Raw genomic sequence first — 57,671 nt, forward strand, 5'->3', positions numbered from 1 at the left:
CGCACCAAATTTTGTAACGTTACTGATGATTCCCGGCAGAACCATGCCCGACTTCAGATCGGTTATCTTACGAATATTCTGATCGAACTCAAAAACCTTAATCTGTTTTCTCGGATCACGTCCCGGTTTTTCAAGTTCCTTGATGATATCGGTTATGGTTGGGATTCCAATGGATCCGGTGACAAACTGTTCGTGTTGTAAACCGCCCAGAAGTGTTTTATCGGCAATGAGATCTTTCACCTCTTTTTTAAGGGTGCGTGCCATGGCCGTCACAATATGGTATGATTCCGGATGAACAGCAGAGTTATCCAGTGGATTTAAGGCATCAGGAATGCGAAGAAATCCTGCACACTGTGTAAATGTTTTGTCTCCCAGTCCGGGGACTTTTTTGATATCCTCACGCGACTTAAATATGCCGTTATCCTTCCTGTAATCTGTTACTGATTCAGCGACCTTCGGCCCCAGACCGCTCACATAACTCAGTAAATGTTTAGAGGCTGTATTCAGATTTACGCCCACATGATTCACGCACGATTCCACTACCATATCCAGCGACTTCTTTAGTTCGTTCTGATCCACATCGTGCTGGTACTGTCCCACGCCGATGGCTTTGGGTTCAATTTTAACCAGTTCGGCCAACGGGTCCATCAGCCGGCGTCCGATGGAGATGGCACCACGAACCGTTACATCGTATTCCGGGAATTCATCGCGTGCCAGTTTCGATGCCGAATAAACCGATGCGCCTGCTTCGCTGATCACAAACACTTTCAGTTCGCGGTCGAAACGGATACGCTGAATGAATGATTCTGTCTCGCGGCTTGCTGTTCCGTTTCCGATAGAGATGGCCTCAATTTTAAACATTTCTACCAGGGATGATAATTTTTTCATCGCCAGTCCGGTCTGACTCTGCGGCGGATGAGGATATATGGTTTCGTTGTGCAGCAGGTTGCCCTGTTCGTCCAGGCAAACCACCTTACAACCGGTACGAAATCCCGGATCAATGGCGAGAATACGTTTTTGGCCAAGTGGAGGAGCCAGCAACAACTGTCTGAGGTTATTGGCAAAAATATTGATCGCGTCCTTATCCGCTTTTTCCTTGGAAAGGGCCGCAAATTCGGTTTCAATGGAAGGTTTAATCAGACGTTTATAGGCATCTTCCATGGCCTGATAAACAAGATCGGACGATGCCGTATTGCCTTTTACAAAAAAGCGTTCCAGGTGATGTAAAGGTGACGCTTCCTCGGGAGAGATGGATACGCGCAGAACGCCCTCTTTTTCAGCCCGCCGGATGGCCAGTAAACGATGAGATGAAATACGTTTCAACGATTCCGAAAACTCAAAATAGTCACGGTAATTGTCCCCTTCCTCTTCTTTGCCTTTGATGACCTTGGCCGTCATGACCGCTGCTTTTTCAAAACTCCGGCGCACGATATTACGGGCCGTTTCGTGTTCGCTGATCCATTCCGCAATGATGTGCTGTGCGCCTTCGATGGCTTCATCGGTGGTTTTGACTTCGTCATTCAGAAAGCGACGGGCACTGTATTCCGGATCATCCACCTGTTGTTTCATGATGATCTTTGCCAGCCCTTCCAGTCCTTTTTCGCGGGCAATCTGTGCCTTGGTTCGCCGCCTCGGCTTGTAAGGCAGATAAATATCTTCAAGTTCAGTAGAAGAGAAGCAATTTTTAATCTTTTCCTCCAGTTCGGGCGTCAGTTTTTCCTGTTCACGAATGGTATTCAGAATGGTTTCCCTGCGCTTATCAAGCTCCTTCAGCTTGTCGTACTGCTCACTTATTGCAGCGACTTTCACCTCGTCAAGATTCCCGGTAAGCTCCTTGCGGTAGCGGCTGATAAAGGGAATGGTGGCGCTGTCGTCAAGCAGATATATGGTGTTATTTACCTGGCTTAGTTCAAGCGAAAGGGTTTGTGCGATTATGTCAGCGATCTGTTTCATGGTCAATTTCTGTATCAAATTCAATCCTCAACTGAATAGGTTCTCCATCATTCAGGGCATGCAGGTTGCTCATTGAAATTCCCAGAAGCCGAACCGGACGTTCTTCGGTTTCAAGGGCTTCAAGCAACATGTTATTTGCGCTTGTAAAAATAGTGTTTTCATCCGATATGGCATTGATCAGACTGCGACTTCTGGTGATCTGTTCAAAATCGGCAAATTTAATCTTCACCGTGATGGTTCTGCCCAGGGCCTGGTGTTTCAGCATCCGTTCACTTACCTTTTCAGCAATTTTTCGGAGTTCGCCGGACAAGCTTTCCCTGCTGTACAGATCCTTTAAAAATGTATCTTCTGCTCCAACCGATTTACGGATGCGGTCGGGTTCCACCGGCCGGTCATCAATGCCTCGAACGATGTTATAGTAAAATGCGCCGGCTTTTCCAAAAATCTGTATCAGGTTCTGCTGACTCATGGCCCGGAGATCCTTCCCGGTATGAATCCCCAGCGTATGCATTTTCTCTGCCGTTACTTTTCCTACTCCAAAGAATTTTTTCACGGGTAATGCATCCAGAAAATCCTGTGCCTGTTCCGGTGTGATCACAAATATCCCATCCGGTTTATCCATATCTGAAGCCACTTTAGCCAGAAATTTACAGTACGATACGCCGGCAGAAGCTGTCAATCCGGTTGTGGTTTTTACCTTTTGCTTAATTTCTTTGGCGATCAGTGTGGCTGACGGATTATTGAATTTATTTTCGGTAACATCAAGGAAAGCTTCATCAATGGAAAGGGGTTCAACCAGATCGGTATACTGATGAAAGATATCCCGGATCCGGTTGGATTCGTACCTGTATTTGTCAAAATTCCCGCGGGTAAAGATCAGATCAGGACATTTGCGTTTAGCCGTCACCGATGGCATGGCCGAATGAATACCGAATTTGCGGGCCTCGTAATTGGCAGCCGCTACCACACCCCGCGCATTGGGACTGCCAACCACCAGTGGTTTTCCCTGCCACTGCGGGTTGTCACGCTGTTCAATGGCGGCAAAAAAGGCGTCCATATCGATATGTATGATTTTGCGGATCATGATGCAAAATTAAATGACTCATCATCAAAAATTAATTTTTATTAGTACTTTTAACTATTATAGAATGTAAAACCGTTGATAAAAACCTGATAGAATTCTTTTGAATGGGAACCTGTTTAATCCAATAATAGTATTTAAAGCTGAAGAGCAGAACAAATATTATTGCAAGGAATAGGGATTTGCTGGGGGAATTTGTACATCAATGCTTTTTCAACGGAATTAAAGTTAATACTATGAAAAAGCTGATACTTATTCTGGTTTTTATATTGAACATATCAGGTATCTCTGTTTACAGCCAGGTAAACTTCAGAAATGGATTTATCATTACCAATGATCTTGATACGATTCAGGGTAAGGTTGATTACCGGTCGGACAAACGCATGTGCAATCTTTGTTTGTTTAAACCAGAAAAAGGTGTCAGAACAGTATATCTACCCGGAGAAATATCTGCATATGGTTTTACAGGTGGTTGGGTTTTTGTATCCCGGAAAATTGATGGGAAACCAAAATTTCTTGAATTACTTATTAAAGGGGAAGTAAGTTTATACTATTATATTTCCAAAACTGAACAAAGATACTTTTTGGAAAAAGGGAATGGTGAGCTTGCTGCCCTTGATTATAAGGAACGTTCTGTATATATTAATCAGGATAGTATTGGAAATGATGGAATAAAATACAGTTCAGATAATGACTTCCCCCGGTATGGTGTTGTACAATTAAAAGGAGTTAAAGTAGGGAAAAAGGAAGTTGAAAATGCTCCGCTGAACGCTGAAGATTTAGGGCATTATACCTTTCATTCAACTGAGTTTAGAAAGGTCTTGCTGGATTCTTTATCCGACGTTCCGAAACTTGAAGAACAGATTAATCGTATTGAAAGACCCAATCACCACAGTTTATTAAAACTCATTGAAGCGTATGATGAAATAAAGAGTGGCGAAGACAACTATATGGTATATCATAATTTACACATTAAGCCGGAATTTATTCTTGGTGTTGGTTGGTTAAATATTAGCTTAAGAGGCATTCAACCTGAAGAAAGGTTATTAATGTACAGTTTAAAAGGGTATTACCCTGTTTCGGGAGAAATATTATATCTGGGCCTTGGCTTTCAGCGTACACTTACGGAATCCCGTTTTTATTCGTATAAAATTTCAAGAATACCCGTGTCGCTCAAATACCAGTATCCGGGAAAAATAATTAAGCCACAGGTTTCACTTGGACTGAATATCTACAATATTAAAAGTGCATATAGTTACTGGGATGTATGGGATTATGTTCCCTCATACTCCGTTGGTGTTGCTTTAACAGTATATAAAGGTATATCAGTAGCTTACAGTTTCGATGCTGATATGCTGGGAAACTCCAATACATCATCAGCCGTCCTGTTTTTTAGCTATTCCAATAATATTGGGTTGATGGTGAGTTTTTAATGCTGGCAAACAAGGAAGATAAATTACTTGTCAGGACAAAACTTTTGCTTATTTTTGATATGAAACTGTTTGCGGTTGACCTGTTTGAGGATTGAATAATGCATATTGTAATGAAGAAAACCTGCCATATGAAAAAGATTGTTTTAATATTTCTTCTGTTAACATCCATCATCCTTAATGTTTTACCTAATAAGCGAAATACTCCCATTAAAGCCGTTTTAGGTCTTAATTATTCAGAACATATCAATTCTGATGATTGCTGGTTTGAATATACACCAAAGCATCCTACCTATTTGGTAATATCCAGTTGCGATGAAACGGACGAGGATACATATTGTGAAATTTATTACATCAATTCAGATCATCCAATTGAGGAGAACGATGATGCATGTGATGCACAGTCCAGCATCCGGTTTATTGCTGAAAAGGATTCTACTTATTTAATTCGCTGGAGGGGCATTTATGCAAAAGGCGATTATAACTGGAAATTGGAGGAAGAGAATATCGGTGTCGGAGAACATGTAACAACGGCGATAGAAATAGGGAAGAACCATATAGACATTGAAATTCCGCCTGGATCGACCAGATGGTATAAATATACGAGTAATGACTTCGAAATGCTGGAGTTGATATTCAGTAGGGATATTGCTGGAATGTATTTTGGAGTACCAGATCAATATTTTAAATTATACAGTAATGCTAAAAGTTCGTGCATAGTTTCAACCGTTAAAGGAGAAGTCTACTATTTTAAGTTAGAAAACTACAATATTAGTCTTTCAAAGCATGAGTATTTGGAAATTAGGAAAAAAGAACCGGGCAGTGGCAATATATTTTATCTGGCAGAAGAATTAACATTAAATGATACGACAGCGATTGACTATGATGCTTTTAGAGACCATTGGTATCATTACAGAAGTGATTCTTCCGGGTATTTAATTATTGATCCGATTTCTAATAATACCAGGTCCTCATTGACAGTTTTAAAAAAACAAACAAATGAAATAGTGGATGTTATTGTAGAAGAGGTGACTTCATATAAAAACCAGTTTAAGTTTAGATACGAACCTGGTGTTGAATATGTATTCAGGCTTAGATTAAGTAATGAAAGCTATTTTTTCGCCAGGGAACATAATTTTTATGAGGGAGAGACACGGTTTGTACCCATTACAATAAAGGAAGGTGTACATACCATTAAAATGCAAGCAGGAAGTGGCCTTTGGTATCGCTACATGCCAGATTCAAGCATGACCATTCAAATTACGACAGAGTATTTTCATGAAAACACAATTATTCAGGTATATGAAGAAGAAAGTAATTCATCGCTTGTAAGCACGGCATATAATCCGCAATCAAGAGAAAGCAAAGTGGAATTTGAAGTGGAGAATAACAAATCATATTTAATATACATCGGGAAAAGTATACTCAGTTCAGATACTAATTTTTTGTGGGATTTAAGGGAAAATCCCAACGATTGCCTTTCTCCAATAGAAATACAGAATCAAGTATCTGTTTCAGGGAATACAGAGTTTTGGTTTCAATATGTGACTAAAAGCAGATGTAAACTTGAAGTTGTAAGTTCCGATTCGGGTTCAGTAAGGAATATATCTGTGTCATTATATAAGAATTGTGATTCATTACTGGATACTTGGAATGATTTGTACTTTTTACCCAATGATACTATTTTGATTCAATCAAGGGGGAATAATATTATTAATGACTATAGAATTTATGTTGTTGAAACACCTGTTGAGAAGGGGGTGAAATATTTTCCTATTTTGATTACTCAGGGTAATTATAGCACAAATACATTAACTGATACCTGGTATGAATTTATCCCCGAAAATAATGCTAAAGTGGTGGTTGATATGCAGGATTTTCCAGACTCCGTGCCACTAATTGAGGTGTATAAGTATTTAGATAACACCAGATTTGACGGAACATATAATTTAACATCACATAGAGCTGCCATTAAATGTAATGCAGGAATCCCTGTTTATATAAGGTTTTACAACAATGACTCAGAGGATTCCGTCACATGGGAGATAAAGGAACAGGCAACTGAACCTGGTGATGAGGTGAGAAAAGCTCTCGAAGCCAGAAGCGGCATAAATACTTCAGCTAAATTAAACAGTATGCCGTCGTATTATTTCTTTGTTCCAAGTGTAACGGGCGAAGTGCTAATATCAAGTTATGAATTAACAGATCAGGATACTTATTTAGTTGTTGTTGATAGTGTAAATCAGAAATATTCTTCGAGGTGGAATGATGATTATTTAAGTAAACAATCCTACATAAGAATGAATTGTTACAAAAATGATACACTGTATCTCATTTGGAGAGAATATAATATTACGGATGCTTATTCCTGGAAAATTGAGGAGTATGCCTTTGAAAAAGGTGATCATAAAGAAAATCCCCTGGATGCTTATGAAGGAATAAATCACTGTGATTTTTCAGGCTTCAGAAGTAAATGGTTTAAATATACCGCTAAAATTAACGGTAAGCTCAATATTAATAATTGTGATTTTGAACCTTTAAATTATGATATGGCAGAGATTGCCATTTATTCTGATAGCACCATTATATACAACAAGTCAGAAAATTGCGGTGAAAAACAATTTAGCAATACAATAGATTGCCAAAAAGGATCAACATACTATATTAATTTTGTTAAATGGAGTTCTGATCCAACTCAAAAAATGGTATGGACTCTTAAAGAATTACCTTATGCAGAGGGAGAGACTTGCATCAATCCAATTGCAATAGAAGAAGGATTCAACTTATCAGACCATAATATTAGAAAGTGGTTTTCATATACTGCCAAGGAGAATTCTGAAATTACCATTTCGTGCTGTGAATTTAAGAATGGAAGTCATTCTGATTTACAGGTTTATAAAGAATGTAATAACCAAGCCATCTGGACTTCGAAAGAGTCGTGTGATTATAATTATCCCAGTTATACATTTCAGGCTTATAAGGATATGACCTATATTTTATTTTGGGACGTATCTTATTATGATGATAATATATCATGGAATTTGACGGAAACACCGTTTGGTCCACATGGTAGATGTGAGGATTGTAAGCAGGCAATAGAAGGTAATAATGTTGCAACACATACAGATTATGGTGATCTTTGGTACACTTATACGGCTCCGGAAGATGGTGAATTAGTTGTATCCACTGAGCAGGATTCTCAAGTCAAAACGAGCATTGAACTGTATTCTGATTGTCCCGGTGCGTATAACAATAACATACTCAAAAGTGCAAATAATTATTATGTAGGAAATCAGATTGTTTTGGAACAGCGTTGTTTGAAAGGAAATTCTTATAAAATTTGTTTTCGTGGCGATGGAGTGAGGCAATCTTACAATTGGAATTTGTTGTTCAGAAATCAGGGGGAGTATTCTGATATCCCCATAAAGGCGTCAATCGGAGCAAATATCAGGACTGTTTCAAATGGTAAAACGCAATACTTTTTATTTGAGAATGATTCTGTGAATAAGGTTTACGATATAATTGTGCCAAAGAAAACTGATAAAAAGAGAACCATTAATGTAAGTTATGCCGATTCGAAATCTGATAATGGAATTGAGATTTATGATGATTCCACAAAGGCAAATATAATTGCTTTACTTAGGGTCGGACAAGGTTATTTAATTGAACTCAGTGGTGATCCTTTGGACACATTTGAATATATTATAAAGGAAAGAGATATAAATGATTTGAATGCCAATGAATCTGTTTCTGAACACGGTATATACAATATTGAATGGTATAAATTAGGGCGTACAGCTAATAATTATTACGGGTTTAAATCAGTAGATGCTGAATCTACAGTTTCTGGCGTAGAGATATACACATCGAATGGATATAGTATTTATAATAAGGATATTATTTCTTCTAATATATATGCGCCGGTTTATGAATTAGATACATTGAGCGAATATTTCGTGAAATGGAAACATGATCAAAGTATAGCAGATAGTTGGAGTATTATTCCTGTAGTACCCGAAACCTGTGTTGATTGTATTGATGCAAGGCTCGCAAAGATAGGAGCCAACACGTTATTGTTGGATGCACAGAATTTCTATCATAAATTGAGGGTAAACAAAACAGGAAAATACATTTTATCTGGAACGATACCAGATAGTATTGATGCAACATTAAATATCTATCTCTACTATGGTGATTGTGAGGATTTTAAGAGGATAGATAACCTGTCCTATAACAAATATAACGAACACATTGGCGATCAGTATGAAATTGATCTTAATCCATTGCTGGATATTTATACCTATTACCTTATATTTAGTTTTACCGACTTTCACGGGGTAGACATTTATAGTTTTGAATGGAATCTTGAATTTGATTCAACCTACACTGAGAAAAACTATTCAGATGATATTTTAGTATTTGAAAATCCTAATAATGGGAAGTTCAGCATATCCTTTACGTCTCTCAAAGAAGATGCATTATTGTCAATTTATTCTCTGACAGGGAATATAGTTTACCGGAGAATTATTAGTGAAGGGGAAGACAATCATTCCATAGATATATCAGATGAACCCAATGGAATTTATGTATTAAGTATTAAGTCAGAAGATTCAAATTTTCAGAAAAAGATTATAAGCATGGTTAAAGACTGACGCATTATTCATTTTTCATTATAAATTCTTCACTGATTTTGTTTACTTTTAAGTAGTTGAAAATGAAAAGCTCCCGTTCATTTTTGAATGATAATTTTAAAATGAAACTTCATACTATTTAGTTTTAAGAGTAAAATTCTGCAGGAACAATAACTAGAATTAATACAATCACAGAATGAAAAGCATAGTTTACAGTTTGATCTTTTGTTGTGCATTTCTCCTTTTTGGAATGTCGTATGCCCAGCGTTACCAGGCCATGGTATCGCCCGGAGAAAGCATACAGGTTGCCATAGAATCTGCTCCGGATGCACCAATGAACCCGTACGTGATATTGATAAAAAACGGGATTTACCACGAGAAAGTGATTATTGATAAACCAAACATTGTGCTGCTTGGCGAGGACCGCGACAGTACCCGGATTGTTTACGCTGAACTGGCCAGCAAGCGTACAATTAAGGAATACAAAGGAAAACCAGTTGGTAATGGCGTGATTGTGTTGCAGGAGGGTGCCGATGACTGCATCATCAGTGGTTTAACGGTTTACAACAATTATGGCAGTACGGTAGAGGAAACCACTGCACATCAGATGGCCATCTTCGGACGTGCCACCCGTACCATCGTTATCAACTGCAATGTATGGGCTGATGGTAATGACGCCCTGTCGTTGTGGGCACCAGAAGGCAATGGAATGTATTACCACGCCGACCTTGACCTGCGTTGTCCGGGGGTGGATTTTCTATGTCCCCGTGGTTGGTGTTATGCGACGCGGTGTACGTTTTACGGCGACGGGCGTGCGCTGATCTGGCACGATGGGCGGGGCGATTATGATAAAAAACTGGTGATAACTGATTCGCATTTCGACTCTAAAAGTCCGGTTACACTTGGACGTTACCATCACGATGCACAGTTTTTCCTGCTCAACTGCACCATGACCGATAAGATTATCGACCATCCGATTGGTTATGCATATACCGACAAAGTGCTCGATCCATGTCCGTGGGGTCAGCGGGTTTATATGTACAACGTCACACGGGAAGGCGGAAACTTTGAATGGATGAAAAACAACCTTGACGAGGCAAAAGGCTCACCCCGACCAGAAGATATAACTGCACAATGGACATTCAACGGGAAATGGAACCCGGAAGCCAAAGTAAAGTCTCTATGGGATGTGCTTGCCTATTCTAAAAAGTAAATTTGTTTAAAGGATCACTGTACTTATTAGAATACTCCAAAATGGGAAAGCCAAACAAAATGTGTCAAAGTTGCGGAATGCCTTTGAGCAAAGACCCTGAAAAAGGTGGCACCAATGCTGATGGCACAAAGAATCTGAAATACTGTAGTTATTGTTATCAAAACGGTGAGTTTACATTTAAAGGGAGTGTGAAAGAGTTTCAGGAATTCTGTCGTCAGAAAATGGTGGAACAAGGTCACGGTAAATTTACAGCCTGGCTCTTTACGCGAGGCATAAAGCGTATGGAACGATGGAAAAATTAAACGTTGGGAAATGAACGTTAAAAAGTAGTGGGAGATTTTTCACTATTCCGTCAATAAATGTCACAATATTTGAGATCATTAAAGCTTAGGTTAAACATTGCCTGAAAAATGTTATTTTTGCGTAACATTTTATTATTCAGGAGAACAGACATGCTTCAAAAGAAAATAGCCGGGGAAAAGGCAGCAGAATACATCAAAGACGGTATGATCCTTGGAATGGGGACCGGTTCTACTGCCTATTATATGATACAACGGGTTGGCGAACTGGTTGCGCAGGGTCTAAAGATAAAGGCAGTTGCCACATCTAAAAGTACAGAAAATCTGGCTACAGAATTAAATATTCCACTTTTAACTGTTGAAGAAGTAGAACGTATTGACCTGGTTATTGATGGCGTAGATGAAATAGATCCTCAGTTTAATGCCATAAAAGGTGGAGGTGGAGCACTGTTCCGTGAGAAAATAGTGGCCAATCTGGCCAAAGAGATCATCTGGATCATGGACGAAAGCAAGCTGGTAGATGCTATAGGTAATTTTCCTTTACCGGTGGAGATTTTACCGTATGGTTATACCCAACATTTACGGCGGCTGGAGGAATTCGGGTTTAATCCGGTGCTGAGACTTACCAAAGAAGGTGATACCTATGTTACTGACAACGGCAACTACATCGCAGACCTTCATCTTGGTAAGCCGATGAATATTGAAGATGTCCATCATAAATTGAGAGACCTGACCGGCGTTCTTGAGACCGGCCTTTTCCTGAATATGTGCAATCGCATTGTTGTAGGAACAGATAATGGTGCTAAGGTGATTGAAAACAATACATCGGAATTACGAATGACGAATTAAGGATTACGAATATTTCGTGCATTAATCTGTGTGATTTGTGGAAGGGAAAAGCTCACGCTGATTTTCGCAGATAAATGACGCTGAGATTCGCAGAAGTTTTTTATTACCCTTCACAAACTTCCGCCTCTTTAGGACTGTGTTATAAACCATGAAATTTTATGACCTAAATTGCGATATAGCCGGTCGTGTTTCGATCTGTTCAATGTTGGAAGGATCTCTGTATAAATTGACCCGATTAGTTTCGGCATTAATCTGCGGAAACATCTGCGTTAATCTGCGAGAAATAATTTAAAGAACAATGTTATAGTGAACAATGAAGAATTATCAATTATTCACTTTTCATTTTTAATTATTCATTCATTTTAATCACTTTTTGCTGGAATATTCCTGCTTTAACCAGGTAAATTCCCTGCGGTAAGCTGCTCAAATCAATCTGATTTGATGATGAACTCAGAACTGCTGTTTTAACCAGTTTGCCGGTTACCGCATACACTTCCACAACCTGTACATTACTCAATCCCGATAATGTAATTAATCCGCTTGTCGGGTTCGGATAAACTGCTTGCTCACTACTCATGCTCTTGTTCTCCAATCCGACCCATGTGCTGTTATTGTACGAATGCCAGTTTTTTCCGAAATGGTTATCAAGGTTAGACGATGCAAGAACGATGCCCTGTTCCGATGTTACGACTGGCCATGGTGCACCGTTTTTATATTTTACCTGATCTGCAATTATGCCGGTGGCAGAAACAAGCCTGATCGTCTCACCCTCGTTGGCAAGGCGTCCGCTTTCCCACTGATAAAGCTTTTTAGGATAACCGGCCCAGAAGTCCAGACTTTTGTCATTTGTCACAATCAGTTCACTGTGACTTCCAATTATTGAGTTTTCAGGGAAATGGAAGGTTACCCCTTTACTGATCCTGTAACCGGAAACGTCAATAGGGTCCGGTCCCGGATTACTTATGGCCAGGTATTCTACTTCATTTGCACCCGCATCAGAGTTATACAAAATCCTGCTGATGTAGGGCTGATTTTCTGACGGAGTAAAGGTCACATCTGCACCTATATTTCCAGTCATCCCTTTATTAAAACAGGGCGAATACTGCGAAAGGGACAGATCGAAGATATTGGGATCACCAAGAATAGGATCCATAAAATAATTGTGATTGTCCTCCGGTAAGGTGTCATTATCTGAACTGGAGTACATCACCTTCAGTGTGGAGTATGCATCAACCAGGATTGTTTCATTGTAGGTATTGGATAAAACAGAATTTGTTACAATTCCGTTTCCACCGGCATCCCCAACATTTTTCTCGTAACTGGCAACCGCAGTATTAACACCGTAATAGGTGCAGTGATCTATGGTAACATTGCTGGAATCCTTCAATCCTGCTCCAAGGGTGCAATTTGCAAATACAGACTGGCTGATTTTTACGGAGGACTGCTGGCCCACAGAAACGCCTTTGTCCGTTATGTTGTATACAAAAACAGAATCAATGGTGATATTCCTGCACTGTTCGCCAATATCTATGGCATCGCTGTTTGATCCAAAGAAGTTATGAATCACACAATTCCTGATTACACCGTCAGTTACATCGTCGTAGTCAATAGCATCGGTATCTGGCATATCATTGCCCATGAACGAACTGTTGGAGATATGACCCTTTCCATATTTCACATTTATCAGGTCTCCTGTAATTTCTGAGTGGAGAGAGCTGTTCGTTAATGTTATGTCAGAATAGCGGGCAACTATCGGATTGGCATAATTGTTTTCAAGCGTCATGTGGTCCATGATAAGTATGGAACTGAATGCCGATATTGCAGCCACCTCCCGGACAGAATGGTTCCCGATTGAAGCATTTTCAACGACCACATAACTCAGGCGTGAAGTATCTGCTCCAACAAATCGTAAAATGCTCCATTTGTGATCGGGGCTGTCAGGATTACTGGTGAAGTAGATCGGTGCCGTTTCGGTGCCTTCTGCATTTAATCTGCCGTTTATTGTAATGGATACGCCATCGTCTATCCAAAGCTCAACTCCAGGTTCAATAGATAATATAGCTCCTTCAGCCACTGTTACATCGTCCGGTACAAGATAGGGAGAGCAATCTGTTGAAAGAGTCAGATCGCCTGTAATTTCAGCAGGCAATATGCACTGACTGTTCTGTTCAAAAACTGCAGTCAGATTAAGATTTCCGGTCTGGGTAGTATTGATTTCACCGGATGTAGAGTAGAAATTCGTATAATCCACCTGATAAGCATCAAGGCTCAGGTCAAAACTGATATCACTACTGTTTGGGGCGCTCTGATGTACCTCAACTGCAATGGTGTTTGAACCGTCAACCAGGACGGCATTCTCCACCATATAAACGCTGTAATCATCCTCCGATGCACCACCCACAGCAACAAGTGCCTCTGTGTTGTAGCCGATAGCTCCTGAAGGCATATTTTCCCTTGCCACTTCTGTTCCGTTAATGTATACAACGGCGCCATCATCACATTTCAGGCTGATCCGGAGTTGCTGAACCGAGTTTTTATCTGTAATTTCAAATGTTTTCCTGAAATAGGTTGTAATGTTTTTATTACCGGATCCTCCGGTGTAAGCAACTTCAGTATTTTCATCGCCGTCTCCATAGCCCAGTTCGGCCTGACCGGAAGCCCATGTCTGGTCATCAAAACCTTTTTCTTTCCATGTTGATCCTAAATCGTTGCCGGAATCGTTATATTTCCATGTCTGTTCAGCACCGAATACCGGTATCATTTCCGGCTTTATCCAGCCTTTAAAGGTATACCCGCTTTTGGCCTCTGCCTTCAGGGTTAAGGGTTCATCCAAAGGATAGGCTCCTACGTTTGGCGAAGCATCTATACGTAAACCATTGAAGGTAATGGTGCCTGCATGCTCAGGAATGGCTGAAACCGTGAGGGGACTACTTGGCTGAAATCCATAGTTCGTAAGGTCAGCCAGTATCACATCCGGTCTGGCGGCTGCAAAAGCCTTCAGTGCGTCCACCTCATTTTCCCAGTAAGAAAATGAAGGAATGGGATCACCATAATCGGATGTTGTACCCTGCCAGCGGATAATATGGTCAGGTACTTCATCACTGATCCGTGATTTAAATTCATCTATAATCCTGTTAACCCTGGCCTGGTTGAAGGAGGTAAAGAATTGGTCTGCCAGTCGCCGGCCAAAATATTTTACATAGCCCTGATTTTTCATCAGACTCGTGAATGGTGTAGCACCTTCATTTTCGAAATAGCTGATCATGCTGGATGACGGATTAAAGAAGCCTCGGTCCATATCAACCAGGATCCATTTCCATATGCCACCATCCCTTGGTTTCCATGCCATCACATTATGGTCAAGGGAACTGTTGCGGACATAGATTTCGGTGATCACAAAATCAGTGAAATTATCCAGATCCATCCTGGCAACAACCGCATCATAGTTTTCCTGAACCGTGAGATCCCTGTTATATAAGGCCATGAAATCCTGATACTGATCTAGCGTGCCGGCTTCCGCATAATCTTCATTTTCAACCATATCCACGCCGGCTGGCCCGATGTCGTGGTTTTCCACAATAAAATCTTCATCCACTTTCGAGCGGATATTGTGAATCCCCATATACTGTCCGCTTACATAGACCACACAGGGTTTATAGCCCTGAACATCCACGCTGGAGTTCAGTTTCATAAGGTGTTGAGAAAGTGCATCTCTGAACAAAGTGTATGACCAGTCGCTACCCGATGCCCTGAGTGCAAATGAATCAAATATACGACGGGCGCGATCAGAAAACATGGGATAGTCCAGCTTCCCTTTACCATATTCCTTTCGGAAGTATATACCCAGCATTTTTTGAGGCAGCTGCCAGGAATACAGGCCGTTGACTTTTGTTCCCGCCTGAAGATTGAAGGCCGCACGGTCAGAACCATCGTTTTCAAACAATTCCACATTCACCGGAACTTCCCATTCCGGTTTAAAATCCTGAACATAGATTCCGGTATCACTATCCCAGAAATTTCCCGGATCTGTTGCAAGAGATACGACAGGAAGACTCCCTATCTCCATTGCAGGATCTATAAAATAGGTGTGCGTAATGACTTCACCCGGAATCATATCTGGTTTGAAGATCCGGGCTCTTAATACCTTTGTCTCATTTATTTCAATGGTTCCTTCAACAACCGGAGAGCTTGCCGTAGGTAAAGATCCGTCCAGTGTATAATGAACCTCTCCTCCAAATGTATTGCTGACCGTAACCGAAACAGGGCCGTTAAAAATACCACCCAGCGGTTCAAATCCCGGTTTATTCTTAACAACGCCATCGTAGCTTACCGTACTGTTGCCTGAACCTGGCGTGGGAGAGATAAAATAGCTCCAGGTGTTACTTCCGTCAGTTGTTCGTCCCATGGAGATATTAACCTCCTGAATGCCGAATATTAAAGTGTCCACAGCTATGGTGTCAGGTGTGTACAGTCCGATTTCCTCACCGGAGGCAGATAGTTTAAAGCTGGTATGCAAGCCCGAATTAAACCCGTCTGTCCAGATGATCAGATAACCGTTTCCCTGGATTGATGTACCTGCCGGGATTTGCCACTTGCGTTTATCGGAAAGATTGTCGGTGAGATAATATCCGCTTAAATCGACTGCTGCTGTTCCCTCGTTGAATAATTCCACCCAGTCTGAACTTTCGTCATAATCAGGATCAGTAACAATGCCTGTGTTTGAAGCCAGAAACTCATTGATAACAACCTGTCCTGAGACCATCTCAACCGCAAAAAAAAGCAGCGGTAAAATCAAACTATTTAATAAGAACTTCATTGTCTTTCCGACCAAATTAATAATACCTTTTTGATAGGATAAATTGCAAACACCGGATCAAATGTATTAAAATTTATTAAAAACTGGCCTTTGGGCGTGTTATTTTGATCGTTATTTTAAGACAATTTTAAGAATTAAAAAATAATAGGCATCCCGGAATATCAATCTCTGACGGCAGAATTTATGCCTGCTTTTTGTAAAACAGCTTTCCTGTTAGAAGTAATCCGGCAAAGACAAAACCTGCAAAAACAAAACTGCTCAGCGCCAGCTGCATGCCTCCGGATAGAATATGTCCACTGGTACAACCACCGGCCATTCTTGCACCGAAAATCAGGATAAACCCGCCTGTAAAGGACCAGATTATGCGTTTAAGTTTATTGGTTCCATAGTATTTCTGCCAGTTTTCATGAATCAATGTCAGGCGAAACTCCTTTTTAATTAATGAAAAGATGAGGCCGGCAAGAAAAGCACCTGATAGAAAGATCAGTTCCCAGTGACCTGGTGTTTCAATATTAGTGAAGTAAGTGTTTGAGGTTGATCCTGTCAGTATATCGGCCAGGTAAGGATAGCTTGTAGAAGCACCGATAGGCCTGTTGGTAAGTGCTGAAGAAAAAACGAAGAGGTTAAGTACTGCAAGGGCAATACCTGAAACAACCCATTTGTTGTCACTCTTGTTATCCATTTTATGCATTCTGAAAGCGAGAAGGATCAGCATTAATCCGATAAGCAAGGTGAAAATAAAGAAGACTATGCGGTTTTCTATCAGTGAATCCAGAGATATTTTACCCAGATCAGGGCCAAGAAAAGTCTGTATGTGCGGGAAGAGGATGCTAAAGACATAACCTCCAGCCAGTCCACCGGTAATGCCTGTAAGTGCATCCAGTGATCCTTCGCCAAGTGAAACAGCCATGGTTCCGGGACAATACCCTAATATAGCCATCCCTGATCCAAAGATGAAACCACCGGCAATAATGCCTACTGCAATAAATGGCTTGACATGATATGTTGCCAGTCCGAGGGCGATTTCTATGTTCAGCAGTATGACACCAATTCCCACCGCCAGGGCCAGAGCTTTGGCAACCGTTAAATCTGAGAGGACCGCTAAACCGCTGATTGTATTATACCTGTTTAACCTGGCATATTGTAACACAGCGCCAAAAAGTATTCCTAAAGTGAGTATTAACAAAAACATGATATATAATTTAAGTGATTCCGTATAAATCAACAGTATCAGATTAAGCTCTGCACTCAAAAAAATATCAGGTTATCAGGGAATAGTATAACAAACTAAGTGGCTAAAAGTTGCTTGTGGTATTATTCTGCAAGCAATTTTCTGACATCGACACTGAAAAACGGACCTTTGGATGCCGGCACTTTATTCATGCTGACATGCATCAGCATTTTGGATGGTTCAAAAAGGACACACTGCAGGTTCTTATTGGGGACGCGTGCAGTATACATTGCATGCTGTAAATATGTGAGATTAAAATCTCCGTAGTGGTCACGTGCATTGAGCATCAGATTTGCAAAGCGCACATCTGTTTCGGGTTCAGAATACATGCCCGCAGTATAAAAATAGTTTGATGAAGCCAGAACGCCTTTGCTGCCCTCACGTACCGCATATTTATTTAGACCAAGCTCTGCAATGATGGCTTCCGAAGTATCGGCACACATCACATTGATTGGGATCATTTGTTTTTGCTGTGTCAGGAAACTAACCATTTCACGGGCCGTGGCAGATTTTTCACTTCCAATTTGCATCCAAAGATGGATCGGTAGGCCATCCGTCCTTGTTGAATCCTTTTTGCTGTTATCCACCAGCATATTACCAAAGCAAACGCCTTTTTCATTTATCCCGGTTAATGATCCAACCAGCCCTATAAAAGAGGAAGCAACGGTGGCGTATCCTTTATCAGGATGTTTTACAATAATGATCCCAAGTGCTTTATTGATCTTTTTCAGATTGTAATCGGCATTCCGGCCCATCAGCAGGTTCCCGTCAGGCGTAGCTTTATCCCAGACCGCCAGCACCGAGCAGGACGTTTTAGGTACGATATTCATGGCCAGAAGTTTTTTGTATTCAATATCTGAACTTTCGGCCATCGCTTTGAGGAATGCTTTATAACCGGGAGGCAGTGAAGGTTCTGCCTGATCGGCAAATGCAAGGTATTTCCTGATCATACGTTTAGGGAATACTTTTTCTACCATAAAAACGACCGATGAAAGTTGTGTTTTGAGTATTGATCCGTACTGGGATCCCATCTCGGCCGGAGTGCCATAAAGGTGTAATACCGGAATGTTGTTTTGAATCTCCAGCCGTGGTTCACCCTGATGAGCTGCTGCTGATGCCTCAAGATGGCTGTGCATAACATCGGTATAGGCTGTATAAAGTTTACACCCCGAAACAAGAAAAACAATACCGATTAAGGTTATTATATGGCGTAGCTTTCTGTTCATCCTGATTTGTTCCAAAGCAGATAGCTGAAAATTAGGTGATAAATTTGAAATAAGGAAATTTTAAAAGGAAAGAATTTACGTGTCGGATTATTCCTTGATCTTTTTGTAGTTACTATAAGGTTTTAGCGATACAGGGTATGAGGAACCTTCCCTGGTCTTCACAGGGGAAACTGATATGAAAATTAAAGTTCCGGAGAAAGTATTTTATTTCCTGTTATCCGATATTAAAAGCCAGTTTAATGCCATCAATGGTCATGCCTGCGCCTATAATGGCCAGGATCAGACCCATTAATTTGCCCATAACAGCGATAAGGTTATGTCCCAGTCTGTCTACTATTTTTTCACTTAAGGCAAAAGCGAGATAGGTAAGAAAAACCATCAGTGCAAATATGGCAAGTACAATACCGATGTGTAAAAAATTCGCATTGGTGACATTATTCATAGCCGAAACGATGGTTCCCGGACCGGCAAGAATTGGTATAGCCAGTGGTGAAATGGCAACACCATCATCCACTTCAATGTGTTCCTGTGTGTGGACTTTTGATTTCTGAGAAAGCAACATTTCAAAACCGATATAAAATATCAGGATGCCACCGGTCATTTTAAATGCAGGTATGGTGATGCCAAATAACTCAAAAATATACTTTCCAAGAATAACAAATGCGCTTACAATTACAAATGCCGTAATAGTGGCTCTTTTGGCAATGCGTTTTTTTACGGCATCACTGCTGTCGCCTACAAGTCCTAAAAAGATTGGTGTGTTGGCAATGGGATTCATTATGGCAAAAAATCCGGTGAAGACAGAAAGTGAAAACGTCAGATAATTATCGCTCATCGCTTTGCGGTTTTTTTATTCTGTACCAAAATTACTAAAAGCCGGAATGATGTGACTCTTTTTTTAAGATTTAATAAGTGTTTATGGGTTTATAAATGAAACGGACAAGTCATTAATGTGCTTGTCCGTGCTGTTGTTATTTCAGTTTTTTTGGTGGCGGCGGTGGCGGTGGAACCACACGTATTTTAGGTGGTGGCGGGGGAGGAGGTGGTGCTACTGCTTTGGGACTTGCAAAGGAAATCCTGACCGGTACGATTTCATTAATGATCTTTCTTTGCTCAATAGTTAGCTTAAAATAATCATTTTGAAACAATTGTTCTGCTTTGTTTTGTCTCAATGCAAGGTATTTTTCACCTATGCCTCTGAGCAGATCATCCAATACGTCCTTGTCTGTTGCCATGTCAAACTGTATGCTGATGACGCCTTTAGGTATCTTCTGCATTCCCAGGTTTCCAATTTTCTTTTCAGAATATTCCGGACTGAGATGCTGACTTTTCAGTGCAGGATTTCCATTAATGAAATTTTCAACACTGTTTATAGCACCTTCCAGATTTGATCTTTCATTTTCAACCATAAATTCATTCTGTCTGTTAATTAAGATGCTCAAGACATTTTTTTCTTTCATTGGTGGAAGATTTGGTTCAGCCTCAGGAATCGGCATGCCGTTTTTCGCTTCCTCTGCAGTTGGAATATGAACCTGTTTTACATGAATGTTTTCCCTTACTTTATTGAAATTTGTAAGCGTCCATAAGCTTAGCCATTGCTGCGTACTGTCCTGAACAGAAAAAAGTGGTACTGCAGAAGCAATGCTGGTTATTGCTTTGGGTCGTGAGAATGCCTGGAGCATCAGGGCTGTCAGGGGCACAAACAATAGTAGTTTGAGTCCGGCCCACCGTGGTTTATGCGTTTTTTGAATCATTTTAAATCGTTTTAAAATTGGTTTTTGAATAAATTGATTTGCCAGGGCAAAACGTCTTTCACCCACGGCTTTCTCAAGGACCAACAGTTGGTATGTTTGTGCATCGATGCCTGTATTAATGACGGCCTCATCGGCCTGGTATTCGTGAATCAGTTTCAGATCACGCCTTAAAAGCCACATAATCGGGTTGAACCAGTGGAACAGGGTAAACAGCTCCAGAACGAACAAATCTGTTGCATGGTTAAATTGAATATGTGCTTTTTCATGCTCCAGAATGATATCCCTGTTGTTATCGTAATCTGTTTTGTTCATCACGATCCGGTTCATAAAAGTAAAGGGTTGAACCAACTCTGTTACAATGGCAACCATGATATTATTCCAGGTGATGTGCTCTGCTTTACGGATTAAGCGAACGACCATGAACATTGCTGTAAGTAGCTTTACAATCAGGAAGCTTATTCCCAGGATATATATGAATTGAATTATGCCTGTGAATCCGATTGTTCCTGAACCGGCAATGGTTTCTGTAGTCGATATATGATTTGAAGCGGAATTCGTAGCAACCGGCTTAAAAATTTCCTGTAGTAGTTGGATGGGGGCAACTTTGTGTTGTTCCGGTATCAGGGAAAAGTTCAGAAGAGGCATAATCGCTGAGCTCAGCATGACACCGATTAAAACGAAGCGGTTCAGATGATGGGTTTTCATCCGGCTCATAAAACCTTTGTAAACCAGGTAAAAAACAGCCAGGCTCAAAGTTGATTTCAGCAGATATGTCAGAAATGGTGTCATTTCGTTTCCTTTATGCTGTTTTCTATTTTCCTGATGATTTTCTTAAGTTCCTTCACTGAGATGTTTTGGTCCTCAACGAATTGCGATACCACATTCTGATACGAATTGTTGAAGTACTTTTTTACCACAGTGCTCAGTGTTTTTGTACGGTATTCTTCCTGAGTTATTGCCGGAAAGTACCGGTAAGTATTTCCAAATTGTTCATGATCCAGGTAACCCTTTTCTTCCAATGCCCGAACCATGGTGGACAGCGTATTATAATGTAACTTCTGATCTGCATAAAGTTCTACCAGTTCTTTCACGAACATCGGTCCTTTTGTCCAGTAGAAATTCATGATTTCTTCTTCTTTTTGCGTCAGCTTTTTCATAATCAAACAATTTATATCACAAATATAACTAAATAATCTAGTTTGCAAACTATAAAATGTAGTTAAATAACTATTCTGTATAGTAATAATAAGTTAACATCCTGAAAAACAATACAGTGTATTTTGTTTTATTTTCGAAGTATCGGGATTGTTGACCAAAATAAGTATATACTTTCAAGCAATTGGTGTGGAAAATGCGGATATCTTCTACACTTTCACAGGCCGTTTCATTTATCAGTATGATACATATTTCTGTACTGCTTATAGTGTAACCTTCATGATTACAGTATCTTAATAGTGTCTGAGGTTTTCAGTAGGATCAATATGATCAGTTTCATTGAAGTGAAGCACGATTCTTGATTATTTTAAGTCTGACTGTGTCAGATTTACCTGATGAAGAGTTAAGACATGAAAGATAACAAAGCCATCCATACGTTAAAAAACAGCTGGAAAATCCTGAAAAATTCATTTTCCGATTTTGGTTCAAACCGGCCGATGATACATGCCGGAACAACTGCTTATTTTGCTATATTTTCTATCGTCCCTATGCTGATACTCATCATAGCGGTATTCGGTATATTTGTTGACGATGCAGTCATCAGGAACAAGTTGTTTAATGAGATTAATTCACTGTTGGGAGACAGAAGCAGCGAATTATTAAAGGAAGCGATTAATAATTATGAAATTACAGAAAACACGACACTGGGTTCAATTGTCGGTATCGCCTTCTTTCTGTTTTTTGCTACTACCTTGTTCAGTATTTTACAGGACACGATGAACTATATCTGGCGTGTGAGGGTAAAATCAAGTTTTAAAATGAACCTGCTGAATATTTTAAAAACGCGGTTTTTCTCATTTGGCATCATATTAAGTCTCGGATTTGTTTTGCTGGCTTCCCTGTTGATTGATGTCGCCATTTCGTTTCTAAAGGATTTCCTGTCCACCTATTTCACAGAAAAGTTTGTAATTCTGGCTCAGCTGCTGAACTATGTATTGTCTTTTGGAATCATAACCTCAATATTTGCCCTGATTTTTCGTTATCTGCCGGATGTGCAGGTCAAATGGTCTTCAGGTTGGTTTGCCGCAGTGTTTACGAGTTTGTTTTTTATCCTGGGAAAATTTGCCATCGGTTTCCTGATAGGACGTTCTGATATGGGAGCGATTTATGGTGCTGCCGGATCAATAATTATCCTGTTAATGTGGGTATATTATGTTTCGCTGATCTTTTATTTTGGTGTGGAACTGTCCTGTCAGCATGCAAAATACTACAGGCACAGCAATAAACCGGTACATTATGCAGAGCGATTTGAAATTGTGCAGGAGAATCCTGACAAGAAGAAATAGTTATTCCGTTCTTTTTTCACGGTTCGTATTATTCTCCATTTTTCCCAGAAATTCATTTGTCTTTTTCTGAGCTTTTTCTATTCGATCTGAATTATCTTTTCTTTTCAGATAGTCTAATAATTTTTTAAGTGGAGGAACAGCCGGATACAGCAAAAAGCATCCGACCGCCAGAAGAATATATCCCAGTGGAATAAAAGGAATAAACATAAAGACTATGCCTGCCAGCAGGATGATGCTCCCTAAAATGTATCTTTTGTTGAGTCGGTTGATTCTAATATGTTTTTCCGGCATTCTTAATGATTTAACTGGTTTTTGCTGTTTATCCTGCAATATCAGGACCAAACCGGAATGTGCTTTTACAAATGTGGAAAAAGAGATGATTTGGGGATTTGTTGCACAGATTGTGGACTGTTCAGATAATTTCCCGTTAAAACTGATTTTTCTCTGAATCGGCTTTTATTAAAGGATCAGACAACCTTTGGGAGGATAAATGCTGTTGGGTGGCACGATATTGTATTACTGATCTATATAACGTTTTAAAAATATAATTATGAGAGTAGCAGGTATAGTATTGTTAGTATTGGGACTGATCGGTACAGTAGTGTTTGGTATTCAGGCTTTGAATGATTCAGAAAGTCTGAATGTACTGGGTGTTGATGTGGCGGTGAGCTCCGCAAACTGGACACCGCTTATAATCAGTGGTATCGTGTTATTAATAGGGTTCTTTATGACAGCCAGAAAAAAGACTGCATAAGGAAGCCGCCTGAATTTTAATGATGAAACTTCGAACCGTCTTTAAATCTTTTCTGATTACAGGCATAGTGCTGGTCATTTTAATTATCTCCGGTTCATTTGTGCTAAAGCACTATATTGAACGTAAAATTAAAAATGTTTCAACTGATGCTGTGGTATTCCATACCGGCAGGGTTCGTTTAAGTCTATTGGATAAACGGCTAACGCTTAATGATGTTTTTGCAGAGGATCAACATTTTGGTAATTCTGTGACAGCAGATAAACTTGTTATTCAAGGTATAAAGGTGCTTCCGTTGCTTTTAAGGAATGAAGTAGAACTTGGATCGGTGAAAATAAGTGGTGCGAAAATTGTAACAGGACATGATCTGAAGAAACTATTCAGGGAATCCGGATCAGACTCAAACAAATATAAACTTAAGCATATAAAAGCACTCAGTATTTCCGGCTCACATATTATTTATTCTGATTCTGTGAGCGGGGATACTGTTTTTTCTGCCGGACTGGACGTGAAAATTGACCATCTGGACAGGAATCCCTCAGCTACCCGGTATGATGTGAAATCATTTGGTTTTGATGCATTTTATGCAGGACTACAGGATGCAGCTTATGTGTTCCCTGATGGTAAATTCAGACTTGCACTTGATACTTTTCGTTTCGATACCAAAAGTCAGCTTTTTACTATTAGAAATATGGCTTTTCAATCGCTTTTCGGCCGTTACGAAATGGGGCCGGAGACAGGAAATGAGTCGGACTGGTATGATCTGAAGCATCTTGATATTGAAATGACCGGACTTAATACCCTGCATTTTTTTAAAGATTCAACCCTTTTTGTAAGGACGGCAACTATGGCTAACGGTGATCTGTTGATTGCCAAAGACAAACGGTATCCGCTGGGAGACAGGCCCGATAAGGAACTCCCTGCCAGTTTATTCGCTGAACTCCCGTACAAAATCTGTTTTGACAGTTTCCGGATCAGAAATGTTGACATTGATTATTACGAATTGCACGAAGGAAGGGATACTGCAGGTTGCATAACCTTCCACAATCTGCAGGCTGAATTCGAAAACTTCAGTAATATAGATTCAACGATAAATGGTCCTACACGAATTCTGGCGCAGGCTTCACTTATGGATGATGCTGTTTTATACGCGGATATTCAGTTTCCGAACATCGCGGTTAATGCGGAAAACCAATGCAAGGGATATCTGCATAACATGGATATGACCACCTTTAACCGGATCCTGGAATATCAGACGCCGGTTACAATCGAGGGAGGTAAAATTGATACATTACGTCTTAGTTTCACCTATAATTCTGATGTTTCAATTGGTGAGATGAATTTTCAATATCACGGATTTGATATCAAAATATCACGAAGAGAAAACATCCTTACCCGATTATTGCATACATTCAGGATACCGGACCTGGTTCTTGCTGATGAGAATCAAAAAAGGGATGAGTCGTTTAACAAGGGCGAAATTCATGCAGAACGCAATAAGAAAAGATCCATATTCAATTTCTGGGCAGGATCTGTAATCAGCGGGATGAAAAGTACCTTAAACCTGCCTCAATAAGTCGGGAAAATTCAACACAAGTGGTGCATTTTTCTACAGCATGAACATATGTGTATTTTGTAAGACGCAGATAATCAGGTCTTAGCGGGAGCTGTTGTTGTTGGCATGGTTTTGTTATATACAATATATGTTGACTTGAACAGCAGATTATTAGAATAGCATATTAACGTTTAAAACAAATAATTATGAGATCAATACTTTATTTAATAGCAGTAGTCCTTGTTGTCGGTTGGATATTCGGATTCTTTGTTTATTCTGTCGGAGGACTGATCCACATATTACTTGTTCTTGCCGTTATATCTCTCCTTATATCAATTATCAGGGGAAAATAGCCCTGTAACATTCAAAAACCAATATATATACAACACAAACTACAATCCGTTTGCTTGTTGTCAGAACCTGAGAATCAATACATGGAATGGTATGTGATTTTCAGGTTCTTTTTTCCTGATCAGAACCACTGTCGTTTTCTGAATATCAAAACACCCAGAATGGATAAAATCAGTGAGCCTGAAATAATAGCAGGAAGAGCCCAGAAGCTTTCTTCCATCCCGTTTGGAACGTTCATCCCGAAAATACTTGCTATTAATGTCGGGATCATTAAAATGATGGAAATCAATGTGAGTTGTTTCATTACCACGTTCAGGTTATTGGAAATTACCGAGGCAAAGGCATCCATCATTCCGCTCTGAATATCACTGTAAATCTGAGCCATCTCAAGTGCCTGTTTATTTTCAATAATGGCATCTTCCAGTAAATCTTCATTGATTTCTGAGGTTATTTTTTTCGAAGTACGGAGTTTGGCCAGTACTATTTCATTTGCTTTAATGGATGTGATGAAATAGACCAGGCATTTCTCCATCTTCAATAACTTATTCAGTTCCCTGTTTTTAATTGATTTTTCAAGATCCTGTTCAATGGCTGAGGTCATCTGGTTAATCTGTTTCAGATACTTCAGATACAGGTTACCTGAACGGAGAAACAGGCGCAGAATAAAATTGATATTGTCCGTTATCTGGCTGTACTGTTCCCTGAAAGGAGAGGGTTGACCAATGGGTAGTACATCATTATCCTGGAGGCAGATCGTGAGTGTAAAATCATCGGTTATGAAAATGGCCAGCGGAACCGTGTAAAACGGCACACCATTGTTGGTTTGTTCTACCGGAATACGTAAAATGATCAGTGTCCAGTCTTCTTCGAACTCAACACGTGGTCGTTCGTCAGCATCCAGAATGTCGTTTTGTAAATCCGCCGGTAATCTGAATTCAGATGTAATTTTTTGAATTTCTTCATTCGTTGGTTTGGTTACATTAATCCAGCAACCTTTTTCTACTTTGGAGATCTCGTTGTATCCGCCAAATGTTTTGAAGATTTTAATCATGATTATGCCTCCTTACATGAAATCTGCAAGGAAACCTGAAGTGCCCTTACAGATTGGTTAATTAATAAACTGACTATGATACGGGCCTTCGTCCATGTGATAGTGTTTTTAAAATTCGGGTGCAAATGTATGCCTTATTTTTTGGAATAGGTAATTAATAAGGACATTTAAACTTTTTTTGCATTAGCTTATAAACGAAAAAAGGATCCGGTATGGAATCCGGAATCCTTTTCTTTGGAGAGTAATCCCCTGTGGGAAATTACAGTGAGTTATGATTTTTTACCGGGTTTTGCTGTCCGGGTTTAATTCGCTAATTATCAGTTTGCCAGAAATGCACTGTACATCCAGACCAGTTTTTCCTGCTCTCTGATGTAGTCACTCATTAAGGCATTTGTTCCTTCATCATTTGCTTCAGCACTCAGGTCAAGAATGTCGCGCTGTTTTTTTATCAGTATTTCAAAACTGTCAAGGACAGAACCAACCGTTCCCTGGGCATCGCTGACATTTTTCAACTCTTTCACTTCTGAATTTTCCAGATAGTCGCTGTAAGAGTGGACCGGAGTTTCCGCCAGTGTCAGTACCCGTTCTGCTAATTCATCAACTTTAATCAGCAGATCATTGTATAACTCCTCGAATTTGACATGTAATTCAAAAAACTTTTCGCCTTTTATGTTCCAGTGAAATCCTCTTACGTTCATATAAAATACCTGGTAGTTGGCCAGTAAATCGTTCAGCTTCTGTGATAATGCAACTGATTTTTGTTTGTCTAAACCTATTCTGTTCATAATATTTCGTTTTTAAGTTTTATGTTTTGTTTTTATCTGTTACAAATATCCGGATTAAAACAATATCAATCAAATCGATAATATCTATCTTTGTATAGATAGAATCTATAATTATGACATTACAACAACTGGAATATGTAATAGCGCTGGATAACTACCGGCATTTTGTTACGGCGGCAGAAAAGTGTTATGTTACCCAGCCAACACTGACCATGCAGGTTAAAAAACTGGAAGATGAAATTGGCGTACGGTTGTTTGACCGGAACCGGAAGCCGTTAATTCCAACAGCTGCAGGGGAGAAAATAATTATCAAGGCACGGCAGATATTGCGTGAGGTTGAAGAAATGAAGGCTTTTGTCTACAACGAAACAGAAATGCTGGAAGGCGAGTATCGTTTGGGAATTATCCCGACCATATCACCGTATATTCTGCCTCGTTTTTTGCCGGAATTTCTAACGGAGCATCCCCGGACAAGGCTTAAAATTACGGAGTTGCAAACCGATCATATTATTGACAAACTGAAAAACGGCATGCTGGACATCGCCATTCTGTCCACGCCGCTCAACGACAAGGCCATCAGAACCATTCCATTGTATTATGAACCGTTTCTGCTTTATCTTCCGTTTGATCACAAACTAAATAGGGTTGAAAACTTAACTGCAGATATGTTGAACTCTGAGGAGATACTCGTTCTGGAGGAAGGCCATTGTTTCCGTGATCAGGCCCTGGCTATTTGTTCCACAACGCTTGCAGGCAAAAGACTTAAGTTTGAATACGACAGTGGTTCCATAGAGGCGTTGAAGGGTCTGGTGGAAAAAAAGCTGGGTTATACCCTGGTACCGGAACTGTCGGTAGGAAATACGGCAGAATCCGTCTCTGTTAAACGATTCAGCGAACCGGAACCGGTAAGAGAAGTAAGTATTGTGGTTCATAACAGTTTCACTAAAGAGGCTCTGATTGATCGGCTACACAAAACCATTCTTCATACAATTCCGGATCAGTTTAAAAAGATGAAACACTATACAAGGGTTAAGTGGAGATAAAATAATTAGGAATTACGAATTTCAAATTACGAATTGAAGTTACTCTGGTTGTTATAAATCATTTTTAATGCGCATTGTTTTCTGGATGCTTCCAATAATTTTTAGCAGTTCTTCGGTATCATCTAGCATAGACTCACTTGTATTTGGTGTAATATAATTGGTTGCTTTTAAAATCCGGATCCAGTAGTGCGATTCCCTTGCTTCCTTATAGGCGATAGTCAGTTTTGCAAAAAAGTCTTTTTTTGAATGTCCTCCAAGTGCTTCCTCTATGTTCGCTCCAATCGATGTTCCGGAGCGCAAAAGCTGATCAGAGATTACAAATTCTTTTGTCTCGAACCTGAGTATTTTACATAGTTCTACTATTCGAATAGCATATGCAAATGATTTCTGTTGAATTACGTTTTCGGTTTTCATACAATTCAGATTTGGTAACTTCTAAATTTACAAAAAGAAAACTACAAATCTTATCCTAAGCTCCTTATTTCGTAATTCGTAATTCATAATTTGAAATTCATAATTGTTTCATTGTTTAAGCGCTGCTTTAGTAAAAATATATTCCGGTATGTCCTGGTTGAATTTGATATCGGTGATTTCGAATTCAGTGCCTTCACCCTGTTTCAGCATATCTTTGTACACCATCTTCATAGGGAACCAGCGGCCATCAACCTTTCTGACATCAGAGAGCGTTGTGCGTTTTAGTAACTGCCCGCTTTTTGCATATAATTCTTCTTTTAAAGGAACAAAACGTTCGGTGTCAATCCACATCACTCGTTTGTAGTAAGCCACATCTGGCACATTGGCTATCATCTCCAGCTGGTAGGTGTTGCGACCATCAATTTCTTCTTCCCCAATCAAAGCCGCATCGTAAATGTCGGTCAGTTTACGGTCGTCCATCATATCTTCGTACGAAAGATCGGAACCCATTACACTTTGCCGCAACATATGGCCGGAGATCTGGATGGTTCGGTCCGTAGAAGGAGCGTAAATCCAAAGCTGATCTTCCAGCTTTAACATTTTAGTGCCTTCTTCCCGGGCCGGTGAAAGATATTCTGTAAACGATTTTGTAGTCCCGATAGAATATGTTCTGGAGGTAATTGTACGGCTTGCCCTTCTGCCATGAATGGTCATGGAAGATTCCATTACGCGGTTATCTGATGACAGATTCTGATCCACTTTGTCGATGATTTGTTTTGCACTCAGTTGAGCCTGCATCAGTCCTGGTGCAAAAAGAAGTACCAACCCGGACAGTATAAATTTTATGTTTTTCATATCAAATAGTATTTTAATCTTGTGTCTTGATTCTTGTTTTCCTAATTCCTAATTCTTCATTTGTAATTGTCTACACTTCCAGTTCATTAAACAATCGCGCTGTTTGTCGCTTATAGATCCCGATTCCGGACAATGCATTGCCCAGAACCATTGCAATTATGCCCGGAATAAATCCAATATAGTAGGCTTCCGGAGTGACCTCTGTTCTGAACACCGTTGGCAACATCATGCTGCTCCCCTGGAAATTAATACCCAGATCCAGACCATTAATCTGCAGATAGTATCCAGCGCTCAGGCCAATAATCGTTCCAATAACTGATCCTATCGTTCCAATCAGTGCCGCTTCGTATATCAACGACAGGTATATGTGTGTTTTATCTTCGCCAAGAGCCAGACGAACGCCAAATTCTGTATAACGCCTTAAGCCTCCCAAAAGGCCCATGTTCCACAACACTATGCTCATGGCCACTACAAAAATAAAGGTGAAAATAGTGCCCATCATGTTCATAGCCATGAGATAAACATCCATCCCGTTCTGATCCTTTAATTGTCGCATCTCGGGCGAAAATTCATCGTTAGGATTGTAATATTCGGCATTAAATTTTTGTTTTATAGCTTCGGCTTCATCCATATTATAGCCGTCATTCATGAACCCCAGAATTTCACCGGAAGCATTCTGCATATCAAAGGCTTTCTGCGCATCGGTAATATCAATCAGTATAGCTCCTCTATCCAGTTGCTGGTTCCCGAACCTTACGGTTCCGCAAACTTTAAAATTATAAAACATCATGCTTCCGTACATGGTAGATCCAAACAGGGTAACCTCACTGCCTACCCTTACATCATATTTTTCTGCAAACATATCGCTGATCAGCGCATCTCCCGGTACTGAAGGCAGTTTCCCTTTAACAATGGACTTCGGGATATTCATGCGTTCTGCTTCTTTGCTTCCTTTTGAGAAAAAGTCTATGGCCTGACCAATGGCTGGTCCCTGTGCCCTGGTCTCCCCATTTGTATCGGCAACATCCAGTAATCCGCCGAATTTGGTCCGTTCAACCCATTCAACATCAGGAAATTCCTTTTGTAATCTTTCCATCAACTCATTTACATCAAGAAGTGCAAGATCATTGGCTGCCATCGTGCTTTCGGCATAAGCATGCGTTGTTATTTTCAGATGGCCCAGTTCATAATTCGCATTCATGTTTATCATATCTGAAAAGATACCTCTCATCCAGGTGCTAAGGAACACGGTTAGTGTTACTCCGAGGGCCACAATGATAATTGGGATTACGCTGCGGTTCTTATCTCTGAGTATGCCTTTAAATAAGAATTTTATCATTGTATTTTGCCTTTAAGTGCTTCAGTTGGTTTGAGCCGGGCAATTTTACGTGCCGGAATAAAACTCACAATAGTAGCTGTTAGTATCACCAGTAAAACAGTTGATAGAATCAGTCCCAGAGAGAAGTAAGGATAAATCACATCAGACATGGCAATACCGATATCTGCGTCTCCCATTGGGAGCGGGAAGCCTTTTTTGGCCAGATAGTAGAAGATCGGAGTTCCGTAGATTGTTGCCAGGATGGCTGCAAATATGCTGTATGCAGTGCCTTCTACCGTAAAGATCCTGACAACCTGCCACCGGGTCATACCGAGTGCAATGTATGTACCTATTTCTTTCTGGCGTCTGAAGATTGACAACACCTGTGTGTCAAAAATGGCCAGTAAAGCCAAAACCAAAATCAGTCCCCATAACAAAGAGGACCCGCCTTTTTTTGATTTTATCAGCATGTCAATGTCTTTAAAAAGGTACTTCTGGTCCTTAAATTTCCAGTTTTCAATATCTCCTCCCGGATAGCTATTGCCTGCAACAAATATGGTTGCTTCATTTTGCATCCCTGTCATATCCTGCAATTTGTCAAGTGGAAGCCATATGATTCCTGCATCAACTGTTGGGACTATGGTTTCAAATATGTCCACAATTTTTACTTCACGGGCATCAAAGGTTCCGTTTTTGTCTCTCCAGCGTACCAGCAGTGTGTTCCCCTTTTCTGTCTTCATTGCCCTGGCCATTCTCTTCCCTATAATTGCAGGGAGAACGTCTGATGTCTGTTCCAGATCCTTTGTCGGTAATTCCAGTATTTTCTGTTCCGGTTCAATTCCTTTCAGCAGAACCGTCATCATACGACCTTCGGGATACACGGATGCCTGGCTATACAAAATTGGTGTCAGTTCATCTTTGTTTATCAGACTCTGAATTTCTGGGCTTACAGGTGCATGTGCATCCTGATACGTATATACATCCAACGGATCAAAATCCGGGTGCCAAAGTTCGCCTTTGCCTACTTCCCATGCCTCGGTTTCATGTTTGGCCTGTACATTCCATCCTTCAAACAAACCGTTGTAAAAAACAATCAGGAAGAATGCAAATGAAAGCACACCGGCATTTAGCCAGGTGCGGAGGCCTGCACCCAGTAAATTTTTAAATGCTAATCGTATCGCAATCATAGCAGTAAATTTAAGGTTGAACCTTGACCTTTTGAGGTTTCATTATTTCATCACTGGCTACTTTGCCATCAGAGAGCGTTATTTTTCGTTTCAGGTACTGCATCACTTTTTCGTCGTGTGTGGCAAAAATGAACGTTGTTTGAAGTTCCTCGTTCAGTTTTACCATGGTTTGCAGTATGTTGTGTGAATTCTTTGAATCGAGGTTTGCGGTCGGTTCATCTGCCAGAACAATTTCCGGTTTTTTTACCATGGATCTTGCGATGGCTACCCGTTGACTTTCACCGCCGGAAAGTTGAGAAGGCCTGGATTTTACTTTATCCGTAAGTCCGACCCATTCCAAAGCTTCCATTACCATTTTTTTGCGTTGTGCGCTTGTAAGGTTTTGAAGCAAAAGTGCAAATTCCACATTTTCAAATACCGTATAAACGGGTAACAGGTTATACGTTTGAAATATAAAACCGATGTGGAGGTTGCGTAGTTTGGCAGACTTTTTATGGCTCAGGTCTGAAACCGATTGTCCTAAAACTGCTGCTGAACCTTCAGAAGGCACATCCAGGGACCCGATAATATTCAGAAGCGTTGTTTTTCCTGATCCGCTTGGTCCGACCAGCCCTGCAAATTCTCCTTTGCCGAAGCTCAGGTTTATATCTTTTAAGGCTGTAAACTCACTGTTCCCTGCCGGAAACTTTTTGGTGAGATGTTCAATCGTGATGATTTCCATAATATGATGGTTTAATGACGTTCATTTTAATGATTAAATACCAGCATCAACTGAATGCCTTTCCCTCCGAAAATATTGGTCGTTCCGCCCTGAAGCGGTATATTGAAATTTTCAGGATTCCAGTAAGCCATAACATAAAGCGTTAGCTTATTAAACTGCCGTTGATAGTTGATAAAATTATACGCATTGTTGTTCGTCCAGTCGTAATATACGATGGCACTGATCTGATCAAAAATACCAATAGGGTAGGACAATGAGAGCAACGAAAAAGTTGCCGCTTGTTTCATGGCAAATGCCTTTTCATCAAAGGAGAATACAAGTTGCTCAAATGCAGTATATAGGCCACTCCCAATGCCAAACGTGTAGTCTGCTCCGGCGTTAAAAACTTCCTGGTTTTTGAGCCATCCCAGATCTGCCTGTTTATTAATCCATGATCCTTCCAGCCAGAATCCGATGACATAGTCCAGCCGTATATCATAACCAAATCTGTTTTCCGGGATTTTGTTAAAAACGGGCAGATTTAAGTCCGTGAGATTTTCTGTGCTGGCAAACCGGTGGTGGTATGTTATTCCGGATTCACCTGAAGGAACCGGAAACTGAAACCGACCGCCAAATTCGGGAAAGTTGGTATTGGTTTGCGCCTGTTCCCATCCTTTAGGATTTTTATTTCCGGCCAGACCCCATACCCAGATGTTGGCATTGTTTAAAAAATAATACCTGCCCAATACGCCCCAAACACCATCAGTCAGTTTCAGCGGATCACGCGGATCAATCTGATCAAACCACATTAAGGGGCGTAGCATTGTTGCTGAACCGAAATTGATTTTCTGAAGGCCTGCACGAACTTCAAACTGCGGTGTGCTGTACCTGATCCATGCACGGTATGGTTTTATTTTTCCGTCTGTTTCAGCATCGGTAAACGGATCAATAGCCGCTGTACCAAATATGTTTCCTGAAGCTTCAAGATCAAACAAGCGGTTTTCTTTCAGATTGATTCTGTAGTTTATTTGTGGCAGGTATCTGCCTCCAAGCAGGACCGACTCTTCGTTTGAAGGATTGTAGTGTAGCCACGAAATGGCCTGTCCCCTGAATTCAAAAGGTTTCTCAGCACTCTGTGCATCTGCATTCGTTGCGATGAGAATGCAGATCGTATACCATAATATGGTTAAAAATCTATTCATTTTTCCGGGGAATGATCCCGTAAAACATCATGTTCATAAACTCCATGATGACGCTTTGTACATTATTATTATACATAGCCACCAGTTGAGGATCGGCAACCATTTCAGTCATTTTGTTGCTCAGATAGAATATAAAATCAATGTTGACATCCTTTCTGATGGCACCTTCCTGTTGTGCACGGGCGTAATCTTCCCTGACCATATTTACCATTCGTGCAGTAATCTCAATAAAGAAAGCTTTCAGTTCATCACTCCATCCGGAATAAACATCAGCGATGAAGGCTTCGCTGATATTAATAGTGCCCTCGAATTTCATCCGGACCTGTTCCTTAATTTTTTCCTCAAACGGAATGTTGCGTGCCATTAAGGCTTTATAGTCCTTTTCAGCTTTTGAGAATATATTGCTTATAACAATTCTGGCCAGTTCAATCTTGTTTGGGAAAAATCGGTAAAAAGTCATTTTGCTGACACCTGCTTCTGTACAGATTTCTTCTATGGTGACCCTTTTGATGCCAAATTTCCAAAACAGATCGTGTGCCGTTTTTGTAATTTGTTTGTATTTCGGATTTGATTTGTGACCTGACATCTGATTTAAAATTTACAATAACAATGCAAATATACGAAATTAGTAAAATAAAACAAATATCGTATAGTAAATTATTTATCGTATAGTTATAACTGCATCTGTAATTAAAGGAATGCGCAAGGTTTTTTGTATTATTTTTTTATATCTATAGATATAAGGTATCGCTTCTTTGTTAAAACTTTGAATTGCATTTGGTTTATAAGGGCTGAATTCCTTTAATTTGCAAAAATTTTAAAAGGTTGACTTCTGTTATGGTTGAAAATTTAGTGATCGTTGAGTCCCCCGCAAAAGCAAAAACAATTGAGAAGTTTTTGGGAAAAGATTACGTTGTAAAATCCAGTTTCGGTCATATCCGTGATTTGAAAAAAAGGGATTTAAGCATCGATCTGGAGAATAATTATCAGCCACATTATACGGTTCCAACAGATAAGAAAAAAATTGTTACGGAATTGAAAAAAATGGCTGCCGATGCTAAAACGGTTTGGCTCGCATCCGATGAAGACCGTGAGGGAGAAGCTATTGCGTGGCATCTGGCAGAGGCTTTAAATCTGGATCATGCTAAAACGAAACGTATTGTTTTTCACGAGATTACCAAAGATGCCATCCTGAATGCCATTAAAACACCACGAAAAATAGACCAGCATCTGGTTAATGCGCAACAGGCACGCCGTGTCCTTGACCGCATTGTCGGATTTGAAATTTCGCCAATTTTATGGAGAAAGGTAAAGCCAGCATTGTCTGCCGGAAGGGTTCAGTCGGTAGCTGTAAAATTAATAGTGGAACGCGAACGTGAAGTAGAAGCGTTTGAGCCACAATCGTCATTCCGGGTCATTGCCGAGTTTCTGGTCCCCAATGAAAATGGAGACAATACCCTATTAAAAGCCGAATTATCCAAACGGTTTAAAACAGCTGAGGAAACAGCGACCTTTTTGCAGGGCTGTGCCGGAGCTGATTTTGTTATAGATGATATTTCGAAAAAGCCGACCAAAAAATCACCAGCTCCACCATTTACAACATCAACCTTGCAACAGGAAGCCAGCCGTAAATTGGGCTATTCTGTGTCACAAACCATGTCAATTGCGCAGCGTTTATACGAATCGGGACATATTACATATATGCGTACCGATTCTGTAAATTTATCAAGTCTGGCCATCAATACCTCTAAAAGTGAGATCATTGAACAGTTTGGAGCAGAATATTCAAAAGTCAGAAAATATTCCACACAATCAAAAGGGGCCCAGGAAGCACACGAAGCCATTCGTCCCACTTATGTGAATCAGCATGAGATTAGCGGATCGGCACAGGAGCAGCGTCTGTATGAGTTGATCTGGAAACGGACAGTAGCTTCACAGATGAGTGATGCCCAACTGGAAAAAACCACTATCAAAATAGGGGTTAGCGGTCATGATGAATATTTCAATGCAACAGGTGAGGTGATCAAATTTGATGGTTTCCTTAAGTTATACATTGAATCGAGTGATGATGAAGATAACGGATCGGAAGAAAATGGATTGCTGCCGGCTGTAAAACTGAACCAGCAGCTTGATCTGAATCAGATTGTGGCTACAGAGCGGTTCACACAAAAACCACCGCGATACACAGAAGCCAGTCTTGTCCGTAAACTGGAAGAGTTGGGTATTGGCCGTCCATCAACATATGCGCCAACCATTTCTACCATTCAGAACCGGGAATATGTGGTGAAAGAGAGCCGCGAAGGAGATACAAGGGAATACGCAGAGCTTGTTCTGAAAAATGGCGCTGTAAAAGAAACAACCAAAAAGGAAAATTACGGCTACGAAAAATCAAAGCTGTTTCCAACGGATATTGGTATGGTGGTGAATGATTTTCTGGATGAGAACTTTACCAACATCATGAATTACAACTTTACTGCCGAGGTTGAGAAGGAGTTTGATGTGATTGCAGAAGGGAAGCTGGATTGGACCAAAGCGATTGATGAGTTTTATAAGGACTTTCATCCAACCGTGGAGAAAAGCAAGGAACGTTCTGATACCAAGGTGGGTGAACGGATCCTTGGAACCGATCCTAAATCCGGCAGACAGGTATCTGTAAAAATCGGTCGTTTTGGCCCTATGGTTCAGATCGGAACTGCAGAGGAAGAGGAGAAACCACAGTTTGCAAGTCTGCTGAAGGGACAGAGCATCAACTCCATTAATCTGGAAGAAGCGCTGGAACTGTTTAAGCTGCCACGTGAAGTGGGCGAATATGAAGGCGGAAAAGTGGTGATAGGCGTTGGTCGTTTCGGGCCTTATGTTCGTCATGCCAGTAAGTTTGTCTCTTTGGGTAAGGAAGATGATCCTTTATCCATAACCCTCGGGCGATCCATTGAACTGATTGAGGCCAAGCGTGAACAGGAAAAAAACAGTCTGATTAAAACATTTGATGAAGAGCCTGATCTTCAGATTCTGAAAGGACGTTTTGGTCCTTACATTAAATACAAAAAGAAAAATTTCAAAATTCCCAAAGGAACCGATCCTGAAGCATTAACCCTGGAAAAATGCATGGAACTGACTAAAGATTCCGGTTCAAAAGGAAAAAAAACAGCTGGCAAAAATTCAAAGAAAACAGCCACAAAGAAGTCAGCAAAGACATCTAAAAAATAAGTTTGATGATCCGGTTTTCAAAAAAGATTCTGAGCAACGGACTTAAGGTTGTTCATCATTTCGATGCGTGCTCACCCATGGTGGCTGTTAACCTGCTTTATAATGTGGGGGCCAAAGATGAGTCTTCCGAGCGAACCGGATTTGCGCATTTATTTGAGCATTTAATGTTTGGCGGCACACCTTTGGTGCCTGTATATGATGAACCTGTGCAGCAGGCCGGTGGTGAAAACAACGCATGGACCAGCAACGATTTTACAAATTACTACCTGACCCTGCCCAAACAAAATGCTGAAGTGGGATTCTGGCTGGAATCGGACCGGATGAGAGGACTTGCTTTTTCACCCAAAAGTCTTGATGTCCAGCGCCAGGTGGTTATCGAAGAGTTTAAACAACGTTACCTGAATCAACCGTATGGTGATGTAACCTTGCAACTTAGACCGTTGGCCTACAAGGTGCATCCGTATCAGTGGCCGACAATCGGAAAGACAATAGAACATATCAGGGAAGCGCATCTCGATGAGGTGAAAGCATTCTTTTATTCCCATTATGCACCGAATAATGCGGTATTGTCCGTTTCGGGTGATATATCGGCAGAACATACATTCCGGCTGGCTGAAAAGTGGTTTGGGGATATTGAAAGACGCCAGATCATACCGCGTATGTTACCGGCTGAACCGGATCAAACCGAACGCCGTGAACTGACCATTAAAAGTGATGTTCCTCTGAATGCCCTGTTTATGGCATTTCATATGTGCAGCAGAACGGACAGGGATTATCATGTCACAGATCTGATATCTGATATCCTGTCCAATGGAAATTCAAGCAGGCTTTATGAACGATTGGTGAAAGATGAACCTGTATTTGTGGATCTTAACGCTTATATCGGAGGAGATATTGAACCCGGATTATTTTATGTTACAGGAAAGGTTAACCCCAAATACGCCATCAGGGATGCTGAATTGCGGGTTCGGCAGGAACTGGACCGTATTATGAATGAGCCTGTACATGAAACAGAGCTGCAAAAGGTTAAGAATAAGGTAGAAGCTTCGCATGTATTTGAGGAAACGCATTATCTGAATAAAGCCATGAACCTGGCGCTGTTTGAATCGCTTGGTGATGCCGGAATGATCAATAATGAATCGGATAAATACCGCAATGTAACAATTGACGATATACAACGGGTCAGTCGCCGTTTGTTCAGGAAAGAGAATGCATCTGTACTGTATTATTTATCAGAATCATCCGAAGCATGAATAAAAACACTAAAATACCGCTGATCCTGCCGGCAGAGCCTTTTCGTCCGGATGCACCACGAATTTCTGAAATGAGCAACGGTGTAAAACTGTATGCTTTCCCCCGGGGTGATCAGGATATTGTGAAAATTGATGTGGTATTTGAAGCCGGTACTGTGCATCAGCCAATCTCCCTGGTTTCGTTACTTACCGGTACCCTGCTTAAGGAAGGTTCCCGCTCATATAATAGTGGTCATATTGCCTATCAGCTGGATTTTCATGGTGCATTTCTGGAATTTACCAATGGTTTTCATTACAGTACACTTTCCTTATATGCCCTGAATAAGCATCTCCCGAAGTTGCTGCCACTTTTGGCCAGCATCATACATGAGCCATTATTTCCGGAAAAAGAATTTGAGGTTATTCTGGATAACAGGAAACAGGAGTTTTTGGTTAATCTGCAAAAAGTGAAACTGCTGGCCGCAAAAGATTTCAGCAGAAGATTATGGGGAGTGAACCATCCCTATGCCCAGCAGGCTGCAGAAGAAGATTTTGATAAGGTAAATACCGGTCATTTGCAACGGTTTTATAATGCGCATTATTCAGCTAATAAATGCACCCTGTTCGTTTCCGGTAGAGTAGATGAAAAGGTGATTAACATAATCGATAAATACCTGTGCGTGGGTTGGAACGGATCAACACCGGAAAACGGCACGCTCAGTTTTACGGCTGAACCTGAAAATCCGGGTATCTATTATGTCCCTAAAGAGGGCGTGCAGTCTGCAGTAAAGGCAGGCAGACATGTAATGGATAAGGGCGATGAGGCTTTTCCTGCATTTCAGTTGCTTTGTGGCGTTTTAGGTGGGTATTTCGGAAGCCGCCTGATGCGTAATATCCGTGAAGATAAAGGATATACCTATGGTATAGGTTCTTATGTGGTAAATCAGCCTTTAGGATCGTATCTGGCAGTGTCAACTGAAACAGCAAATGAATACCGGGATGCTGTGATTGGAGAGATTAAACATGAAATGGTGAGGCTTCAGCGCGAGGCTGTGCCGGAAGCTGAGCTTCAGATGGTGAAAAACTATCTGAGCGGAGAGATGATGCGAAGCTTTGACGGTCCATTTGCCATCACAGATGTTTACAGGTCGTTGTGGGAAAACGGACTTAATTTTGATTTTATCGAAAGATATCTTGAAGTGATGGATGCCACAACTTCAGAAACACTGCAAGCGCTTTCAGAAAAATGGCTGAATCCCGATGATCTGATCATTTCCGTAGCAGGTAATGAAAAGTAGTCCCCTGAAAACTTCAACAATCAATAATTTTCTGTGCGTTTGATATTTACTCACATAATTTATATTGCAGAACTATTCTAAAACTGCTATTTTTGCATCAGGTTTAACAGTAATAACATTCAATCAATTAAAACCGCATTTATGAATCCACAAGCCAAAGAATTAAACGACATTATACAGGCAAAAAGCCCTGTCGTTTTCGACTTGTTATCGGAAAAAGGGAAAAACATTTTCTTCCCTAAGAAAGGAATCCTTGGTCAGACCGCTGAGGCTAAGGGGACCAGGATTAATGCCACAATTGGTGCTGCCATTGAGGACGATAACAGTCCGATGCGCTTACCATCCATTGAAAAAAACATCAATCTTGACCCTTCACTGGTTTTTCCATATGCTCCAAGTTTCGGACGTCCGGATATCCGTAAGAAATGGAAAGAGATGATTTATGAGAAGAATCCGGGACTTAAGGGTAAAAGTTTAAGTCTGCCTGTGGTAACCAATGCACTGACGCATGGGATAAGCATGATGGGATATATGTTCGTAAATGATGGTGATGAAGTTATCGTCCCCGATCTGTTCTGGGGCAATTACAACCTGATACTTACCAATGCTTACGGTGCAAAACTGGTAAAATTCAACACGTTTAAGAATAACGGATTTGACGTTGATGCATTAAAAGAGCAGTTACTGTCAGCCGGAGAAAAGAAAATTGTTATCCTGAATTTCCCGAATAATCCAACCGGTTATACGCCAACTTTCGCGGAGATCGATGCAATTATTGCTGCTGTGAAAGAGGCTGCAGAAGTCGGTAAAAAAATTGTTGCGGTAACTGATGATGCGTACTTCGGACTGGTTTATGAAGATGGAGTAGCCACAGAGTCCGTATTTACCGGACTTGCCGATCTTCACGAAAACGTATTGGCTGTTAAAGTGGATGGTCCTACAAAAGAAGATTATGTATGGGGATTTCGTGTTGGGTTTATCTCTTACGGGTATAAAGGAGCAGATGAGGCTGTTTTCGGTGCTCTGGAATCCAAAACAGCTGGTGCCGTGAGGGGAAACATTTCAAATGCCGCAAATATATCACAGTCGCTGTTGTTGCATGCGTTTGAATCCCCGGATTATCAGGCGGAAAAAGCACGCAAGTTTGATCTTATGAAGAAACGCTATGATGCAGTAACTGAAGCTCTGAAAGAAGAGAAATATAAAACCTATTTTAATGCCCTGCCATTTAATTCAGGTTATTTTATGTGCGTAAAATTGAGAGAAGGAATGGAAGCAGAAAAAGTTAGGCAGATACTTATTGAAAAATACAGCATAGGCCTTATCGCGTTAGGTGATATTTTACGTATTGCATTTTCTGCTGTTGCAGCCGGTGACATTAAAACCATGTTCGAAGGTATTTACAATGCCTGTACCGATGCTGATGCTTAAGCAGATAAAAATATATCATTGGAACCCGTGACTTTCGTTGCGGGTTTTTTTGTGCCGTATAATTCAGTTCAGAACCAGATAAAAGCCATAGATATTATTGGCTGAATTGAGGAGGTTTGTTATATTTGAGTGATATTCTAAAGTGCATGTTATGCTATGGACAAATTATCATTGTCACACTCAGTATTGTGATGGAAGGGCTGATGCGAAGGATTTTGTTAAGGCTGCAGTCAGAGCAAATCTAAACAAGCTGGGTTTTTCATCGCATTCTCCGGTCCCGTATCATTCCGACTGGAATATGAAAGCATCCGACATGCCCCTGTACATCAATGAGGTTCTTTATCTGAAGGAAAAGTACTGTCATCAGATTGAAATTCTTCTGGGCATGGAAGTGGATTTTATTCCCGGAATATTTGGTCCTCAAAGTAAGGAAATAAAAGTACTGCCTACCGATTACCTGATTGCCTCTGTGCATTATCTTGATTATTTTGATGATGGGACCCCGTGGTCTGTGGATGGCCCGGTTGAATGGTTTGATCTTGGTATACGGCAAATTTTTAACGGTGATATCCGGAAGTTTGCAAAGCGTTTTACAGCCATCTCCCGTGAGATGATCGAACATAACGGGTTTGATATTGTGGGACATATAGATAAAATGTATCAGCATGGTTCCCGTTATCATGATGTTGGTGAAAAATGGTACAGAGGCCTGGTTGGTGAGTTGCTTGAAGCGGCAGGACAGCAGGATCTTATTGTCGAAATCAACACCAAGTCATACAGAAAGCTCGGATTTTTTTATCCGCACCAGTCGTTTTTTAAACTGTTGAAGGATCTTAATATCCGGATCACCATAAACAGTGACACACATGATCCTGAAAAAATTGATCTGGCATTTAATGAGGCTGCGGACGCTCTGACCCAGGCCGGAATTAGTACCGTATTTGAGTTTATTGATGGAGAATGGACAGATTGTAAACTGACTAAAAAAGGAGTGTTGGTATGATGCTGATTATAATAATAGCGATAACGGCACTAGTGTCTGCGCAGGGATTCCGGGATAATGTGATGCTGAACAAGCTGTCGTTTAACCCGCATAAAATAAACTATCACAATGAATACTACCGTATATTCAGTTACGGGCTCGTTCATGCCGACTGGATGCATCTGGGGGTTAATATGTTTGTGCTTTACATGTTTGCTGATTCACTGGAACATCAGTTCAGCTATAATGTAAATATTCTGAATGGAACATTTTTGTTTACTCTGCTTTACATAACGGCTCTGCCGGTTTCTTCGGCCATATCCTATAAAAAGCATAAAGACAATCCTTACTATACTGCTATTGGAGCTTCAGGTGCAGTGTCGGCAGTTGTGTTTGCCACTATCTTTTATGATCCCTGGCGAATGCTCTATTTCTTTGGGATTATTCCAGTTCCGGGCATCATCTTCGGAGCAGGTTATCTCTATTATTCCTGGTATATGAGCAGAAAAAATATTGACAATATAGGGCATGATGCTCACTTTTGGGGTGCAGTTTACGGTTTTATTTTTCCGTTATTGATACATCCGTTAAGTATTTTTGATTTTATTTCGAAATTGAACCCCTTTTAAACAGGACGATGAGGAAGGCTATTTTTATTGACAGGGACGGAACGATAAACAGCGATGCCGGGCATTATTACATATATAAACCCGAAGATTTTAAACTGAATCCGGGCGTTGGTGAGGGACTTAAGCTTCTTCAGGATGCCGGGTTTATGATTATTGTTATTACAAACCAGGGCGGTGTGGCAAAAGGTGAATACACCATAGCCGATGTGGAAAAGGTACATCTTGAAATGCGGAATCAGCTGAAAAAGTTTGGTGTCACTTTAACAGAGATTTATTATTGTCCTCATCACAGTGATATACAGCGCTGTCTTTGCCGGAAACCGGGGAATCTGAACATTGAAAAGGCAATCTCACGTTTTCGTATTGACAGAACCAAATCGTATATGATAGGCGATAATGAAAGGGATATGCAGGCCGGCCAGAAATCGAAACTGCGCTGTATTAAAATAGCCACGAATACCGATCTTCTTCCTGTATGCCAGGAAATATTAGATGAACACAGGGCGTGATGAGACACATAAGTTTTAACGGTGAATTATTTCCTGCCAAAGATTTTACAATTGGCCTTAAAAACCGTGCATTTCGTTATGGTGATGGTCTTTTTGAAACCATACGAAGTCACGGGACCCGAATGCCGTTTTTTGATTACCACTATGCAAGATTATACCATGGGATGGATGTCTTTCGCATGGTTCCGGGAATCCTTAGTAAAACGTTCCTGAGGGATTCTGCAGAACGGTTGATAAAGGCTGATAAACTGTTTAACGGAAACAGCGTTCGTGTTTCAGTTTTCAGAAAAGAGGGTGGAAAATATACACCTCAGACCAGTGAAGTTGATTTTCTTATAGAAGCTGAACCGGTAGCCGATCATAAATTTGTGCTGAACGATAAAGGTCTTTTTATCGATACATTTGAGGATCATTTTAAGTCATCTTCCCCCATTGGAAATTTTAAGAACAGCAGTGCGCTATTAGCAGTGCTTGCCGGGATAAACATGCAACAGCGAAAACTTGATGACATCCTTATTCTGAATGAAAAAAATGTGTTGGTAGAGGCTTTGTCTTCAAATATATTCCTTTATAAAGGCAACAAATTATTTACACCATCTTTGAACACTGGTTGTGTTGATGGAGTGATGAGACGTGTATTGCTTGAAATTGCCGGTGAGCAGAATATTGACGTTGAAGAGAGTGACCGTCTGGTTCCGGAAGATCTTTTAACGGCTGACGAAGTGTTCATCTCGAATGCAATGCGCGGAATTAACTGGGTAGTTGCCTATAAAAATAAACGTTACCTCTATAAAATGAGCCGGTTTCTGATGAGTGAAATTAACAGAAAGGCCGGATTTTAAAACATAATCAGGGTACCCCTGAAGATACCCTGATTGCTTTTCGTGTTATATTTATTGTTTTAAAGGCACATAAACCATGGTTTCCCATTTATCCTGGTCGGGTTCTACCATCGGGTCAGTGGTATAAATTTCGAAAGCCTGTTTTGAGTTATCTGCCTTCAGTTTGTTGTATCGGATAAAGCTAAAGGCTGCAGACCATGCGTTGCCTGTATTTTCATATTTCCCAAGGTGCTGCACTTTCAGTGCTTTTCCTGCAGGTAGCATACCTGAAACTATACCTTCCATTTCAGTTATTTCACCCTGAACCGGGATAGCTGCAATAATATGTACCGGACCTCCATCCATTCCAAAGTCGTTGTAAATGCTGAGAGGAGATCCTGCAACTTCCAGCTTAGGGTGCTGATTAATCACATCGGCTAAGCGGATATAGGCATTATTCATAAAGGTATCCAGGGCTTCAAATTCAAGTTCTCCTTCAATACCTATATAATTCTGCTGATCCACATTTTCTACCCCCAGAACGTTCACTTCTGAACTCACTTTACCGGTTTCCAGTTTTTCTTTAAGCATGCTCAGACCACGCTCATAGTCCATCCCAATCATGGGCTCCATCTGCTTAGCCATAAATTTAAAAAGGAACGGCATTTTGCCTTTCATGCCCCAGGTGATCTCTGCTTTGGTTGAATCACCACTGAAAGTCCAGTATACATCAGAATTTGACGGGAACGGTTCTTTAAAGTATAATCCCTCTTCGATGAGCTCATTGGGGATTAATTTGGTTGTGGTCATTTCACCTGATCCTGTAAGTTTCCCTTTCCATGAATACCCATGATCCAGTGTCCCGGGTTCGCCGGTATAGTTCATTTCGGCATCTTTTTCCATGATCAGCCATGGCGACCAGTCTTTCCAGTTTTTATAATCTGCAATAAATGCATAGGCTTTTGATACAGGAACATCAACTTTAACAGTCCGTTTCACATGGTACGAACCATCAATAACCGCCAGCCAAATAACCACTCCGGCTATGATTATGGCGAGAATAAGTAAAATTTTTTTAATCATAATTACTAAGGTTATATCTTTGTTACTATAATAAAAACAAAAAAACGGTTAAGTTGTTGGGATACAAAGGGAAATAAAAATTACTAAATTCCGTTTTTAAGTCAAAGAGACTCTATGAACTACAGAAATCTACATCCTTCTGAGATAGAAATACTTGAAGCCCATGATTGCCAGTGTGAGGACTGGGATCTTGTAATGGTTAAAGATGGTTTTAATCCGAACAGGATTAAAAAAACACAGTTCTCAGGTCATATAAAAATAGGTATTCTTGAAAAAGATCATCTGTTTTCCAGTGGTATTAAAAGACCTTCATCTGTTTCAGGTGCTTTTTTACATAATTGTGTCCTTGGAGATAATGTCTATATCCATAAAATAAGGAACCACATTGCCAATTACTATATTGGTGATGAGACCATTATTGAGAATGTGGACATCATTGAGGTGACAGAAAAATCATCGTTCGGCAATGGCGTGCAAGCTAAAGTGCTGAACGAAACAGGGGGACGCGAAGTTCCGGTGTTTGATTACCTCTCCGCGCATCTGGCCTATATTATTGCACTTTACCGTTATCGGCCGAAGCTTATTGATCGCCTCTATCAGATGATTGATGACTATACCGAATCGGTAACGTCAGATATGGGAACCATCGGCAAATCAGCCAGTATCAGAAACTGTCAGTTTTTAAGAAATGTCAGAATAGGGGACAATGCAGTGATTGAGGGTGTAAGCTTTATTAAGAATGCCAGTATTAACAGCAATGCACACGATCCGGTGTTTCTGGGCTGTGGGATTAAAATTGAGGACAGCATCGTATCGTCGGGCTCCAAGATTGCGGAGTCAGTAATCCTGGAAAGTTGCTTTGTGGGTCAGGGATGTAAAATGGGCAAACATTATTCTGCCGAGAACTCCCTCTTTTTCTCCAACTTTGAAGGTTATCACGGCGAGGCATGTTCTATTTTTGCTGCGCCATTTACCGTAACGCACCATAAGTCCACCCTGTTAATTGCAGGATACTTCTCGTTTTGTAATGCAGGCAGCGGATCGAACCAGAGCAACCATATGTACAAGCTCGGTCCAATTCATCAGGGCATTATGGAGAGGGGAGCCAAAACAACGAGTGACTCCTATCTGCTATGGCCGGCAAAGGTAGGGCCGTTTACCCTGGTCATGGGGCGACATTATAAAAATGCAGACACCAGTGATCTTCCGTTCTCGTATCTCATAGAAAATAAGGATGAAAGTGTTTTGGTTCCGGCCATAAATCTTAAAAGTGTGGGCACCATTCGTGATGCACAAAAATGGCCCAGAAGGGACCGACGACAGGATCCGGTAAAACTGGACTATATTAATTTTAATCTGTTGAGCCCGTTTACCATACGTAAAATGATTGCCGGCCGTGTTATTCTGAAACACCTTTTTGAAATATCAGGAGAACGGGCAGAACAGTATACATTTCACAATGTAGTGATCGATAAAAAATCGCTGCTTCGGGGTATAGAACTTTACCAGATTGGGATTAATAAGTTTTTAGGGAACTCCATAATAAAAAGACTTGAAAAGCTTCAGTTCAGTTCAGATCAGGATATATGTAACCGGTTAAAACCGGATGAGAAGCTGGGCAAAGGCGAATGGATTGACCTCGCAGGCCTGATTGTTCCCCAGGAAGCGATTAACGATCTGCTTGACCGGATTGAAAACGGCGCTGTAAAAACCTTAAAGGAAGTAAATAAAACGTTTAAATTTCTGCATAAAAAGTATTACGATATCGAATGGACCTGGGCTATGGATATCCTGGAGCAGGAAGAAAAAAAATCTTACGATAAGTTTACGGCTGCAGATGTCATTCGTATTGTGGAGCGCTGGAAAGATAGTGTGATAGGTCTTGATAAAATGTTGTATGAAGATGCTCGTAAGGAGTTTACCTTATCCAAGCAAACTGGTTTCGGAGCTGACGGAGATGATTTCAACAAAAAGTTAGACTTTGAACAGGTGCGTGGTGATTTTGAACAACACGAAGCAGTTGCCGCCATTAAAGAACATATGGTTAAGAAAGAAGCACTTGGAGATGACCTGATCAATCGTCTCAGGCATTTGGCAAATTAACTATAAGATGCCGCGTTCAACCATCCGAACAACCTGCTCTGTTTGAAAATCCGAGCCGGTGGCATCGTATTCTGCTTTCAGATTCGCACCGAAAATCCGGGCAATACCCTGCCAGAAGAACGCAGAAAATCCACCTCTGTATAGTTTTACGAGTTCAAAGGAATTTTGCTGACATTCACGGTCGACCAGCTTAATTAACAGTCTGCCCTGTGAAAAAGTAAGTTTTCTTAACGGTTGTTCAAACTCGGAAAACAAATCCTTCTCCACACTTTTAAGATATTCTTTTCTGGCTTTTTCACCTTTAATGTTCTGAAGGGAGTCGTTTACACTGTCCAGAATATTTGCTGCCTGTTTGGCATATGGTAATGTAATCCTGACATCCCTGATCAGCCGGTAATATAATCTGCGTTGCCTGTTGTTTTTGAAATCCGGACGCGGGTAGACATCAATCTGGGGAAGAATTTTCATGTAAATGGTGTCTTTCTGTGGAATTGTCACAGGAGGAATGTCAGCTATAGCAGCAGCTTTGCTCCCGGCAAGAAACAGGAACAGCCCATATACAATGAAAAGAAATATGAATTTGTATTTGCTCATATACAACAAAGTTAAGCAAAGACCATGCAATTTATTACTTAAACGAATAAATCCAAATGGTAGTTATAAATTTATGCAGTTTAACATATATAAAAAAATAAATATGATTGGGGCGAATTAATTATTATTTCGTAATTATGCACTGGATTTAAAATAAATGGATGAAGAAATTTAGTGCTGGAATATTGGTTTATATCCTGTTAGTTCTGGCTTTTACGGTTGTGCTGGGTGGTTTACAGGAAGTGCTTTCTCTCAACTATTCAGTTGTGATGTTGCCTCAGCTAGCACCGGGTCTGGCATTTTTACTTTTGTCTGTAATATTCCGTGAAATCAATTTTAACTTGAATATTAAGACTGATCCATGGGTCATCTATAAAATGGTACTTGCGTTTATACTTCCGTTTTTAATCTTGTTTAAAATTTACCTGATCGGAAACATGCTGGATATGCCCATGATCATGCATAAGGGAAGACTGGCAGAACTTTGGCCGGTTCTTCCGGGGATGATTCTTGGAGCTGTTGGAGAAGAGATAGGATGGAGAGGATTTCTTCAGCCACGTTTTGAAAAGAAATTTCCGGTGGTTGTATCGGGAATATTTACAGGTATATTCTGGGGACTGTGGCATGTTCAGCTTTATACAAACGGCGTGGCATTTATGTTATCTTTTCTGTTGTTTACGATTTCATCATCAGTGGTTGTAACATGGATGCTACGGGGAACATCCTACAATAGCATAGTGGCTTCGTTATTCCATTTATCTCTGAACCTTGGCTTCTTTTTCTTTTTCTATGGATCGCTAAACCATACCGGGGTGATGCTGACTAATGGCATCGTCTGGACAATTCCAGCCTTAATCATCGGTTTTTCTGCCAATAAACAAACCTTTTACAACGATGTTATAAAAGCAGAATCCCGATAATTTGTTATGATCTCTTCACCTGTTATAGAAACATCAAGGCTTATCCTCAGGGAGTTTAATCCCGATGATGCGGAAGCCTTTTATGTGTTAAATTCTGATCCGGAAGTCTTACGCTACACTGGTGATTCGCCCTTTACCAATGTGAGAGAAGCCGAAGAGTTTATTCGGAGTTACAACGATTACAGGAAAAACGGATTTGGCCGGTGGGCAGTAATCTTCAAATCGACACACGAGTTTCTGGGTTGGTGTGGACTTAAACTGAATGAGGAAAATATGATCGACATCGGATTCCGTTTTTTCAGGTCAGAATGGTGTAAAGGATATGCGACGGAAGCAGCCCGGGCAACAATGCAATACGGTTTCGATAAACTGAAACTGAAGGAAATTGTTGGCAGAGCAGCCCCGGAGAACAAAGCATCCATCCGCGTACTGGAAAAGCTGGGTATGAAGTACTGGAAAAAAGCGCCTTGCCACGGTATTGAGAATGCCTGTTACTACAGGGCCACAAGCGAAACATTTAAAATGTGACAACAGGTTTGTATGGCAGTGTTTTATGGATTATTTTTGATCCATGAACATTCACCGTGTTTTTAGTGTAGTGGTCTGCACCATACTGTTATCCACTGTTTCTTTACGCTGTAAAACAGCCGTTGCTGAGCCGTCTGATACAATCAGGAATTATGATTTTTCGCCACTGGATACACTGATCAATGCATGGATAAACCAGGGAAGTATAAATTCCGGTGCAGTATTTGTGGCTGCAGATGACATAGTTCTGTTCAAAAAAACATTCGGATCAGATTCAGTACTCAAAAAACAGTTTAAAGATGACCGAAAGGCGTTTACCCTGTTCAACAAAAACACACTTTCGGTTGAAACCAGTATACAGTTGAATAATGATCCGATTGAAAAGGATAGCTTATTTAAGCGTATTGCAACGCTTTATAACAACGGAACGGTGAGTATTAAAAATTTATATGCCACGGGTTCAGATGCTGAAAAACAATCAGTAAAGGTATGTTCCTGGACCGATACCATAAATCATGTAAATGGGTTTTTTATGTTCCGGCTGAATTCTGCCGGTGAGCAACATGATACGGATGCAGAATTAACCGTTCCTGTCCTGCCGTTCTGGATCCGCCGGATTATTCAGACAGCACAGTTGCCGGATTCTGTAAAAACGGGATATGCCGTGGTTAACGAAACCCGCTTGTATTACCAGGAAGCCGGTTCGGGAGAGCCGCTGATATTTATTCATGGGCATTCGTTTGATCATACGGAATGGGATCCTCAGTTCAGCGTTTTTGCAAAACATTTCAGAACTATTGTTTACGATGTACGGGGTTACGGCCGTTCAGCTTCGCAGGTGGAAGGACAACAGTTTATGCATGTGGATGATCTTGTGGCACTGATGGATGACCTGAAAATTGACAAAGCACATGTTGTTGGCTTGTCTATGGGAGGATTCATTGCAACCGATATGATCGCAAAGTATCAGAACCGACTTTTATCAGTAACGCTAGCCAGCGGTGACCTGCGAAGTTCTCCGGGACCGGATGAGCCCTGGACTAAAGAAACGGTTACAAAAGAACGGGAAAAGATAAATGTGTATATTGAAGAAGGTCTTGTAAAGCATAAATTTAGCTGGTTGGATGGTCTGGTTCACTCTGGCGGCCCGAATGCAAATTCCATTGAACCAAAATTATGGGATATGATCTATAGATGGACACAGTGGCAGCCAATGCATGTGGAAGCACGGGTTCTGTATGGTAAACAGGCTGAAAGGATGATCAGGAACCAGGATATAACAGTTCCGGTGATGATACTTTCAGGGAGTGTGGATGCACATAAGCATCGTAAAATACTGGATGTAATACCGGCGGCCCGTCAGGAAATTATTCCTGATGCAGGTCATGTAAGTAATCTTGAAAATCCGGATGCATTTAATGCTTCTGTACTAAGATTTCTGGATGTAAGGAGTAATAACTGAGATGGACAAACCGGGATTAGTGCCGGTGATTAAACAGCAAACATTATATGAATACTGATCTGAAGAAGAATTTGAAGTTTATTGGGATAACGGTTTTGATTTTGTTGTACCCCTCGTATATGCTATTTAAATATGCGTACAGCGACTATCTGAATGACAGAGCTCTGAATATAGTATATGGTGCACATCAGGGGGTGAATGATGTTGAAGCAAAAGAAAAAGCAATAGAGCTTCTGGAAAAGGCAAAATCATATCGCAGGAAACACTATATCTACTTTTATAATCAGGCTAAACTTTATCTCGAACTTCAGAATTTTGCCAAAGCCGAAACAACGTTGGGTGATTTAATCCGGATCAGACCGGATGATATTAAAGGGTATTTGTATTATGGTGTTGCTTTGGAATTAAACCATAAACCCGATTCTGCACGGCAGTTATACCTGGAGTACAGAAACAGGGTTGACCGCGAATTCCAGGATACAAAACCGGAGAACAAAAATCCGGAGCAATACAGGACTTATCGCTTAACCTTAGATCTTCTTCTTCGTGACGAAACATCCTTTAATAAGGATCTGCAGTATTTGCAAATTGAAGATCCCGGATTTATTGTGGCAGACAACCTCAATGAGTTGCGCACCGGTGACAGGAGTGATTTTTTACTGCAAATGCTTGGTGTATCAGGTACAGTCAGTACCAGCGGAAAATAAATATGAATAGGGTAGCTGTTGCTGCTTTCCTTTAAAATCAATCCGTTTTTATGACTTTGAAAGTCTGGATACTGTTTTGAGAATCAATTTTTACAATATATACACCCGGTGTTCCATTGATGTTGAATTGCATGTTATCTGATTCGGCCACAAATTCCTGAATTTTTTTCCCTGATAAATTAAATATGCTTACCATGCCCAAACCTGCATGAAACTTCACATTGAATGAGCCGGATGAAATGGTTGGATAGATTTTTACAGGAGAAGTGCAATGGTTTTCTTTCAAATCAACACTAAAAACCGGAATTTGAAGTCCTGCCAGTGAATAAACTGCATTTCGCCATAGAGTAAGTCCATCGTGAGTAAGGTTTGTCCCATAGTCTTTACATATGGTTCCAAAATTCATTCCAAAGGCAATCATTCTGGCTTGCGTAGTCTGGTCGCCGAGGGTTGTTCCTGCAGGGATATCATTCAAAAATATGGTTGAATCATCAGCCGCAAATGACCCATCGGTTGCCAGCAGTGTATTGGTCCCACTCATCGTAAGACTTTGTGCATACGTAAACGACTTAGTTCCATCAGACCCATCATCTGCAGCTGCTGAATTGAAGATCCTGATTGAGTTGTCCGAAAACGAAATTCCATTAAACAGAGGATTAAACTGATCATTCGGATCGACATAAATTGATAATCCGCTGACCGTACTTGAAATTCCACCGCCAGTTACGAGTGCTCTTCCATCGCGAAAGGCGTAAGTTTTATTGTAAATAAATGGTATTGGGATAGTTGACAGACCAAGTGATTTTCCTGGCTTAAGTATATCATTCCCCGATAATATGCTTTCCTGAACTATCGCAATATCAAATCTGCTGAGATCAATATCTACATTATCTTCTATAATATAAACGGAGGTCATAAATTTTTGATCATCCTTCAACATTCTAATGATTGGATCCTGATCTACAGGGCTTGCTGTTTCGGCCATTGGCCGGTTAGCACTTACATAACATACTTTTACAGGATTACCCAAATAGGAAACTGCATTTGTTCTGATTGTTGCTCTGTCCATATTCCCTTCGTAAATATTGAATTCATCAATTGATCCATTATAATTTGCATCCGGCCAAACATCAGGTCCCTTAAAAAGTTGTGCTAATTCCGTAGATAAGGTACTAATGAAATTCTCATTTGTTGCTGAACTACCGAGAAACTCTCCGTCCAGAAAATACAATAGGGAGTCAGGACTTAAAATTCCAACAATATGGTGTTTATTCCCATCATCCAAATCAATCCCATTTATATACACAGTGGAATAATTTGTCAGGGCATTATCATTATATGTAGATATACGGGTTTCAGGAGCTGGCATCGTTGGTTGTATCCATAAACTGCTATAACCATTGGTAGATGAACCAAAATAGGCAAGCTGCGTATATTTTGCATTAAAATCAATACCGGTCTCTATATATATTTCCAGGGTTATTGCGCTATACGTATTTAAAGCGATTTTTTTAGCGTCAAAGGACAGATATCCATCTGTGGGCGATGCTGCACCGGATACCGTGCATTTACCATTTTCAATTTTAATCTTTTCACCCACTAATGTCCCATCAGCATTTCCTACCAGATCTTTGGCTGTGCCATCTTCAAAGGTATACGAATGTTTTAAGACGAGTGTGCCAGGATCTGTTTCACCTGTATTTGGTGATGCATGTTCATTAAATGCTGATAAGGTAATAAAGAAACAGAAGAGCATAAAAAATGCTGTGAGGTAAATTTTGTTTTTCATGGTCGTAATTTAATTCAGCTTATTCAAGTGGTCAGTAAAGTTAAGTAAAAAGTTGTAATTCCTTAAAATGTTGGCGTTTTGATTTAAGTTCTATGGTGCTGTTTTAAAACTACTTGGAATTTCTAACGGTTTTCCGTGAGATGAAGTTTCACGGAAAACCGTGATTTTTATTTTCCGGGAACAGCGTATCTTTACAACATCATAGAAAATTACCTTACGTTTGAATGAAAAGTATAGCCCCGCCGTTCCCTGGCGGGGTTTTCTTTTAATACTTATTCCGGATTATACGTCCAGCCCTTATCGTTGTGGTAAATCATCAGTTTGGTCATGCCACCATCTACAGTTAGGTTTTCACCAGTGATAAAACTACTTTTAGGATCGCATAAAAACAGTACTGCATTTACAATATCAGACGGTTTACCCACACGGCCTGCGGGATGCTGTTCTGCATTAGACCCTTTGTATTTGGTATTGGTGGTATCAATCCATCCCGGAGAAATAGCATTCACCCGTGCTTTCCCGGCAAGTGTAACAGCCATCGCATGCGTCAGAGCGCTAATGCCCCCTTTGGCTGCGGTATAACTTTCGGTGTCAGCCTGGCTCATCAGGTGCCGGGTGGAAGAGATGTTTACGATGCTGGCATCCGGGTTTAGATGATCCATAAACAACTGTGTTAACAAAAACGGGGCTGAAACCCCAACCCTCAGCACATAATTAAAATCGCTGTAGCTGCAACTGTTTAAACCACCTCTGGTCAGGCAGGCATTGTGGATGAGATAGTCAATCTTACCATAATCAGAGATTACTTTGGCTGAAAATGCCCTGAGTACAGTTTCATCTGCAATGTCCCCGACAAAGTAGTCGTTTTCCTGTATATCTATGGTGCAAACCGTAGTGCCCTGCGCTTTGAATGCCTCACAGATGGCCTTTCCGATACCTTGAGCTCCACCCGTAATAACTGCAACCTTTGAATTTTTCATAATAGATTTTTTTGGAAGGATAAATTTAAAAAATTAATACCGGAATCTTTTTAGAGGATTTGAAAAGATTACAGACCTGTAAGGATTGTTGAGCTGATAAAAAATGGACAGTTATTTAATTAACTTGTATCCGGAATTGAACCAATAAAGGCTGTCTCAAAATTAATTTTGGAACAGCCTTATCTGGTCTTTTATATTTTCACCTTCGGAAGAAGGCTAATGTTTTCTACCTCACAACCACTTTTTTCACCTGCTGTGTTTTATCCGTTTTCACAGTAACAAAATATATGCCTTCAGGCATTTCATGTGTAAAGGAATTAATAACTGCAAATGAATGTAACCTCACAATACCCGATATATCAAAGATGGTGATAGCAGAACCGGGTGCGATATTTTCGATATGTAGATTCCTGTTTTCAGAATATACCCACATATCTGATTTATGGTCTGCCTTTAAATCCGTAACAGGAGTGGTCTGATCAAGCTGTTCAACTTCACCTGAAGACAGAAGTAACCAGCGTTGTGTTGTCGATGTGTTAGCAATATTGAACCCACTTGTAGAAGTTACTTCGGTGGCAACGGCGGTCAGGCAGGCAGGAGAACTTTTAGCTTCGGGATGAATTATCCAGTAACCTTTTTTTGTAAGGTCACCAACTTTTGTTTCCACGCGTGCCTCCATCAGTTGAAAATAATCGGCGCTATAGGGTTGTGATCTTGAAACGGTTGATATACCGTTTGAACCTGTCGACCTGTAGGTAAAATACCTGCCGGTGGCTACATTTTTAATGGAGTAATAGCAGTTGACAGGATTAAAGGTGAAGGTCCATGCTGCACTGTCGTTCGCTAAGGCCTGACCGGCTGTCATGACACGATTCGCCAGATTTCCGGCCTCATTCAATACCACAAATGCATCGTCCCTTCCGGTCTGAGCATTTTCGCTCTTAAGATAAAACTTAATGGTGTCCTCTGTGTCCAGTGTATAAGCAGGTAAACTGAAGCCACTGGTCGGGATCAGACCGTCTTCACAAAGGGCCTGTATTAACAACGAATTCGCAGTGTATAACAATTCAGAACCGTCATCTTCCTGTGCACCGTTAATTCCGTAATTCAGCGGTGAAGGAAAACCTGTAGACCACATATGGACTGCATCGCCTGTTACAGTGCCTGCATTACTGTTTTCGATAAAACGGACTACATTATTGGCACGGTCGCCAAGCCATAAACCTCTTGAGCCATTTGATCTCAATACAGAATTGGGTCCATACCACATCCAATGTGTACCTACGCCCATGGCATGTTCCATTTCGTGTAAAACGGTGCCTGTACGCTGATAGGCTGAATTTGGACCAATTCTCATTGATCCGCCGTAACTGCAGTCTGCTGTTGGAGTGCCTGAGCCATAAGAACAGGTAATATGTAAACCCTTGATGCTGGTCAGATTATTCCGGTAGTCGGTGGCTTCTTCCAATGCTGAAGCAATACGGGCATCTGCATCATCCGGACCGCCGTAATTATACCAGTATGTTGCCGTACCTTTTGGTATGGTTATCACTTTAAGCACATCACCGTAGCCTACTGCATAGCCTTTGGTCATGGCATATGCACGAACGTAATATACTGTGGATGGCGTCAGATTTTCCATTTTGTAGATATAACCGTTGTGTGAAAAGTAGCTGGTTGTACGGTTATCCAGTACTGTAGGGTTCGGACTGGTGCTCCAGCAGAAACCATGTTCCAGCAAGCCTGAAACAGCAAAACCTGCAATGGTGCTGCGGCCAAAAGCTTTTGTTGCACCACGGAGACACATCGGATTGGTCAGTACAACAGGAGCTGGCCCTGTAGCATTGGCCAAACGATACACAAGAATTGCTCTGTCCATATCCTTAGCTGCAGTTTCTATCTGTGTCAGTGTAACATTAAGATCGTTAACTATGGTAGTTGCGGTATTAATTGCAGTTTGCAATGCAGTTGCTTCATTTCCACTTCCATCACCATAAAGTCCGGTGGCCAGATCAATCACATTTTGTAATTCGTTATAAGCCGTGATTGATGTTTTTGCCCCGGCTGAACTACTTTGTATGCTTAAAATGATATTCGACAAGGAATCCTTTGTTATATTCTGATCCGCAATGGCCTGTTCCGAGAGGTTCACCGATGCAACAAGTTCGGCTCGCACGTTGTCCTGCATCTTTGAACCTAATAATACATTTGCTGTATCAACCAGTATTTGTAAATAGGATTTAATCGCATCAACATCATATCCCTTGTATAGCAAACGGAAATTATCACAGGTTACCCAGTTTCCTGTGGCGTTTACCGTTTTAAAACCGATTGTAACCTGATTATCAAACACGAAGAAACTTACAGAACGAAGTTTTATCGTATCTGCGGCCACAGCATAATCTCCAGCGAAAAGTGACGCCCCGGTTTGAGCATTACCGACGTTTGTTGAACTTCCGGATCCGGTTTGTTGAATATTTCCGCAATTGGCAGACATTGTGTAATGGCCATTGGGTATATCATATAATAGTTGTTGCACACTCACATCGGGTACCCTGGTGCCTCTGTTTACCCATTTTTCGGCATATAAAGTACCATCTTTCCCGGGAAAGACAGTATTGGATTGTGTGGCGAAACCGTCGTTTGTCCATCCGGTAAACCCGGACTCGAAGCTCGGGTTGACGATGATACCTGTCATGTCCAATGGTTCTGATGAACCTGCATTTGCCAGTTTAAAGTTAAACATGGCATCGTTCAGATTTGAAATGGCAAGACGTACTTCAATAGCGGAAGTACTGGTCAGCAGACCCTCTGCAGATGCAATGGCATCCTGCAGGTCCTGTGCTCCCGCTGATGATGCATCGTATAAATCCTGTGCCTGTTGAATGGTGGATTGCAGCCCTGCACTATCCGGTATTTCATATGCCTCGTGAAGCGCAAAATTATCAAACCCAAATCTGTTGTTCAACCAGCGAAAACGCGCCACGATGTTGTTGTATGGGAATGTGTTGGTAAACCCTACCGCATTTTTTGTCCATACCCCACCGCCATTCACTGTTGTGGTGTCAATAAGAATTGAAGGTTCCGCATTGTTGGTTGGATCATTTGTCAGTGATACTTTCAGCCACACTTCGGGGACTGCAGCAGTTGAGGCATTCAGGTACTTTACATTATAGGAAAAATAATAGGTCTTATCCGGT

Annotated in this window: 46 protein-coding genes (2 of these 46 running past the window's edge); 23 read left to right on the forward strand and 23 right to left on the reverse strand. The window is 40.8% G+C overall.

All coding sequences use genetic code 11. The features are described 5' to 3' along the window. Together ACE1EF_RS15070 and dinB are read right to left on the reverse strand one after the other, a co-directional pair. Positions 1–1,953: the 5' portion of a Tex family protein gene (locus ACE1EF_RS15070; protein WP_375721508.1), read on the reverse strand. The gene continues 177 nt to the left of window position 1, outside the view; 1,953 of the gene's 2,130 nt are visible here — the first part of the coding sequence; the start codon lies at positions 1,951–1,953; its stop codon lies off the left edge, out of view. Then, positions 1,937–3,037 (reverse strand): DNA polymerase IV, encoded by a 1,101-nt coding sequence (gene dinB, locus ACE1EF_RS15075; protein WP_375721509.1) that lies wholly within the window; start codon positions 3,035–3,037, stop codon positions 1,937–1,939. The genes ACE1EF_RS15070 and dinB overlap by 17 nt, the downstream gene beginning before the upstream one ends. 233 nt (positions 3,038–3,270) lie before the next feature. Here dinB and ACE1EF_RS15080 point away from each other — a divergent pair, with 233 nt between their 5' ends. The 5 genes from ACE1EF_RS15080 (at position 3,271) to rpiA (ending at position 11,456) form a co-directional block, all read left to right on the forward strand. Then, the gene (locus ACE1EF_RS15080; protein WP_375721510.1) at positions 3,271–4,467 is read left to right on the forward strand and encodes a hypothetical protein; all 1,197 of its coding nucleotides are present in this window, start codon (positions 3,271–3,273) and stop codon (positions 4,465–4,467) included. Positions 4,468–4,595: 128 nt separating this feature from the next. Next, positions 4,596–9,116 carry a T9SS type A sorting domain-containing protein gene (locus ACE1EF_RS15085; RefSeq protein WP_375721511.1) on the forward strand — a complete coding sequence of 1,507 codons (4,521 nt, stop codon included), beginning with the start codon at positions 4,596–4,598 and terminating at the stop codon, positions 9,114–9,116. Positions 9,117–9,291: 175 nt separating this feature from the next. Beyond that, positions 9,292–10,308 (forward strand): pectinesterase family protein, encoded by a 1,017-nt coding sequence (locus ACE1EF_RS15090; RefSeq protein WP_375721512.1) that lies wholly within the window; start codon positions 9,292–9,294, stop codon positions 10,306–10,308. Positions 10,309–10,349: 41 nt separating this feature from the next. Further along, a complete protein-coding gene (locus tag ACE1EF_RS15095; RefSeq protein WP_375721513.1) occupies positions 10,350–10,610 on the forward strand; it encodes a zinc ribbon domain-containing protein in 261 nt (86 codons plus the stop codon). Positions 10,611–10,727: 117 nt separating this feature from the next. Next, entirely contained in the window at positions 10,728–11,456 is a 729-nt protein-coding gene (gene rpiA / locus ACE1EF_RS15100; RefSeq protein WP_375721514.1) for a ribose-5-phosphate isomerase RpiA, read from the forward strand. A gap of 349 nt (positions 11,457–11,805) precedes the next feature. Here rpiA and ACE1EF_RS15105 read toward each other — a convergent pair whose 3' ends face one another. The 6 genes from ACE1EF_RS15105 to ACE1EF_RS15130 all read right to left on the reverse strand — a co-directional run bounded on the left by ACE1EF_RS15105 (position 11,806) and on the right by ACE1EF_RS15130 (position 21,640). Continuing rightward, positions 11,806–16,272 carry a lamin tail domain-containing protein gene (locus tag ACE1EF_RS15105; protein ID WP_375721515.1) on the reverse strand — a complete coding sequence of 1,489 codons (4,467 nt, stop codon included), beginning with the start codon at positions 16,270–16,272 and terminating at the stop codon, positions 11,806–11,808. A 181-nt stretch (positions 16,273–16,453) separates the two neighbouring features. Further along, positions 16,454–17,464: a YeeE/YedE thiosulfate transporter family protein gene (locus ACE1EF_RS15110; RefSeq protein WP_375721516.1), complete on the reverse strand. Its 1,011-nt coding sequence runs from the start codon at positions 17,462–17,464 to the stop codon at positions 16,454–16,456. Between the two features lie 122 nt (positions 17,465–17,586). Then, positions 17,587–18,729, reverse strand: coding sequence for a C45 family autoproteolytic acyltransferase/hydrolase (locus ACE1EF_RS15115; protein WP_375721517.1), 1,143 nt, complete (start codon positions 18,727–18,729; stop codon positions 17,587–17,589). A 214-nt stretch (positions 18,730–18,943) separates the two neighbouring features. Further along, positions 18,944–19,564: a MarC family protein gene (locus ACE1EF_RS15120; protein WP_375721518.1), complete on the reverse strand. Its 621-nt coding sequence runs from the start codon at positions 19,562–19,564 to the stop codon at positions 18,944–18,946. A gap of 136 nt (positions 19,565–19,700) precedes the next feature. Beyond that, positions 19,701–21,272 (reverse strand): M56 family metallopeptidase, encoded by a 1,572-nt coding sequence (locus ACE1EF_RS15125; RefSeq protein WP_375721519.1) that lies wholly within the window; start codon positions 21,270–21,272, stop codon positions 19,701–19,703. Next, positions 21,269–21,640 carry a BlaI/MecI/CopY family transcriptional regulator gene (locus ACE1EF_RS15130; protein WP_375721520.1) on the reverse strand — a complete coding sequence of 124 codons (372 nt, stop codon included), beginning with the start codon at positions 21,638–21,640 and terminating at the stop codon, positions 21,269–21,271. The genes ACE1EF_RS15125 and ACE1EF_RS15130 overlap by 4 nt, the downstream gene beginning before the upstream one ends. Positions 21,641–22,048: 408 nt before the next feature. Between ACE1EF_RS15130 and ACE1EF_RS15135 the strand changes: the two genes are divergently transcribed. Continuing rightward, positions 22,049–22,984 (forward strand): YihY/virulence factor BrkB family protein, encoded by a 936-nt coding sequence (locus ACE1EF_RS15135; protein ID WP_375721521.1) that lies wholly within the window; start codon positions 22,049–22,051, stop codon positions 22,982–22,984. On the opposite strand, the gene ACE1EF_RS15140 is transcribed toward ACE1EF_RS15135, so the two are convergent. Then, positions 22,985–23,275 carry a hypothetical protein gene (locus ACE1EF_RS15140; RefSeq protein ID WP_375721522.1) on the reverse strand — a complete coding sequence of 97 codons (291 nt, stop codon included), beginning with the start codon at positions 23,273–23,275 and terminating at the stop codon, positions 22,985–22,987. Positions 23,276–23,534: 259 nt separating this feature from the next. Between ACE1EF_RS15140 and ACE1EF_RS15145 the strand changes: the two genes are divergently transcribed. From ACE1EF_RS15145 to ACE1EF_RS15155, 3 genes are all read left to right on the forward strand, one after another. Further along, a complete protein-coding gene (locus ACE1EF_RS15145; protein WP_375721523.1) occupies positions 23,535–23,738 on the forward strand; it encodes a transglycosylase in 204 nt (67 codons plus the stop codon). Positions 23,739–23,757: 19 nt separating this feature from the next. Further along, positions 23,758–25,311 (forward strand): AsmA family protein, encoded by a 1,554-nt coding sequence (locus ACE1EF_RS15150; RefSeq protein WP_375721524.1) that lies wholly within the window; start codon positions 23,758–23,760, stop codon positions 25,309–25,311. Positions 25,312–25,496: 185 nt separating this feature from the next. Beyond that, positions 25,497–25,643: a lmo0937 family membrane protein gene (locus tag ACE1EF_RS15155; protein ID WP_375721525.1), complete on the forward strand. Its 147-nt coding sequence runs from the start codon at positions 25,497–25,499 to the stop codon at positions 25,641–25,643. Positions 25,644–25,762: 119 nt separating this feature from the next. Here ACE1EF_RS15155 and ACE1EF_RS15160 read toward each other — a convergent pair whose 3' ends face one another. Beyond that, on the reverse strand, positions 25,763–26,692 hold the full coding sequence (locus ACE1EF_RS15160; RefSeq protein WP_375721526.1) for a magnesium transporter CorA family protein: 930 nt from the start codon (positions 26,690–26,692) through the stop codon (positions 25,763–25,765). Positions 26,693–27,009: 317 nt separating this feature from the next. Continuing rightward, a complete protein-coding gene (locus ACE1EF_RS15165; protein ID WP_375721527.1) occupies positions 27,010–27,477 on the reverse strand; it encodes a Dps family protein in 468 nt (155 codons plus the stop codon). A 113-nt stretch (positions 27,478–27,590) separates the two neighbouring features. Here ACE1EF_RS15165 and ACE1EF_RS15170 point away from each other — a divergent pair, with 113 nt between their 5' ends. Then, positions 27,591–28,520 (forward strand): hydrogen peroxide-inducible genes activator, encoded by a 930-nt coding sequence (locus ACE1EF_RS15170; protein ID WP_375721528.1) that lies wholly within the window; start codon positions 27,591–27,593, stop codon positions 28,518–28,520. Between the two features lie 51 nt (positions 28,521–28,571). Here the strand turns inward: ACE1EF_RS15170 and ACE1EF_RS15175 are convergent, their stop codons facing one another. The 7 genes from ACE1EF_RS15175 to ACE1EF_RS15205 all read right to left on the reverse strand — a co-directional run bounded on the left by ACE1EF_RS15175 (position 28,572) and on the right by ACE1EF_RS15205 (position 34,782). Beyond that, positions 28,572–28,934: a four helix bundle protein gene (locus ACE1EF_RS15175; RefSeq protein ID WP_375721529.1), complete on the reverse strand. Its 363-nt coding sequence runs from the start codon at positions 28,932–28,934 to the stop codon at positions 28,572–28,574. A gap of 108 nt (positions 28,935–29,042) precedes the next feature. Further along, positions 29,043–29,789, reverse strand: a complete 747-nt coding sequence (locus ACE1EF_RS15180) for an outer membrane lipoprotein-sorting protein (protein ID WP_375721530.1) — start codon at positions 29,787–29,789, stop codon at positions 29,043–29,045. A gap of 70 nt (positions 29,790–29,859) precedes the next feature. Beyond that, positions 29,860–31,128 carry an ABC transporter permease gene (locus ACE1EF_RS15185; RefSeq protein WP_375721531.1) on the reverse strand — a complete coding sequence of 423 codons (1,269 nt, stop codon included), beginning with the start codon at positions 31,126–31,128 and terminating at the stop codon, positions 29,860–29,862. Further along, positions 31,125–32,294, reverse strand: a complete 1,170-nt coding sequence (locus tag ACE1EF_RS15190) for an ABC transporter permease (protein WP_375721532.1) — start codon at positions 32,292–32,294, stop codon at positions 31,125–31,127. Before ACE1EF_RS15190 ends, ACE1EF_RS15185 begins: the two co-directional genes overlap by 4 nt. Positions 32,295–32,304: 10 nt before the next feature. Continuing rightward, positions 32,305–33,015 carry an ABC transporter ATP-binding protein gene (locus tag ACE1EF_RS15195; protein ID WP_375721533.1) on the reverse strand — a complete coding sequence of 237 codons (711 nt, stop codon included), beginning with the start codon at positions 33,013–33,015 and terminating at the stop codon, positions 32,305–32,307. 26 nt (positions 33,016–33,041) lie between these two features. Further along, complete coding sequence (locus tag ACE1EF_RS15200; RefSeq protein WP_375721534.1) at positions 33,042–34,196, reverse strand: hypothetical protein; 1,155 nt, start codon at positions 34,194–34,196, stop codon at positions 33,042–33,044. Next, complete coding sequence (locus ACE1EF_RS15205; protein WP_375721535.1) at positions 34,189–34,782, reverse strand: TetR/AcrR family transcriptional regulator; 594 nt, start codon at positions 34,780–34,782, stop codon at positions 34,189–34,191. Before ACE1EF_RS15205 ends, ACE1EF_RS15200 begins: the two co-directional genes overlap by 8 nt. A 251-nt stretch (positions 34,783–35,033) precedes the next feature. Between ACE1EF_RS15205 and topA the strand changes: the two genes are divergently transcribed. The 8 genes from topA (at position 35,034) to ACE1EF_RS15245 (ending at position 44,326) form a co-directional block, all read left to right on the forward strand. Next, positions 35,034–37,403, forward strand: coding sequence for a type I DNA topoisomerase (gene topA / locus ACE1EF_RS15210; protein ID WP_375721536.1), 2,370 nt, complete (start codon positions 35,034–35,036; stop codon positions 37,401–37,403). Positions 37,404–37,408: 5 nt separating this feature from the next. Continuing rightward, complete coding sequence (locus ACE1EF_RS15215; RefSeq protein ID WP_375721537.1) at positions 37,409–38,656, forward strand: M16 family metallopeptidase; 1,248 nt, start codon at positions 37,409–37,411, stop codon at positions 38,654–38,656. Next, the gene (locus ACE1EF_RS15220; RefSeq protein ID WP_375721538.1) at positions 38,653–39,933 is read left to right on the forward strand and encodes a M16 family metallopeptidase; all 1,281 of its coding nucleotides are present in this window, start codon (positions 38,653–38,655) and stop codon (positions 39,931–39,933) included. Before ACE1EF_RS15215 ends, ACE1EF_RS15220 begins: the two co-directional genes overlap by 4 nt. A 141-nt stretch (positions 39,934–40,074) precedes the next feature. Then, a complete protein-coding gene (locus tag ACE1EF_RS15225; RefSeq protein ID WP_375721539.1) occupies positions 40,075–41,364 on the forward strand; it encodes an aminotransferase class I/II-fold pyridoxal phosphate-dependent enzyme in 1,290 nt (429 codons plus the stop codon). Between the two features lie 151 nt (positions 41,365–41,515). Next, positions 41,516–42,367: a histidinol-phosphatase gene (locus ACE1EF_RS15230; RefSeq protein ID WP_375721540.1), complete on the forward strand. Its 852-nt coding sequence runs from the start codon at positions 41,516–41,518 to the stop codon at positions 42,365–42,367. After that, entirely contained in the window at positions 42,364–42,975 is a 612-nt protein-coding gene (locus ACE1EF_RS15235; RefSeq protein ID WP_375721541.1) for a rhomboid family intramembrane serine protease, read from the forward strand. Before ACE1EF_RS15230 ends, ACE1EF_RS15235 begins: the two co-directional genes overlap by 4 nt. 8 nt (positions 42,976–42,983) lie before the next feature. Then, positions 42,984–43,484: a D-glycero-alpha-D-manno-heptose-1,7-bisphosphate 7-phosphatase gene (locus ACE1EF_RS15240; RefSeq protein ID WP_375721542.1), complete on the forward strand. Its 501-nt coding sequence runs from the start codon at positions 42,984–42,986 to the stop codon at positions 43,482–43,484. Then, on the forward strand, positions 43,484–44,326 hold the full coding sequence (locus tag ACE1EF_RS15245) for an aminotransferase class IV (protein ID WP_375721543.1): 843 nt from the start codon (positions 43,484–43,486) through the stop codon (positions 44,324–44,326). The genes ACE1EF_RS15240 and ACE1EF_RS15245 overlap by 1 nt, the downstream gene beginning before the upstream one ends. 51 nt (positions 44,327–44,377) lie before the next feature. Here ACE1EF_RS15245 and ACE1EF_RS15250 read toward each other — a convergent pair whose 3' ends face one another. Then, entirely contained in the window at positions 44,378–45,388 is a 1,011-nt protein-coding gene (locus ACE1EF_RS15250; protein ID WP_375721544.1) for an SRPBCC family protein, read from the reverse strand. Positions 45,389–45,502: 114 nt separating this feature from the next. Here ACE1EF_RS15250 and ACE1EF_RS15255 point away from each other — a divergent pair, with 114 nt between their 5' ends. Beyond that, a complete protein-coding gene (locus ACE1EF_RS15255; RefSeq protein ID WP_375721545.1) occupies positions 45,503–47,491 on the forward strand; it encodes a DUF4954 family protein in 1,989 nt (662 codons plus the stop codon). Here ACE1EF_RS15255 and ACE1EF_RS15260 read toward each other — a convergent pair whose 3' ends face one another. Next, complete coding sequence (locus ACE1EF_RS15260; RefSeq protein ID WP_375721546.1) at positions 47,492–48,085, reverse strand: DUF4294 domain-containing protein; 594 nt, start codon at positions 48,083–48,085, stop codon at positions 47,492–47,494. 161 nt (positions 48,086–48,246) lie between these two features. Here ACE1EF_RS15260 and ACE1EF_RS15265 point away from each other — a divergent pair, with 161 nt between their 5' ends. The 4 genes from ACE1EF_RS15265 to ACE1EF_RS15280 are packed head-to-tail and all read left to right on the forward strand — an operon-like array spanning position 48,247 to position 51,702. Continuing rightward, complete coding sequence (locus ACE1EF_RS15265; protein ID WP_375721547.1) at positions 48,247–49,005, forward strand: CPBP family intramembrane glutamic endopeptidase; 759 nt, start codon at positions 48,247–48,249, stop codon at positions 49,003–49,005. Between the two features lie 6 nt (positions 49,006–49,011). Beyond that, the gene (locus tag ACE1EF_RS15270; RefSeq protein ID WP_375721548.1) at positions 49,012–49,533 is read left to right on the forward strand and encodes a GNAT family N-acetyltransferase; all 522 of its coding nucleotides are present in this window, start codon (positions 49,012–49,014) and stop codon (positions 49,531–49,533) included. A gap of 43 nt (positions 49,534–49,576) precedes the next feature. Then, positions 49,577–50,995: an alpha/beta fold hydrolase gene (locus tag ACE1EF_RS15275; RefSeq protein ID WP_375721549.1), complete on the forward strand. Its 1,419-nt coding sequence runs from the start codon at positions 49,577–49,579 to the stop codon at positions 50,993–50,995. Between the two features lie 47 nt (positions 50,996–51,042). Further along, positions 51,043–51,702, forward strand: coding sequence for a tetratricopeptide repeat protein (locus tag ACE1EF_RS15280; RefSeq protein ID WP_375721550.1), 660 nt, complete (start codon positions 51,043–51,045; stop codon positions 51,700–51,702). 37 nt (positions 51,703–51,739) lie between these two features. Here the strand turns inward: ACE1EF_RS15280 and ACE1EF_RS15285 are convergent, their stop codons facing one another. The 3 genes from ACE1EF_RS15285 to ACE1EF_RS15295 all read right to left on the reverse strand — a co-directional run. Further along, positions 51,740–53,491 (reverse strand): LamG-like jellyroll fold domain-containing protein, encoded by a 1,752-nt coding sequence (locus ACE1EF_RS15285; protein ID WP_375721551.1) that lies wholly within the window; start codon positions 53,489–53,491, stop codon positions 51,740–51,742. A gap of 272 nt (positions 53,492–53,763) precedes the next feature. Next, positions 53,764–54,471, reverse strand: coding sequence for an SDR family oxidoreductase (locus tag ACE1EF_RS15290; protein WP_375721552.1), 708 nt, complete (start codon positions 54,469–54,471; stop codon positions 53,764–53,766). A gap of 226 nt (positions 54,472–54,697) precedes the next feature. Then, positions 54,698–57,671: the 3' portion of a T9SS type A sorting domain-containing protein gene (locus tag ACE1EF_RS15295; RefSeq protein ID WP_375721553.1), read on the reverse strand. It continues 311 nt past the right edge of the window; 2,974 of the gene's 3,285 nt are visible here — the last part of the coding sequence; its start codon lies beyond the right edge, outside the window; its stop codon occupies positions 54,698–54,700.

Origin of the sequence: Quyinboa sediminis (assembly GCF_042219855.1) — a bacterium.
Classification (GTDB): domain Bacteria; phylum Bacteroidota; class Bacteroidia; order Bacteroidales; family UBA5342; genus JBHJHP01.

Coding starts and splice junctions, on each gene's coding strand:
- ACE1EF_RS15180 (WP_375721530.1), bottom strand. CDS start 29,789: ATGAAAAACATAAAATTTATACTGTCCGGGTTGGTACTTCTTTTTGCA.
- ACE1EF_RS15245 (WP_375721543.1), top strand. CDS start 43,484: ATGAGACACATAAGTTTTAACGGTGAATTATTTCCTGCCAAAGATTTT.
- ACE1EF_RS15085 (WP_375721511.1), top strand. CDS start 4,596: ATGAAAAAGATTGTTTTAATATTTCTTCTGTTAACATCCATCATCCTT.
- ACE1EF_RS15120 (WP_375721518.1), bottom strand. CDS start 19,564: ATGAGCGATAATTATCTGACGTTTTCACTTTCTGTCTTCACCGGATTT.
- ACE1EF_RS15275 (WP_375721549.1), top strand. CDS start 49,577: ATGAACATTCACCGTGTTTTTAGTGTAGTGGTCTGCACCATACTGTTA.
- ACE1EF_RS15255 (WP_375721545.1), top strand. CDS start 45,503: ATGAACTACAGAAATCTACATCCTTCTGAGATAGAAATACTTGAAGCC.
- ACE1EF_RS15190 (WP_375721532.1), bottom strand. CDS start 32,294: ATGATTGCGATACGATTAGCATTTAAAAATTTACTGGGTGCAGGCCTC.
- ACE1EF_RS15260 (WP_375721546.1), bottom strand. CDS start 48,085: ATGAGCAAATACAAATTCATATTTCTTTTCATTGTATATGGGCTGTTC.
- ACE1EF_RS15115 (WP_375721517.1), bottom strand. CDS start 18,729: ATGAACAGAAAGCTACGCCATATAATAACCTTAATCGGTATTGTTTTT.
- ACE1EF_RS15165 (WP_375721527.1), bottom strand. CDS start 27,477: ATGAACAGAATAGGTTTAGACAAACAAAAATCAGTTGCATTATCACAG.
- ACE1EF_RS15265 (WP_375721547.1), top strand. CDS start 48,247: ATGAAGAAATTTAGTGCTGGAATATTGGTTTATATCCTGTTAGTTCTG.
- ACE1EF_RS15240 (WP_375721542.1), top strand. CDS start 42,984: ATGAGGAAGGCTATTTTTATTGACAGGGACGGAACGATAAACAGCGAT.
- ACE1EF_RS15110 (WP_375721516.1), bottom strand. CDS start 17,464: ATGTTTTTGTTAATACTCACTTTAGGAATACTTTTTGGCGCTGTGTTA.
- ACE1EF_RS15155 (WP_375721525.1), top strand. CDS start 25,497: ATGAGATCAATACTTTATTTAATAGCAGTAGTCCTTGTTGTCGGTTGG.
- ACE1EF_RS15230 (WP_375721540.1), top strand. CDS start 41,516: ATGCTATGGACAAATTATCATTGTCACACTCAGTATTGTGATGGAAGG.
- ACE1EF_RS15125 (WP_375721519.1), bottom strand. CDS start 21,272: ATGACACCATTTCTGACATATCTGCTGAAATCAACTTTGAGCCTGGCT.
- ACE1EF_RS15160 (WP_375721526.1), bottom strand. CDS start 26,692: ATGATTAAAATCTTCAAAACATTTGGCGGATACAACGAGATCTCCAAA.
- ACE1EF_RS15270 (WP_375721548.1), top strand. CDS start 49,012: ATGATCTCTTCACCTGTTATAGAAACATCAAGGCTTATCCTCAGGGAG.
- ACE1EF_RS15130 (WP_375721520.1), bottom strand. CDS start 21,640: ATGAAAAAGCTGACGCAAAAAGAAGAAGAAATCATGAATTTCTACTGG.
- ACE1EF_RS15175 (WP_375721529.1), bottom strand. CDS start 28,934: ATGAAAACCGAAAACGTAATTCAACAGAAATCATTTGCATATGCTATT.
- ACE1EF_RS15285 (WP_375721551.1), bottom strand. CDS start 53,491: ATGAAAAACAAAATTTACCTCACAGCATTTTTTATGCTCTTCTGTTTC.
- ACE1EF_RS15290 (WP_375721552.1), bottom strand. CDS start 54,471: ATGAAAAATTCAAAGGTTGCAGTTATTACGGGTGGAGCTCAAGGTATC.
- ACE1EF_RS15145 (WP_375721523.1), top strand. CDS start 23,535: ATGAGAGTAGCAGGTATAGTATTGTTAGTATTGGGACTGATCGGTACA.
- ACE1EF_RS15215 (WP_375721537.1), top strand. CDS start 37,409: ATGATCCGGTTTTCAAAAAAGATTCTGAGCAACGGACTTAAGGTTGTT.
- ACE1EF_RS15280 (WP_375721550.1), top strand. CDS start 51,043: ATGAATACTGATCTGAAGAAGAATTTGAAGTTTATTGGGATAACGGTT.
- ACE1EF_RS15205 (WP_375721535.1), bottom strand. CDS start 34,782: ATGTCAGGTCACAAATCAAATCCGAAATACAAACAAATTACAAAAACG.
- topA (WP_375721536.1), top strand. CDS start 35,034: ATGGTTGAAAATTTAGTGATCGTTGAGTCCCCCGCAAAAGCAAAAACA.
- ACE1EF_RS15080 (WP_375721510.1), top strand. CDS start 3,271: ATGAAAAAGCTGATACTTATTCTGGTTTTTATATTGAACATATCAGGT.
- ACE1EF_RS15105 (WP_375721515.1), bottom strand. CDS start 16,272: ATGAAGTTCTTATTAAATAGTTTGATTTTACCGCTGCTTTTTTTTGCG.
- ACE1EF_RS15250 (WP_375721544.1), bottom strand. CDS start 45,388: ATGATTAAAAAAATTTTACTTATTCTCGCCATAATCATAGCCGGAGTG.
- ACE1EF_RS15195 (WP_375721533.1), bottom strand. CDS start 33,015: ATGGAAATCATCACGATTGAACATCTCACCAAAAAGTTTCCGGCAGGG.
- ACE1EF_RS15185 (WP_375721531.1), bottom strand. CDS start 31,128: ATGATAAAATTCTTATTTAAAGGCATACTCAGAGATAAGAACCGCAGC.
- dinB (WP_375721509.1), bottom strand. CDS start 3,037: ATGATCCGCAAAATCATACATATCGATATGGACGCCTTTTTTGCCGCC.
- ACE1EF_RS15235 (WP_375721541.1), top strand. CDS start 42,364: ATGATGCTGATTATAATAATAGCGATAACGGCACTAGTGTCTGCGCAG.
- ACE1EF_RS15220 (WP_375721538.1), top strand. CDS start 38,653: ATGAATAAAAACACTAAAATACCGCTGATCCTGCCGGCAGAGCCTTTT.
- ACE1EF_RS15090 (WP_375721512.1), top strand. CDS start 9,292: ATGAAAAGCATAGTTTACAGTTTGATCTTTTGTTGTGCATTTCTCCTT.
- ACE1EF_RS15200 (WP_375721534.1), bottom strand. CDS start 34,196: ATGAATAGATTTTTAACCATATTATGGTATACGATCTGCATTCTCATC.
- ACE1EF_RS15095 (WP_375721513.1), top strand. CDS start 10,350: ATGGGAAAGCCAAACAAAATGTGTCAAAGTTGCGGAATGCCTTTGAGC.
- ACE1EF_RS15135 (WP_375721521.1), top strand. CDS start 22,049: ATGAAAGATAACAAAGCCATCCATACGTTAAAAAACAGCTGGAAAATC.
- ACE1EF_RS15170 (WP_375721528.1), top strand. CDS start 27,591: ATGACATTACAACAACTGGAATATGTAATAGCGCTGGATAACTACCGG.
- ACE1EF_RS15140 (WP_375721522.1), bottom strand. CDS start 23,275: ATGCCGGAAAAACATATTAGAATCAACCGACTCAACAAAAGATACATT.
- ACE1EF_RS15225 (WP_375721539.1), top strand. CDS start 40,075: ATGAATCCACAAGCCAAAGAATTAAACGACATTATACAGGCAAAAAGC.
- ACE1EF_RS15150 (WP_375721524.1), top strand. CDS start 23,758: ATGATGAAACTTCGAACCGTCTTTAAATCTTTTCTGATTACAGGCATA.